The 57,671-nt window shown below is 73.8% G+C and carries 42 protein-coding genes (2 of these 42 running past the window's edge); 25 read left to right on the top strand and 17 right to left on the bottom strand.

The annotated features are described in order from the left end of the window. Together ACTJIY_RS07500 and ACTJIY_RS07495 are read right to left on the bottom strand one after the other, a co-directional pair. On the bottom strand, positions 1-2,298 hold the 5' portion of the coding sequence (locus ACTJIY_RS07500) for a family 43 glycosylhydrolase (protein WP_440674713.1). It extends 870 nt beyond the left edge of the window; the window shows 2,298 of its 3,168 coding nt (coding positions 1-2,298); it begins with the start codon at positions 2,296-2,298; its stop codon lies beyond the left edge, outside the window. Positions 2,299-2,815: 517 nt separating this feature from the next. Continuing rightward, positions 2,816-3,355 (bottom strand): potassium channel family protein, encoded by a 540-nt coding sequence (locus ACTJIY_RS07495; protein WP_253055021.1) that lies wholly within the window; start codon positions 3,353-3,355, stop codon positions 2,816-2,818. Positions 3,356-3,431: 76 nt separating this feature from the next. Here ACTJIY_RS07495 and ACTJIY_RS07490 point away from each other — a divergent pair, with 76 nt between their 5' ends. From ACTJIY_RS07490 to ACTJIY_RS07480, 3 genes are all read left to right on the top strand, one after another. Continuing rightward, positions 3,432-4,892: a DNA repair protein RadA gene (locus tag ACTJIY_RS07490; protein WP_440674712.1), complete on the top strand. Its 1,461-nt coding sequence runs from the start codon at positions 3,432-3,434 to the stop codon at positions 4,890-4,892. A gap of 123 nt (positions 4,893-5,015) precedes the next feature. Then, on the top strand, positions 5,016-6,071 hold the full coding sequence (disA, locus tag ACTJIY_RS07485) for a DNA integrity scanning diadenylate cyclase DisA (protein ID WP_155098121.1): 1,056 nt from the start codon (positions 5,016-5,018) through the stop codon (positions 6,069-6,071). A 43-nt stretch (positions 6,072-6,114) separates the two neighbouring features. Next, positions 6,115-6,837 (top strand): class I SAM-dependent methyltransferase, encoded by a 723-nt coding sequence (locus ACTJIY_RS07480; protein ID WP_440674711.1) that lies wholly within the window; start codon positions 6,115-6,117, stop codon positions 6,835-6,837. Positions 6,838-7,708: 871 nt separating this feature from the next. Here ACTJIY_RS07480 and ACTJIY_RS07475 read toward each other — a convergent pair. Together ACTJIY_RS07475 and ACTJIY_RS07470 are read right to left on the bottom strand one after the other, a co-directional pair. Next, on the bottom strand, positions 7,709-12,361 hold the full coding sequence (locus ACTJIY_RS07475) for a galactose-binding domain-containing protein (RefSeq protein ID WP_440674031.1): 4,653 nt from the start codon (positions 12,359-12,361) through the stop codon (positions 7,709-7,711). Between the two features lie 535 nt (positions 12,362-12,896). Then, positions 12,897-13,682, bottom strand: a complete 786-nt coding sequence (locus ACTJIY_RS07470; RefSeq protein WP_440674030.1) for a hypothetical protein — start codon at positions 13,680-13,682, stop codon at positions 12,897-12,899. A 198-nt stretch (positions 13,683-13,880) separates the two neighbouring features. On the opposite strand from ACTJIY_RS07470, the gene ACTJIY_RS07465 reads away from it, so the two are divergent. Further along, positions 13,881-14,828 carry an A/G-specific adenine glycosylase gene (locus ACTJIY_RS07465; RefSeq protein ID WP_253055015.1) on the top strand — a complete coding sequence of 316 codons (948 nt, stop codon included), beginning with the start codon at positions 13,881-13,883 and terminating at the stop codon, positions 14,826-14,828. 24 nt (positions 14,829-14,852) lie between these two features. Here ACTJIY_RS07465 and ACTJIY_RS07460 read toward each other — a convergent pair whose 3' ends face one another. The 4 genes from ACTJIY_RS07460 to ACTJIY_RS07445 form a co-directional block, all read right to left on the bottom strand. Next, positions 14,853-16,841 (bottom strand): glycoside hydrolase family 127 protein, encoded by a 1,989-nt coding sequence (locus ACTJIY_RS07460; RefSeq protein WP_440674029.1) that lies wholly within the window; start codon positions 16,839-16,841, stop codon positions 14,853-14,855. A 119-nt stretch (positions 16,842-16,960) separates the two neighbouring features. After that, positions 16,961-17,854 (bottom strand): carbohydrate ABC transporter permease, encoded by an 894-nt coding sequence (locus ACTJIY_RS07455; RefSeq protein WP_439158664.1) that lies wholly within the window; start codon positions 17,852-17,854, stop codon positions 16,961-16,963. A gap of 1 nt (position 17,855) precedes the next feature. Further along, a complete protein-coding gene (locus tag ACTJIY_RS07450; RefSeq protein WP_253055012.1) occupies positions 17,856-18,869 on the bottom strand; it encodes a carbohydrate ABC transporter permease in 1,014 nt (337 codons plus the stop codon). 120 nt (positions 18,870-18,989) lie between these two features. Beyond that, on the bottom strand, positions 18,990-20,306 hold the full coding sequence (locus ACTJIY_RS07445) for an ABC transporter substrate-binding protein (RefSeq protein ID WP_087471202.1): 1,317 nt from the start codon (positions 20,304-20,306) through the stop codon (positions 18,990-18,992). Between the two features lie 324 nt (positions 20,307-20,630). Between ACTJIY_RS07445 and ACTJIY_RS07440 the strand changes: the two genes are divergently transcribed. Beyond that, positions 20,631-21,662, top strand: a complete 1,032-nt coding sequence (locus tag ACTJIY_RS07440; protein WP_440674028.1) for a LacI family DNA-binding transcriptional regulator — start codon at positions 20,631-20,633, stop codon at positions 21,660-21,662. On the opposite strand, the gene ACTJIY_RS07435 is transcribed toward ACTJIY_RS07440, so the two are convergent. Together ACTJIY_RS07435 and ACTJIY_RS07430 are read right to left on the bottom strand one after the other, a co-directional pair. Further along, positions 21,655-22,251 carry an amino-acid N-acetyltransferase gene (locus ACTJIY_RS07435; RefSeq protein ID WP_440674027.1) on the bottom strand — a complete coding sequence of 199 codons (597 nt, stop codon included), beginning with the start codon at positions 22,249-22,251 and terminating at the stop codon, positions 21,655-21,657. The two genes, ACTJIY_RS07440 and ACTJIY_RS07435, sit on opposite strands and share 8 nt — an antisense overlap. Positions 22,252-22,319: 68 nt before the next feature. After that, positions 22,320-23,270 (bottom strand): sugar-binding transcriptional regulator, encoded by a 951-nt coding sequence (locus ACTJIY_RS07430; RefSeq protein ID WP_253055009.1) that lies wholly within the window; start codon positions 23,268-23,270, stop codon positions 22,320-22,322. A gap of 229 nt (positions 23,271-23,499) precedes the next feature. Here ACTJIY_RS07430 and ACTJIY_RS07425 point away from each other — a divergent pair, with 229 nt between their 5' ends. The 3 genes from ACTJIY_RS07425 to glpK all read left to right on the top strand — a co-directional run bounded on the left by ACTJIY_RS07425 (position 23,500) and on the right by glpK (position 27,844). Next, positions 23,500-25,248 carry a glycerol-3-phosphate dehydrogenase/oxidase gene (locus tag ACTJIY_RS07425; RefSeq protein WP_353707717.1) on the top strand — a complete coding sequence of 583 codons (1,749 nt, stop codon included), beginning with the start codon at positions 23,500-23,502 and terminating at the stop codon, positions 25,246-25,248. Positions 25,249-25,427: 179 nt separating this feature from the next. Beyond that, positions 25,428-26,189, top strand: coding sequence for an MIP/aquaporin family protein (locus tag ACTJIY_RS07420; RefSeq protein WP_440674026.1), 762 nt, complete (start codon positions 25,428-25,430; stop codon positions 26,187-26,189). A 137-nt stretch (positions 26,190-26,326) separates the two neighbouring features. Further along, complete coding sequence (glpK, locus tag ACTJIY_RS07415) at positions 26,327-27,844, top strand: glycerol kinase GlpK (protein WP_440674025.1); 1,518 nt, start codon at positions 26,327-26,329, stop codon at positions 27,842-27,844. A gap of 139 nt (positions 27,845-27,983) precedes the next feature. Here glpK and ACTJIY_RS07410 read toward each other — a convergent pair whose 3' ends face one another. Further along, a complete protein-coding gene (locus ACTJIY_RS07410; protein ID WP_440674024.1) occupies positions 27,984-28,637 on the bottom strand; it encodes a maleylpyruvate isomerase N-terminal domain-containing protein in 654 nt (217 codons plus the stop codon). A 90-nt stretch (positions 28,638-28,727) separates the two neighbouring features. On the opposite strand from ACTJIY_RS07410, the gene ACTJIY_RS07405 reads away from it, so the two are divergent. Then, positions 28,728-29,693: an NAD(P)-dependent alcohol dehydrogenase gene (locus ACTJIY_RS07405; RefSeq protein ID WP_440674023.1), complete on the top strand. Its 966-nt coding sequence runs from the start codon at positions 28,728-28,730 to the stop codon at positions 29,691-29,693. 19 nt (positions 29,694-29,712) lie between these two features. Further along, on the top strand, positions 29,713-31,014 hold the full coding sequence (locus tag ACTJIY_RS07400) for an alpha/beta fold hydrolase (RefSeq protein WP_440674035.1): 1,302 nt from the start codon (positions 29,713-29,715) through the stop codon (positions 31,012-31,014). A gap of 13 nt (positions 31,015-31,027) precedes the next feature. On the opposite strand, the gene ACTJIY_RS07395 is transcribed toward ACTJIY_RS07400, so the two are convergent. Continuing rightward, a complete protein-coding gene (locus ACTJIY_RS07395; RefSeq protein ID WP_440674022.1) occupies positions 31,028-32,536 on the bottom strand; it encodes a helix-turn-helix domain-containing protein in 1,509 nt (502 codons plus the stop codon). Between the two features lie 119 nt (positions 32,537-32,655). On the opposite strand from ACTJIY_RS07395, the gene ACTJIY_RS07390 reads away from it, so the two are divergent. The 3 genes from ACTJIY_RS07390 to ACTJIY_RS07380 all read left to right on the top strand — a co-directional run bounded on the left by ACTJIY_RS07390 (position 32,656) and on the right by ACTJIY_RS07380 (position 36,102). Next, the gene (locus tag ACTJIY_RS07390) at positions 32,656-34,596 is read left to right on the top strand and encodes a phosphoenolpyruvate carboxykinase (GTP) (RefSeq protein ID WP_253055002.1); all 1,941 of its coding nucleotides are present in this window, start codon (positions 32,656-32,658) and stop codon (positions 34,594-34,596) included. A 151-nt stretch (positions 34,597-34,747) separates the two neighbouring features. Then, complete coding sequence (locus ACTJIY_RS07385; protein ID WP_440674021.1) at positions 34,748-35,383, top strand: PRC-barrel domain-containing protein; 636 nt, start codon at positions 34,748-34,750, stop codon at positions 35,381-35,383. Positions 35,384-35,553: 170 nt separating this feature from the next. Further along, positions 35,554-36,102, top strand: coding sequence for a hypothetical protein (locus ACTJIY_RS07380; RefSeq protein WP_308202346.1), 549 nt, complete (start codon positions 35,554-35,556; stop codon positions 36,100-36,102). A 108-nt stretch (positions 36,103-36,210) separates the two neighbouring features. On the opposite strand, the gene trpS is transcribed toward ACTJIY_RS07380, so the two are convergent. Both trpS and ACTJIY_RS07370 read right to left on the bottom strand, forming a co-directional pair. After that, a complete protein-coding gene (gene trpS, locus ACTJIY_RS07375; RefSeq protein ID WP_440674020.1) occupies positions 36,211-37,338 on the bottom strand; it encodes a tryptophan--tRNA ligase in 1,128 nt (375 codons plus the stop codon). A gap of 158 nt (positions 37,339-37,496) precedes the next feature. Then, positions 37,497-38,534: a DMT family transporter gene (locus tag ACTJIY_RS07370; protein WP_440674019.1), complete on the bottom strand. Its 1,038-nt coding sequence runs from the start codon at positions 38,532-38,534 to the stop codon at positions 37,497-37,499. An 83-nt stretch (positions 38,535-38,617) separates the two neighbouring features. Here ACTJIY_RS07370 and ACTJIY_RS07365 point away from each other — a divergent pair, with 83 nt between their 5' ends. The 5 genes from ACTJIY_RS07365 (at position 38,618) to ACTJIY_RS07345 (ending at position 42,360) form a co-directional block, all read left to right on the top strand. Next, positions 38,618-39,535 (top strand): LysR family transcriptional regulator, encoded by a 918-nt coding sequence (locus tag ACTJIY_RS07365; protein ID WP_440674018.1) that lies wholly within the window; start codon positions 38,618-38,620, stop codon positions 39,533-39,535. 47 nt (positions 39,536-39,582) lie between these two features. Continuing rightward, complete coding sequence (locus ACTJIY_RS07360) at positions 39,583-40,002, top strand: YciI family protein (RefSeq protein ID WP_253054997.1); 420 nt, start codon at positions 39,583-39,585, stop codon at positions 40,000-40,002. After that, positions 39,999-41,345, top strand: a complete 1,347-nt coding sequence (locus tag ACTJIY_RS07355; RefSeq protein WP_440674017.1) for an RNA polymerase sigma factor — start codon at positions 39,999-40,001, stop codon at positions 41,343-41,345. The genes ACTJIY_RS07360 and ACTJIY_RS07355 overlap by 4 nt, the downstream gene beginning before the upstream one ends. Before the next feature lie 100 nt (positions 41,346-41,445). Then, a complete protein-coding gene (locus ACTJIY_RS07350; RefSeq protein WP_440674034.1) occupies positions 41,446-41,907 on the top strand; it encodes a tRNA (cytidine(34)-2'-O)-methyltransferase in 462 nt (153 codons plus the stop codon). Positions 41,908-42,027: 120 nt separating this feature from the next. Further along, positions 42,028-42,360: a hypothetical protein gene (locus ACTJIY_RS07345; RefSeq protein WP_440674016.1), complete on the top strand. Its 333-nt coding sequence runs from the start codon at positions 42,028-42,030 to the stop codon at positions 42,358-42,360. A gap of 84 nt (positions 42,361-42,444) precedes the next feature. On the opposite strand, the gene ACTJIY_RS07340 is transcribed toward ACTJIY_RS07345, so the two are convergent. Together ACTJIY_RS07340 and xylA are read right to left on the bottom strand one after the other, a co-directional pair. Continuing rightward, entirely contained in the window at positions 42,445-44,040 is a 1,596-nt protein-coding gene (locus tag ACTJIY_RS07340) for a xylulokinase (protein ID WP_439158649.1), read from the bottom strand. A 1-nt stretch (position 44,041) separates the two neighbouring features. Continuing rightward, positions 44,042-45,232: a xylose isomerase gene (gene xylA / locus ACTJIY_RS07335; protein ID WP_440674015.1), complete on the bottom strand. Its 1,191-nt coding sequence runs from the start codon at positions 45,230-45,232 to the stop codon at positions 44,042-44,044. 102 nt (positions 45,233-45,334) lie between these two features. Here xylA and ACTJIY_RS07330 point away from each other — a divergent pair, with 102 nt between their 5' ends. Beyond that, positions 45,335-46,576 carry an ROK family protein gene (locus tag ACTJIY_RS07330; protein ID WP_440674014.1) on the top strand — a complete coding sequence of 414 codons (1,242 nt, stop codon included), beginning with the start codon at positions 45,335-45,337 and terminating at the stop codon, positions 46,574-46,576. 48 nt (positions 46,577-46,624) lie between these two features. Here ACTJIY_RS07330 and ACTJIY_RS07325 read toward each other — a convergent pair whose 3' ends face one another. Further along, a complete protein-coding gene (locus tag ACTJIY_RS07325) occupies positions 46,625-47,692 on the bottom strand; it encodes a LacI family DNA-binding transcriptional regulator (protein ID WP_440674013.1) in 1,068 nt (355 codons plus the stop codon). A 174-nt stretch (positions 47,693-47,866) separates the two neighbouring features. Between ACTJIY_RS07325 and ACTJIY_RS07320 the strand changes: the two genes are divergently transcribed. The 6 genes from ACTJIY_RS07320 to ACTJIY_RS07295 form a co-directional block, all read left to right on the top strand. Beyond that, on the top strand, positions 47,867-48,805 hold the full coding sequence (locus tag ACTJIY_RS07320) for a carbohydrate ABC transporter permease (RefSeq protein ID WP_253054990.1): 939 nt from the start codon (positions 47,867-47,869) through the stop codon (positions 48,803-48,805). Positions 48,806-48,807: 2 nt separating this feature from the next. Further along, positions 48,808-49,764, top strand: a complete 957-nt coding sequence (locus tag ACTJIY_RS07315; protein ID WP_440674012.1) for a carbohydrate ABC transporter permease — start codon at positions 48,808-48,810, stop codon at positions 49,762-49,764. Positions 49,765-49,846: 82 nt separating this feature from the next. Then, positions 49,847-51,187 carry an ABC transporter substrate-binding protein gene (locus ACTJIY_RS07310; protein ID WP_253054989.1) on the top strand — a complete coding sequence of 447 codons (1,341 nt, stop codon included), beginning with the start codon at positions 49,847-49,849 and terminating at the stop codon, positions 51,185-51,187. Between the two features lie 143 nt (positions 51,188-51,330). Further along, a complete protein-coding gene (locus ACTJIY_RS07305) occupies positions 51,331-53,478 on the top strand; it encodes a beta-galactosidase (protein ID WP_440674011.1) in 2,148 nt (715 codons plus the stop codon). Positions 53,479-53,607: 129 nt separating this feature from the next. Further along, positions 53,608-57,207 carry an Ig-like domain-containing protein gene (locus ACTJIY_RS07300; protein ID WP_440674010.1) on the top strand — a complete coding sequence of 1,200 codons (3,600 nt, stop codon included), beginning with the start codon at positions 53,608-53,610 and terminating at the stop codon, positions 57,205-57,207. A 210-nt stretch (positions 57,208-57,417) separates the two neighbouring features. Beyond that, a protein-coding gene (locus ACTJIY_RS07295) for an STAS domain-containing protein (RefSeq protein ID WP_440674009.1) crosses the window boundary here: on the top strand, positions 57,418-57,671 show its 5' portion. 79 nt of this gene lie beyond the right edge of the window; 254 of the gene's 333 nt are visible here — the first part of the coding sequence; it begins with the start codon at positions 57,418-57,420; the stop codon falls past the right edge of the window.

Here is a 57,671-nt window from a genome sequence, read left to right as displayed (position 1 = left end):
CTGGTTCGCGTCCGGGGCGGCCACGGGACCGCCGTACGGCTGCCACGCGCCGGTCCCGATCGCGTACTCGACGCGCGCGACCCCGGAGGTCGCGTCGGTCGCGGTGACCGTCACCGTGCGCGCCGCCGGGTCGAGGACGCCCGTGCTGACCGGCGCCACGCGGTCGATCCGGACGTCGAGGGCCGCCTCCGGCGAGACGTTGCCCGCGCGGTCCGCGGCCGTCGCGACGACCCGGTGCTCGCCGTCGCCCACGACCGCGACCTCGGTCGACCGGGTCGGCTCCGTGGTGACGGGCGCACCGTCGTCCACGGTCGTCGTGAGGACCACGCGCCCGCCGGAGTCGTCGGCGCCGTCGACCCGGACGCGGACGTCGGAGCGGAACCACCCGTCGCTGCCGGCGCTGCCCAGCGGCGTGAGCGTCAGCGTCGGAGCGGTCTCGTCACCCTCGGCCGGCTCGGCGGGGACCACCGTGACCTCGGTGCGCACGCGACCGCCCGCGTAGCCGAGCACGGACCCCTCGACGTCGAACGTGCCGGGGGCGGCGACGTCGTCCGCGGCGACCTCGTCCCAGAAGGCGGGGACCTGGAGCGTCTCCCCGCCGGGGAACGTCACCGGCACCGTGCCCGGCAGGTCGGTCTCCCCGACCTCGACCGTCACGCCCGTCGGCTCGACGGCGGCGGGCTGCTCGGCCAGGACCTTCCACTCCTCGACGGCGACGGCGGAGTACGTGCTGCCGTTGGTCGAGGCGTCGAAGACCGCGCGCACCTGCGTCGTCGTCACGGGGTCGAACGTCGTGGTCTGGAACCCGCTCGTCCCGGTGCCGTAGGCGCTGGGGTTCGCCACGTCGACCCACGCCCCGCCGTCGGAGGCGTCCCAGTACTGGATGCGCCACGACGCCGGGGCGGCGACGCCGACGCCCGTGCCCTGCGGCTGGTCGTTCCAGAACTCGATCTGCGACCCGGCGAGACGCATCGGCTGGTCCCACGTGTACTGCACCCACTGCTGCGGCGGGTTGTTCCCGGTCCACGTGCCCCACATGTCCGGGGGCAAGGGGTTGGGCCGCACGATCTCGTCGTTGAGCGCCTTCGTCCAGTACTGGGTCGGGACGGGCTCGTTGGAGACGGTGACCGTCGCCTCCTGCGCGACGTTCGCGCGCGGCGTCGTGTCCTTGACCTTCGCGGGCGTCGTGACGACCTGCTTCATGCGGGGCGGCGACTGCGTGTCGTCCCACTCGACGCGGTCGATCGCGACCGAGCGCCGGAAGTGGTTCCCGCCCTCGGCGTCGGCCGTGTGGTAGGCGATCCACCACTCGCCGTCGAACTCGAGGATGCCCGGGTGGCTCGTCGTCGACGAGACCGGGGCGAGGACCGTGCCGCGGTAGGTCCACGGCCCCTCGGGCGAGGTCGCCGTCCCGTACGCGATGCACGCGTGGTAGTTCGCCGGGGTGCACGACAACGTCGGCCCGGCGTTGTTCCCCGCGTACGCCATGTAGTAGGTGCCGTTCCGCTCGAACGCCCACGCGGCCTCGAAGAACCCGGTGAGCCCGGTGACCGTGCGGACCTGACCGACGGGCGTCTTCATGTCCTGCGCGAGCTCGAGCATGCGCAGGTTGGAGAAGCTGCCCCACCAGACGTAGACGCGGGCGTCGTCGCCCTCGCCGTCGACCAGGATCGTGGGGTCGATGTTGTGGATCGTGTTCGGGGTCGGGACGCGCTGCGAGATGATCGGCCCGCCGACGTGGTCGGTCCACGGGCCCGTCGGGGTGTCGGACACCGCGACGCCGATGCCGAACGCGTCGCTCGCCGGGCTGTCCGCCTCGTTCACGGGGACGTACCAGTAGTAGCGCCCGTCGACGCCCTGGACGACCTGCCCCGCGTACGCGCGGCCCGGCGTCGCCCAGTCGAACACGTCCTCGGGCCGCATGAGCGACGGGTGGTGCGTCCACTCCCCCGCGTCGACGTCGCTCGTCACGAACGCACCCCACTCGTTCATGACGAAGTCGTTGCGCGTCGGGCCGGCCTCGTCGTGGCCCGTGTAGACGTAGAGCTCGTCCTCGCCCGTCTCGTTGCCGGGCGCGCCCGCGGGGACGACGAGCGGCGCCGGGTCGGCCGAGTAGTAGCTGCCGTCGCCGAGGATCGGGTTCTCGGTGCTCGTGAACGTGTACGGCTCCGCGGCGGCGGCCGGAGCCGCGGTGGCCGCGAGCCCGGTGAGCGCCAGGCCGGCGCTGAGCACGCTCGCGAGCGCGCCGCGGGCGGGGCTGCGCCCACGCGACGGTCGGGTGGTCGGTCTGTCGGTCATGGGCTGCTCTCCTGACGGTCGGGCCGCTCTCGTACCTGCACGGAGCGGGCCAGAGGTTCTGCGTGGAGGTCGTGCACCCCGGGAGTTCCCTCGGCCCCCGGGGCGCACGGTCGTGGAGCCCGTGCCGGCGGGCAGGTCGGCCGTGTGCCCGGCTGACGGGCGGTGACGCCCCCGCGGGCGGGGGTCGGACGCGTCACCGCCGTCGTCACGGCACCGTCGTCGTGCGCGGGATGGCAGCCCTGCCGGGCGGGCCGACGGCGGCGCGCACCTCAGGGGTGTCGCGTGCGGGCCGTCGTCGCGCTCGCGTCGTCACGGGCGTGCACCTCTCGTCGTCGAGCCGGTCGTCCGGTGCCGACCCTGCCACATACAGAAATGTGATCGCAATGGTTTTCGGCCATCTGCTGCCGGGCGGTCTCGGACGGCACCGCGAGCGCGCCCGTGCCGAGCGCTCCGAACCGCAGGATGCTGCGCACGGACGGGTCGGGGCCGGCAGCGCCCGCCGCGCGGCGGAAGAAACTCAGCCGGGCCGGTTTTCGGTGCGCGGCCCGTGCTCGTGCTCGTGCCGGTGCTCCGCCCGGGCGCGGGCGCGCGACGTGGCGATCGAGACGAGCACACCGACCACGACGAGGTCGAGCACGATCTGGACCATCGCCACGATCTTCGCCGCCTCGCCGACCGGGTGGACGTCGCCGTACCCGACGGTCCCGAGCGTCACCACGGCGAAGTACAGCGCGTCGGTGCGGTTCTCGATGCCGACGAACTGGTCGGCCATGAGGTAGTAGGCGAGGGCGAAGAACGTGACCACCGGCAGGAGCAGCCCCATGACCGACTGGACCCGGACGCTCGGCGTCCCCCACGCGCGGAGCTGGCGGCGCACCTGGACCACCAGGAGCGCGCACAACAGCACCAGCCCGACGGCGAACACCACGAGCTGGACGACCTCGGGAGCCTCGTCGGTCGGCAGCGGCACCCCGTAGTAGACGGTGAGGCACGCCGTGGTGGACGCGACCGTGAGGATGAGCGTCCACCACGGGCTGTCGTGCGGGAGCCTGCGCATGCGCCCAGCATCCCGCGCGGAGGCGTTCCCGTCGCGGCGTCGCGCCGGTGTCGGCGGCCGTGGCTAGGTTGGGCCCGTGACGTCGTCGACCACCGCGGCCCGCTCCGCGGCCGCCAAGCGCTCCCGCCCCGCCTACCGCTGCTCCGAGTGCGGCTGGACCACGGCCAAGTGGGTGGGCCGCTGCGGGGAGTGCCAGGAGTGGGGCACGGTGACCGAGGACGCCCCCGCGGCCTCCGGGCCGCGCACCACCCCGGTCTCGCCGACCCGCTCCCCCGCGCGGCCGATCGGGGAGATCAGCGTCGAGGCGGCGCGCGCCACGCCCACGGGCGTCTCGGAGTTCGACCGCGTGCTCGGCGGCGGCATCGTGCCGGGCGCGGTCGTGCTGCTCGCCGGGGAGCCGGGAGTGGGCAAGTCCACGCTCCTGCTCGCCGTCGCGAGCAACGTCGCCGTCGGCGGGTCGGACCTGCCCACGGTGCGCCCGGTCGGCGAGCGCGCCACCGCCGCCGCGCGCCCGACGCCGACGCCGCGACGCGTCCTCTACATCACGGGCGAGGAGTCCGCCGGGCAGGTGCGGCTGCGCGCGGAGCGCGTGGGCGCCCTCGCGCCGGGCCTCCTCCTCGCGTCGGAGACCGACCTGGCGACCGTCCTCGGTCACATCGAGGCGACCGAGCCCGACCTGCTCGTCGTGGACTCCGTGCAGACCATCGCGTCCGCCCAGGTCGAGGGCGCGCCCGGCGGCGTGAGCCAGGTCCGCGAGGTCGCGGCCTCGCTCATCGCCGCGGCGAAGGCCCGCGACCTCCCGGTGATCCTCGTCGGGCACGTCACCAAGGACGGCTCGGTCGCCGGGCCGCGCACGCTCGAGCACCTGGTCGACGTCGTGTGCCAGTTCGAGGGCGACCGGCACTCGCGCCTGCGGCTCGTCCGGGCCGTCAAGAACCGCTACGGCCCGACGGACGAGGTCGGCTGCTTCGACCTCACCGAGAACGGCATCGTCGGTCTCGCCGACCCGAGCGGGCTGTTCCTCTCGCACACCGGAGCCGGGTCCCCCGGCACGTGCGTCACCGTGACGCTGGAGGGTCGGCGCCCGCTCGCGCTCGAGATCCAGTCGCTCGTCGTGCCGAGCTCCCTGACCAACCCGCGCCGCACCACGAGCGGCGTGGACTCCAGCCGCCTCGCGATGATCCTCGCCGTCATGCACCGCCACGCGGGCGTGCGGCTCGTCGACCAGGACGTCTACGCGTCGACCGTGGGCGGCGCCAAGGTGACCGAGCCCGCCGCCGACCTCACGATCGCCCTCGCCGTGCTCTCCGCGCGCGAGGACGAGGCGCTGCCCCAGGGCACCGTCGCGTTCGGGGAGGTCGGCCTCGCGGGCGACATCCGTCCCGTCACGGGCCTCGACCGACGCCTGGCGGAGGCCGCGCGCCTCGGCTTCACGCGCGCCGTCGTGCCGCGGGGGTCGTTCCCGCGCCCCGTGGAGGGCATGACGATCCTCCCCGCGCGCCACCTCGGCGAGGCGGTCGAGCTCGCGCGCACGTGACCCCCGTGGACCCGAGACCGGATCGTGACCTCTTTGTGGCGCGAGGCCGCGGGTCCCCGCGGCCGGCAGAGCCGTACAGCGTAGGATTCCTTCGTGGCCAATCCCCCCGCGCACCCCGACGAGATGCTCCGGGAGACCCTTGCCGCCGTGGCACCCGGGACCGAGCTCCGTGACGGTCTCGAACGCATCCTCCGCGGCCGGACGGGCGCGCTCATCGTGCTGGGCCTGGACAAGGTCGTCGAGGAGATGTGCTCGGGCGGTTTCCAGCTCGACGTCGGCTTCTCGGCGACGCGCCTGCGCGAGCTGTCGAAGATGGACGGCGCGGTCGTGCTCGACCGCGACGCCAACCGCATCCTGCGCGCCGCCGTGCAGCTCCTGCCCGACCCGACGATCGAGACGACCGAGTCGGGGACGCGGCACCGCACCGCCGAGCGCGTCGCCAAGCAGAGCGGCTTCCCGGTCATCTCGGTGAGCCAGTCGATGCGGATCGTCGCCCTGTACGTCGGCGGCCAGCGCCACGTCCTGGAGGACTCCGACACGATCCTGTCGCGCGCCAACCAGGCCCTCGCGACGCTCGAGCGGTACCGCGCGCGCCTCGACGAGGTGTCCGGCACGCTCTCCGCGCTCGAGATCGAGGACCTCGTCACCGTCCGCGACGTGTGCGCGGTCGTGCAGCGCCTCGAGATGGTCGCCCGCATCTCCGAGGAGATCGCCGGGTACGTCATCGAGCTCGGCACCGACGGTCGCCTCCTCGCGCTCCAGCTCGACGAGCTCATCGGCGGCATCGGGTCCGACCGCGAGTTCGTCATCCGCGACTACGTCGACCTCGGCCGCAAGGACCGCTCGCTCGCGGACGTGCAGAAGGCCCTGGGCGGCCTCGACTCCACGCAGCTGCTCGACCTCGGCCAGATCGGCCGCGTGCTCGACCTGCCGGGCGGCGGCGACGCGCTCGACGCCGCGGTCGCGCCGCACGGGTACCGCCTGCTGTCCAAGGTGCCGCGCCTGCCGGCCACGATCATCGACCGCCTCGTGGCCCACTTCGGCGGGCTGCAGAAGCTCCTCGCCGCGAGCATCGACGACCTCATGACCGTCGACGGGGTCGGCGAGCAGCGCGCCCGCGCCGTGCGCGAGGGTCTGTCGCGGCTCGCGGAGTCGAGCATCCTCGAGCGCTACGTCTGACCCACCTGACCGTCCGACCGACGAGCCCGCACGGAGGGGGACCGTGGACCACGTCGACGAGTGGTCGGCACTGGCCGACGCCTGGGCGCGCTGGTGGGCGCCCGCCGCGGCCCCGGCCCAGCAGGCGATCCTCGACGCCGCGGGCGTCGGGCCCGGCTCGCGCGTGCTCGACGTCGGGTGCGGCACCGGCGAGCTCGTCGCCCTGGCCCTCGCCCGCGGCGCGGACGCGGCCGGCTGCGACGCCGCGGCCGGGATGATCGACGTCGCGCGCCGGCGCAGCCCCGGCGCCGACCTGCGCGTCGCCCAGGCCGAGCACCTCCCCTGGCCCGACGACGCGTTCGACCTCGTCACGCTCGTCAACGCCCTCGCGTTCACCGACGTCGCCAGGACGCTGAGCGAGTGCCGGCGCGTCGGCGACCTGGTCGCCGTCGCGACCTGGGCCGAGGACGACCGCAACGACCTCACGGTCCTCGAGCGGGCCGTCGCCGGCGAGGACCACGAGCCGAGCGACGAGAGCCGCGAGGAGGGCCACCTCGGCGCGCTCCTGGCCGAGCACGGCTTCACCGTCCTCGCCGAGGGCGTGGCAGACGCGCCGATGGTGCTCGCGGACGCGGACGAGGTCGTCGCCGCGATCATGTTCGGCGAGTCGGACGACCTGCGCGCCGAGCTCCGCCCCGACGTCCTCGCCGCCGCCCGCCCCTTCCGCCGCCCCGACAGCACCTATCTCCTGCAGAACGCCTTCCGCTGGGCCCTGGCCCGCTGCTGACCCACCCGGCCCCAGTCGAGGAGAACCCCGGCCGGCCGAGATACCAGGCCGCGCGAGGCAGAACCGTGGTCGTGCGAGGTAGACCTCTGGTCCCGCGAGGTAGAGCCCCGGTCCCGCGAGATAGAGCCCCGGTCCCGCGAGATAGACCATGGTCCCGCCCGACGGAGGTGCGTCGCCCACTTCGAGGCTCGCCGCACGAGGTGGTCGCGCAAGCGACCAGTCGCCCATCACGTTCAGGTCACCCGCCGCGGCGGGATCGGACCCGACGGCGTCCGGTCGCCCACCGCGGTCGGGGCGCCCGCCGCGGCTGGAGCGGGCCGACGGCGTCCGGTCGCCCACCGCGGTCGGGCCGCCCACGGCGGTGGATTGCCTGCTGCGGCGAGTCGCCTGTCCGCCGGTGCTGGACCGCTCCGACGGTACTCGCCGAGCCGGCGGTCGGCGCCCGTCGGGCGCTCAGAAGCGCTCGCCGCAGCGTCTGCGCTATCAGGCAGCGCTACGGCTGGACCGCGACGGCACGAGCGCGGGACGGCGCGGAGCGGGACGGCGCGGTGGGGTGGGGTGCAGCGCAGACGAACCTGACACCGCGGGCGGTCGTCTGAGGTGAGCGACGACCAGGGTGAGACGACGCCGGGCGGGGTGGGTGGTGGTGCCGCGTCGTGGTCGGGCCTGGCGGGAGCCGCGAGGAACGAGCGGCGGATGGTAGACGCGGCACCACCACCCACCCCGCCACCCAAGGTGACCAGACCGCCGTCGGACAAGCCGACCAGGGCTCTCCCTCGCGGGGGCGGGGTTCTCCCTCGCGCAGACGGGTCTCGCCCCGGTCCGTGGGGACGGACCGGGGCGAGACGTGGTGCGACGCGCAGGGTGCGGGTCAGCCGCAGGTGGCGGCGTCGTACTGCGCGGTGACCGTCGTCGACCTCCCCTCGGCGTCGGTGGTCACGACCGTGGCCGCGCCGGCCTCGACCGACGTCGTGCGCGACGCGAACGACTGGTAGGCGTTCTTGCCGGGCTCGACGCCGTTGAACGTCTTGGTGCCGAACGGGGTGTCGAGACGGACCGTGAGCGGCACGTCGTCGTCGTTGAGCGCCCGGACCGCGACGTAGACCTTGCCGGCGAGGCAGCGGGTCTCGGCGGTGACGGTGACCGCCGGGCCGGCCGGGACGCCGTCGCCCACGGTGAGCGTGAGCGTCGTCGTGGTGGTGCCAGCGGTGCTCACGTAGTCCGGGAGGACGAGGTCGCCCTGGATCACGTACACGCCCGGCGTCTGGACGACCGACTCGTCGTAGTCCCACTCGACGCCGATCGCCTGGTTGTCGCGCGAGCCGTCGTTGTAGGACACGAGGACCTTCGTGGGCAGCCACGGCTGCTCGCCGACGGCGACGCTCTGCTCGAACTGCTCGGCGCCCTGGATCGAGATGCCGCCCTGGGAGTTCTCCGGCCGCACGTAGACCTGGGCCTCGGCGATCAGGCCGTAGGTCGTGTTCGTGCCGTAGACGGTGAACGGCTCGACGTTGGTCTCCGCCACCATGGCCGGCGTGATCGGCTGCCAGGTGAAGTCGACCGCGCCGCGGCGGCCGCTCGAGTAGACGACGTCGAGCGAGGCGGGGAGCGTCGGGACCTCGCCCGTGACGGTCCGGACGATCACCGGGTTCGCCACGGAGTCCACGGTGTCGCCGTTGACGCGCCACCGCAGGATGCCGGTGCCGGCGCCGCCGGTCTGCACGCCGGTGATGCGGACGCGCAGGTAGCTGGCCTCGACGGGCTCGAACTCCAGGTGGTTGTACGTGTTGCGCTGGAGCGCGCCCGCGTACGTCGAGCCGTCGGTCAGGGTCACGGGCGTCCAGTCGGTGCCGTTCTGCGAGTGCTCGACGGTGTAGGTGTCCGCGCGCGGCATGCGCGTCCCGCCGTTGTCGTCGTACCAGTAGATGTCCGTCGAGGCGACGAGCACCGGCGACTGCCACGCATAGCGGATCCACGCGGCGGTCTGCGCGCTCGTCCCGTTCGCGGGCTGGCCCCACGTGCCCCAGCCGTTGCCCGCACCCGGGTTCGAGCTGCCGGGCGTCGAGGACTCGTTGACGCGCAGCGGGTTCTCCCACGACGCCGACCCGCTCGTCGTGATCGTCGCGAGCGCGCCGAACTCGGCGGAGGTCGCCTTCTCGGTGAGCTCGACCTGGACGTCGCGCTCGGTCGTGAGCTCGCCGTCGGACGCGGTGAGGCGGAACGTGTACTCCCCCGCGACCGTGCCCGTCACCGTCGTGGTCAGGGCGTCGGCGTCGCCGAAGATGACGCTCGCGCCGTCGGGGGCGGCGACGGTCGTCCACCCGGAGGTGAGCGTGCCGTCGTCGGGGATGCCGTCGTCGGTCACGGTGCCGACGAGCGTCGTGGACAGGTTGCCGTCCTTGGAGCGGTCGACGTTCACCGTGACGGTCGGGGCGTCGTTGACGACCTCGGGCACCTCGCGGCCGGAGTCGAAGACCTGGATCTCCGAGATCGCCGTCCAGTGGCTCGGCGTGTTCGTGAACGCGACGCGGACCTTGTCGGTCGTCACGGCCTCGAAGAGCGCCTCGTTGAACTTGGGGCCGGGGATCTTCGGCGCCTTGAACGCGTCCGGCACCGAGGTCCAGCCGCCCGAGCCGTCGGGCACCTGGATCGAGTACCGGACCGGCTCGCGGTACCCGCCCGCCTGCCGGTCGCTGACGAACCAGACCTTGACGTTGTCGAACGTCGTGGGCTCGCCGAGGTCGAGCTCGACGTACCCCGTGTCGCCCTCGGTCCCGTAGTTGCCCCAGTACGGCTCGTTGACGGTCGTGCCGTCGGTGACCGCAGCGAGGGACACGGGACGCTCGGTCTCCGTGATGGCGCCCGGGGTGTAGTTCATCGACCCCGTGCTCCAGCCCGGCGTGTGGAACTGACGCCACGGCGTCGGGCGCGCACCCTGCTGGGTGGCCGACGACGAGAGCTCCGCCCCGCGCGCGAGGTTGACCGCCTCCTCGGTGAGGTCGATGCCCGCGGTCTTGAGGTAGGACACGACGCGCTCGTCCTCGATCGGGGTGTCGACCGCGGTCGGCAGGTCGGCGCCCTGGTCGTCGACGACCTCGACGGCCAGTCCCTCGTCGGACTCGACGACCTCGTTGGCCGCCGGGTCGTAGACGAACCGGCCGAGCGCGTCGGCCGCGGCCTTGCGCTCGCCGTCGACGAACAGGCTGTAGCCCTCGCCGAGGCCGTAGTGCGAGCCGTCCTCGTCCCAGACGATCGTGACGTCCTTGCCGTGGTACCGCAGGTTGTTGACCATGAAGTGGTCGTACCCGAGGTCGATCGGCCAGAGCTCGATCTTGTCGTCGGACCGCGGCTGGATGCCGCCCATGTCCTCGACGTAGATGTAGTTCATGTTGCCGAGCATCACGTGGTTCGGGTTGTTGCGGTTGAACGTCTGCGTGCTCGCGTTCCAGCTCGAGTAGTACTCGGCCTGGTTCGGGACCAGCGCGTTGCCGTTCGGGTAGATGCTCCACGCCATCCAGTCGAGGAGCTTCGCGGCGTACTCGGGCGTGACGTACGTGTGGTCGGGGTCGTAGTGCCGCAGCGCGGACCGCACGCCGCGGTACTGGACCGTGAAGTTGATGTTGGAGAAGTTGTTCGAGCCCCCGATGCCGTACTTCGCCCGGTCGTACTGGTTGGCCGTGTAGAACGGGAAGATCGGGAAGTTGTCGCCGTACCGCAGGAAGCGGAAGCCGTCGACGTACTTCTCGGCGTCCTCGACCGGGATGAGGTTCTCCGCGTAGACGTCGTAGAGGTTCGACTCCTTCGCCGGGATGAGGTCGCGCTCGGCCTCGCTGAGCGGGTTCTGGTTCCCGCCCGACGTCGCGCCGTGCGACGTGCCCGCGAGGAACATGCGCGTCTCCTCGCTCCACAGCCGGCCGAGGATCGCGTCCCGGATCTCGTCGGCCGTGTCACCCATCTCGGCGACCTTCGCCGGGTCGGCGCCCGCCATCGCGTAGAGCTGGCGCGCGGCGTCGAACGCGCCCCACACGTACGCGGACTCCGGTCGCTCGATCGTCCGCGCTCCCGGCGCCCCGGCGTTCACCTTGGGGTAGCCGAAGCTGATCGCGTCGGAGTCGTTGCCGGGCATGTAGTTGGTGTCGTAGGCAATGAGCTTGTCGTCGTTGCCGTCGTAGTGCTCGAGCTGACCGACGCCGTCGCCCTCGAAGTACGTCGCGAAGCGCTCGGCGACCGCCGGACCGCCGCCGTGCACGTTGTAGGCCTCGAGGCCCGCGGTGCCGAGGTACTGCGAGTAGTGGTTGTTCCAGCTCGTGTGGCCCGGGCTGTCGAGGAACGCCGACGACCCGGACAGCTCACCGATGTTGAGGATCTGGCCGTACCCGAGGTACGGGTTGCGGATCCACTTGGTGTCCTGCAGGTGCATGGGCTGCGTGAGCGCCACCGAGTTCTGGTAGAGGTTCACGCCCTCGATCGTCGTCGGGTACTGGTACACGTAGCCCGGCTCGTTCGCGTCCAGGCTGTTGTACCGCTCGCCCCACCAGCGGTAGACGATCGCCTTCTCGATCGCCTCGTCCGGGACGTCGATGTACGGGATGTCCTGCGCCCACTGCCGGTTGAACTCCGTCACGCCGGTGCGGAACGCCTCCGCGGGCGACAGCGCGGCGTACTCGTGGAAGCTCTCGACCGACTCGGGGAGCGTGTCGCTGGACAGCACGCCGAGGACGGACAGGTCGACCGAACCGCCCGCCGGGACGGTCACCTCGCGGTCGAGGTTGGTGCCCACGCGCTCGAACCCGGGCGCCTTGAGGCCGACCGTGACCTCGGACCACGGGGTGTCGACGAGACCGTTGTTCGCGCCGCTCGTCAGGGTCCGCGTCCCGGTGAGCTCGTCGGCCGCGTCCGTCGACGTGGTCGCCAGCGGCGACGCCGCGCGGACCGTGAACGTCACGTCGCTCGCGCCGGGGTTGGTGAACGTGATCGCCGAGAGCGCCACGTTGTCGTACGTGATGAGCTTCTTGAGGTCGGCGGTGACGCCCGTCGTCCCGACCGTGTACCGCGCCTTCGCGTGGCTCGGCGCGTTGAAGCGCTGCGCCCCGACCTCGGTGATCGTCTGCCCCGGGACCGTGACGGTGTAGAGGTTGCCGAGGTTGTTGGGTCCGCCCGCGAACGCGGAGCCCGCGAAGCCCATGACCGCCCAGTTGCTGTTGCCCCGCAGGTACAGCGAGCGGCCGCGCGTCTGCAGCACGGTGTTGCCCGACGTCCCGCTGACCCCGAGCACGCGGTCCAGGTAGTAGTCCGTGCCGCCCGCCGCGCGGTCCTTCTCGAAGATCGACCCGTGCATCGAGCCCGCGGTCCACGGGACCCCGGGCTCCAGCGCCGCGGCGACCTGGTCCAGGTTCGAGTAGACCGGGTCACCGATGTCCATCGAGTCGGTCGTGCCGTCGGTGTACACACCGACGTCGCTCTCGTTGCCCGGCACCACGTCGGCCTGCGCCCCCGGTGCCAGCGCGACGCCGGTCACGGCCATCGCACCTGTCATCGCCGAGGCGACGACCCTTCTCCACGCTCTCCCCGACATCACCAAGTCCTCTCCATCGGGAACCGGAAAACAGGTTTCGGGACGACGACGGGCCTCGCCTCGCACGGGCGGACTGCCTCGTCCGCCCGCCCCGCTGCGGGGCGCGGGACCCTGATCGTCGTGCCGCCTCGCGCCGCGCCGTGGAGCGCTCGCGCCCGGGGCCGGGGCCCCGGGCACCTCCGCGGTGAGGTCGCCAGACGCGAGCCAGTCAACCAGCCACGAAGGGCCGCCCGCAATGGTTTTCGGTCTCGACTTTGCCTCGTCCGCTGGAGCACCACGGAACGGTGCGGCGCCCGATGATCGTTGGTACGACGCCATCAGCGCCCCGTGCGACGCAATCTCACAGCCAGGAGGAGCGGGCAACCCGGGGCGCTACCGAAAGGTGGTGTCCATCGATTTCACGCGCCCGAGCGTGCACGGCAGCAGGATGTGTCCCGCCACGGCGGCCAGGGTTCGCCGCCGGGGACCGCCCCGCACCCGCCCGTCAGGCGCCGTCGCCGGGCGGGATGGTCCCGTCCGCCGGCGCGGTGGCCCCGTCCGCGGGCGGCGTCGCACCGTCCGCCGGCGGCGCGGTCCCGTCCTCCGGGGCGGTCGTGTCCGCGGGGTCCGGGGACGGCGGGGGCGGCTCGAGCAGCGTGAACGTCACGGGCTCGCTCGTCGCGCCGTCGACGCCCGCGATGCTCAGGACCGCGGTGTACGTGCCCGGCCCGACCTCCGGCTGGTCGGGCGCGCACCCCTCGGCCGAGCGGTGCCGGTCCCAGCGCACGAGCTTCGACGGGTCCTCGTCCCCGGTGCTCATGAGCAGCAGCCGCTCCGTCGTGCCGCAGTCGGCCGACGACCAGACGAGCTCGTCGCCGGAGTAGATCTGCACCTGACGTCCGGCGTCGGAGCCGTCGACGAGGCAGGGGCGGCCGCCGGACTGCCGGAGCGTCACGGTGAGCTGGACCGCGCGTCCGGGCTCGTACTCCGCCGCGCTCGCCGTCAGCCCGAGCTCGAGAGATGCCGCCGTGCAGTCCTGCGGCGGTCCGGCCGCCTCCGGGGTCGGCGGCGCGGACTTGCCCTCCTGCGCGGGCTCGTCGCCGGCGAGCAGCGGCTGCACCGCCCGCACGACGACCTGCCCGAGCAGGACGAGTCCCACCACGAGGCCGACGAGCAGCGCGAGCGCGACGACGCGGCGTCGGAGCAGCGCCCCGCGCGTGGGCCGGTCGCCCGGCCCGCTGCGGGGGCTGGCGCCCGGCCTCGGGGCGCGGTCGGTCCGCGGCGTGCTCACGGGTCCTCCGTCGTGCAGGTGCTGGTCGCGACCACGGTAGCGGCGACCGGTGCCCCGCCCGGTGCTGCCGCGCCGACGACCGCCCAGGTCGGGGCAGAATGGGTCCCTCCGCCGACCCGTCGGCGCCCGACTCGGCCACGACCGCCGGCCCGCCGGCGGCACGGGGCCGACCGACGACCGAGAGGGACGACCGCCGTCATGACCGCCCCGGCCGCGCGCCCGGCCCGACCGCCCGTCGCCGCCGCCGTCACCACCGCTGCCGCGGGACCGCACCCGCACGCCGACCTGCACGACGCCGTCGGGCGCTGGTTCGGCGAGACGGCGCGCGACCTGCCGTGGCGCGCCGCGGACCGCACCGCGTGGGGCGTCCTCGTGAGCGAGGTCATGCTCCAGCAGACGCCGGTGGTCCGGGTCGAGCCCGCGTGGCGCGCGTGGATGGATCGCTGGCCGACGCCCGCGGACCTCGCGGCGGCGTCGACGGCGGACGTGCTGCGCGCCTGGGGCCGCCTCGGCTACCCCCGCCGCGCGCTGCGCCTGCAGGAGTGCGCCCGGGCGGTCGTCGAGCGGCACGGCGGCGAGGTCCCGCACGGCGAGGACGCCCTGCGCGCGCTGCCGGGCGTCGGCGAGTACACCGCCGCGGCGGTGACCGCGTTCGCGCACGGCCGACGCGCCGTCGTGGTCGACACGAACGTGCGCCGCGTCCTGGCGCGGGCCGTCGGCGGGGACGCCCTGCCCGCGCCGTCGTACACGGCCGCCGAGCGCGCGAGGGCGGCCGCCCTCGCCCCGGCCGACGACGCGGACGCGGTGCTCTGGGCCGCCGCCTCGATGGAGCTCGGCGCGCTCGTGTGCACGGCCCGGACGCCGCGCTGCGGCGTCTGCCCCGTCCGCGACGCGTGCGCGTGGCGCCTCGCCGGGCGCCCGGGCGACGAGCACGCGGGACGACGGCGCACGCAGGCCTGGGCGGGCACCGACCGGCAGGTGCGGGGTCGGGTCATGGCCGTGCTGCGCGACGCGCCGGGACCGGTGCCGCGCGGCGTCGTGACCGAGGTGTGGCACGACGCCGCGCAGCTCGACCGCTGCGTCGCGAGCCTCGTCGAGGACGGGCTCGTCGAGCAGGTCGACGACCTCTACCGGCTCCCCGCCTGACCCGCCACGGGCCTCGGCGCCGGGTCAGAGGGTCGGCAGCCAGACCCGCATCGTCGACGGGCCGCGCTCGGCCCAGTCGTGGTACGGCACGAGCCGGACGTCGACGGGGACCTCCGCCGACGTCGCGACCGGCTCCTCGCCCGGGCGGTCGGCGCCCGTCCGCCCGGGCGCCCCGCCGCGGAGCGGGGTGTAGGGCCACGGAGCCGTCGCCGGGTCCACGAGCAGCCCGCGCACGACGACGCGCCCGTCCTCCTCGCGCGGGGGCACGGCCACGTCGACGCGCAGGTCGGCGACGTCGCGCCCGCCCGGCAGGTCGACGGACTCCACGCACAGGACCTCGGGGCCGCGCTGGACGGCGACGCACCCGCGCACGGCGTCCACGCGCTCGTCGGGCACGAGGAACCGCGGCGCGACGTCGAGCTCGAGCGTGACGACGCTGCCCGCGCGCAGGTCGGGCACCGCGACGGTCCCCGCGGGCACCTGGCGGGCCGGGCCGTCGTCGACCACGAGCCGCCCCGACCCGGACCACGCGGGCACGCGCAGGGTGAGCGCCCAGCGCTCGGGCGCCTCCACGACGCGCACGCGCACGTGCCCGTCCGCGGGGTAGCCGGTCTGGACGTCGAGCGCGACCGGCTCGCCCGACGGCAGCGTCGCGCGGACCTCGCTCGGCGCGTACTGGTGGAGCTGCACGCCGCCGTCGTCGACCGTCGCGAGATACCCCGCGAGGCTGGCGAACGTGCGCGCGACGTTCGGCGGGCAGCACGACACCTCGAACCACGGCGCGCGCAGCGACGACTCGGCGCGCTTGCTCACCTGGTCCGGGGCCGCCGGCTCGCCGGGGACGCGCTGGTGCAGCGTGTTCGCGTAGTAGAACGCGCGGCCGTCGTGCGCGGGCGACGTCGCGACGACGTTGAAGAGCGTGCGCTCGACCACGTCGGCGTAGCGCGGGTCGCCCTGCGCGAGCAGGAGCCGCCACGCGACCATGACCGAGCCGATCGACGCGCACGTCTCGGAGTACGCGCGGTCGGGCGGGAGGACGAAGTCGTCGCCGAACGCCTCGTCCTGGTGGTGCGACCCCTGCCCGCCCGTGACGTAGGTGCGGGCGGCCTGCGTGCGCTCCCACTGCCGGGCGACCGCGGCCACGAGCGCGTCGTCGCCCGTCTCGACGGCGACGTCGATCGCGCCCGCGGCGAGGTAGTTGGCGCGCACGGCGTGACCGCGGAAGACCGTGGCCTCGCGCACCGGGACGTCGTCCTGGTAGTACGAGCGGCCCCACTCGATGTCCGCGAGGGTGCCCTGACCACGGCGCTCGACGAACAGCGCCGCCTGCCGCACGTACCGCGGCTCGTCGAGCGCGCGGCCGAGCTCCGCGAGCGCCACCTCGATCTCGGCGTGCCCGCACACGCCCTGGATGCCGTCGGGCCCGAACGCCTCGCACACGTGGTCCGCGGACCGGCGCGCGACCTCGACCAGCAGGTCCTCGGGGTGGCCGGTGCGGGCGCGCGCGACGGCGGCCTGCATGAGGTGCCCTTGGACGTACAGCTCGTGGCCCCACTCGAGGTCCGTGTACCGGGCGTCCTGGCCAGGGCTGCCGAACCGCGTGCAGAGGTAGCCGTCCGGCGCCTGCGCCGCCGCGACGCGCCGCACGATCGCGGCGAAGCGGCGCTCGAGGTCGTCGTCGGGTCGGCGGCCGAGCTCCCACGCCATCGCCTCGAGCAGCTTGTACACCTCGGAGTCGCTGAACTCCCGGCCGCGGCGGGTCGTCGCGACGTCGCCGCGCGCGACGGCGTCGAAGTTCGACAGCCAGCCCTCGGCCTCGAGCCAGTGCTCGATGTGCGCGAGGGTCGCGGTGCGGTTCACCTCCTGGCGCTCGGCCCAGAACCCGCCCGTGATGCGCACCTGCGCCAGGCCGAGCGGCTGCAGCCGCCCGGTCGCGGGGACGACCGGCCGTCCGCCGTCCGTGGGGCGGGCACCGGTCCCCGTCGTCCGGGGCACGGTCGGGGTCGTGGTCATGGCAGCACCTCCGGAGGCGACGGCGTCGCCTCGTGGTTCGTCGGGTCGTCGTGGTGGGACGACGCCGGGCGTCGTGGGGTCGGTCGGTCGGACGGGGGTCGGGTCGGGGGCGTGGGTCGTCATCCCTTCAGCGCCCCGGACATGAAGCCGCGCACGTAGTGGCGCTGCAGGAGCAGGAACAGGACGACGCACGGGGCCGCGAGGACGACGACGCCCGCCTGGGTCGCGCCGTAGTCGACGATGCCCATGACCTGCTGGCGCATGTTCGCCACCGCGAGCGGCAGCGGCGCCTTCGTCGAGTCGGTGATGAGGATCAGGGGTGCCACGAAGTCGTTCCAGGCGGCGAGGAAGGCGAACAGCCCGACGGTGATGAGCCCCGGCTTCACCGCCGGCAGCAGGACCCGCCACAGGGCGCCGAACGACGAGCACCCGTCGACCATCGCGGCCTCGTCCAGCTCGCGCGGCACCGACTCGAACGCGATGCGCATCATGAACGTCGCGAACGGGAGCTGGAACATGGTGAGGACCAGCGCGAGGCCGAGCAACGAGTTCTGCAGGCCGATGGTGTTGAGGAGCACGTAGAGCGGGATGAGCAGCGTCGCGTACGGGACCATGAGGATCGCGAGCGTCACGAGGAACAGCACGTCGCGGCCGGGGAACCGGAACCGCGCGAAGGCGAAGCCGCCGAGCAGCGACACCCCGAGCGTGAAGAGCACCGTGAGCCCGGACACGACCACGGAGTTCAGGAGGTACTGCCCGATGCCCGCCTGGTAGTTCGCCAGGGTCACGTAGTTCCCGAAGCCCCAGCCGTCGACCTGGTTGCTGCCGGGCTGCGGCGAGAACGAGGCCACGCCCGCCCAGATCAGCGGGAAGAGGAAGACGATGGCGAGGCCCCCGGTGAGCACCCAGTACGGGGTGCGGGTGAGGACGCCGGCGATGCGGGCGCGCGGGGCCGGCCGGCCGGTGGGAGCGGGTCGCGCCGCGGGTGCGGGAGCGGGTGCGGTGACGGTCATGTCACTTCTCCTCGGGTGCGCGCATGCCACGGACCTGCGCGACGTTGATGAGCACGAGGGCGGCGAGCACGATGATCGACAGCGCGGCGGCCACGCCCAGGTCGTTCTGGCCCTGGAAGGCGATGTTGTAGATGAGCTGGACCACGGTGATCGTGCTGTTGTCCGGGCCGCCCTTGGTGAGGATGTAGAACTGGTCGAACGCGAGCAGCGAGCCGGTGACGCACATGATCGTGCACAGCGCGAGCGACGGGCGCAGCAGCGGGAGCGTCACGCGCCCGAACGTCTGCCAGCGGTTCGCGCCGTCCATGCGCGCGGCCTCGTAGACCTCGTGCGGGATCCCCTGCAGCCCCACCATGAGCAGGAGCATGTAGAACCCGGCGAAGCGCCAGACGATGAGGAAGACCGTCGACCACAGCGCGCCCTCGGGCGAGCCGAGGAACGACACCGGCTCGTCGACGATCCCCAGCCGCTCCAGGAGCGGGGAGATCGGCCCGACCTGCGGCGAGTACAGCGCGTAGAAGAGCAGCGACGCGGACGCCAGGCCCAGCGCGCTCGGCACGAGGATCGAGGTGCGCAGGAAGCTCTTCCACCGGCTCGACTCCTGCACCAGGAGCGCGAAGCCGAGCCCCAGGGCGATGAGGAGCACGGTCGCGATCACCGTGTACTTCAGCGTGAAGACGATCGAGTCCCAGAAGAACCGGTTGTCGACCGCGTCGCGGAAGTTGTCGGGGAAGTTGGGGCCCCGGTTGCCGGCGAGCAGCGGCCAGTCGGACACCGACATCTGGCCGACGAGCAGGACGGGGAGGACGAAGAACACGAGCACGAACACCGCGGTGGGCGCGGCGTAGGCCCACCCGCGGGCGGCCTGCGAGCGCCCCGGCCGACGGCGGCGCCGCCCGGCGCTCGCGGTCAGGGTGCCGCGGGGCGGTCGGTGGTCGCTCGCGGCGGGGCCCGGCGACGCCGCGCCGTGCGGCGCGGGCGAGGGCGGCGTCGAGGACGCGGACTGCACGGACATGAGAGGTCTCCTGGAACAGGGCGAGGGAAGCCGGACCCGGCCCGCCGCCGCACGGGTGGGCGCGGCGGCGGGCGCTGTGGTCACGCGGGGTGGTCGCTCGGGACGATCACGCCGGACCGGTCACTGCGAGAGGACCGCGGTGATCTCCTCGTTGTCCGGCTCGATGCTCGAGGCGTCGCCGAACACCGCGTTGCGCACGAGCGTGAGCCACGGGCTGTTCGGCGCGTTGAACGCCTGCTGGAAGTTGCGGGCGACGGGCGTGCGGCCCTTGCTCGCGATCTCGTTGATCGTCACGACGCGCGGGTCGGCCGACGAGTACTCGTTGTCGACCAGGTCGGCGCGCGAGACGACGTCGCCGTTCTTGGCGAGCACCTCGACCTGGGCGTCCTCGGACATCATCCAGGAGAGGAAGTTCCACGCCTGGTCGGACTGCTCGCTGTCCTTGGAGATGCCGATGCCGTCGCCGCCGACGAAGGTCGACTCGCCGCCGCCCGGACCCGGGATCGGTGCGACGCCGACGTCCACCGTCTCGTCCGCGGTCGACAGGAGCGTCGCCGGGTACGGCATGACGCCGATCTTGCCCTCCTGGAAGGGGGCGACCCACGTCGCGCCGGTCTCGTCCCGCGTGCCGGCGCCCACGGCGTCGGAGTCGACGAGGTCCTTGTACACGGCGTAGACGTCCTGCGCGGTGTCGCTCGCGAGGAGCGACTCGGTGCCGTCCGCGCTGAGCACGTCCTCGTCCGCGGCCCACACCGACGGGAACCACGTGAAGACGAGGCACCCGCCGCAGTTGCCGCCGAAGAAGGTGCCGTCGACGCCGCCGCCGAGCGCGTCGACCGCCTTCGCCTGCTCGGCGAACTCCTCGAGCGACGTCGGCCCGGCCTCCGGGTCGAGGCCGGCCTGCTCGTAGAGGTCCTTGTTGTAGAAGAGGACCGAGATGTCGAGCACGAACGGCAGCACGTACTCCTCGTCCTCGTACGTGCCGGCCTCGAGGTGGCCCTGGTTGATCTGGTCCGCGAAGTCGAGCTGGTCGATGCGGTCCGTGACGTCCTGGTAGAGCCCCTGCTCGACCCAGTTCGGCACGTACACGATGTCGGCCGCGAACAGGTCGGGCAGCCCGCCGCTGCCCGCGGCGGCGCCGACCTTCGCGACGTAGTCGTCGTTGGGGACGATCGTCAGCTCGACCTGGTTCTCGTGACTCGCGTTGTACGCGTCCACGAGCAGCTTCGCCTGCTTCTCGAGCGGCGCGCGCGTCCACAGCGTGAGCGTGCTGCCGTCGTCGACCCCCTCGACGCCGCCCTCTCCCGTCCCGCCCGTCGCGGCGTCGTCGCCGCCCGATCCGGACCCGCCGCACGCGGCGAGCCCGAGCGCGACGAGGCCGGCGAGCGTCGTCGTGGCCACGGACCTCTTCCACGAGGCCCCGCGGTGGTTCTTCATCTCGTGTCTCCTCGTACTCGTCTTCGAGCCGTTGCACCTGTGCCCCGTGCCCGCGCTGTGGGCGAACACGTTTTCGGTCCCCGTGTCGCGCTGCGGCGCGCTCCACGTGGCCGACCCTCCCCTCAGGCGGCTAGTGTTCGATGTCCTGGCGTCATCCGTGAGCCACGTGCTCGCGAGGTCGCCAGCACCGAAACCAACCGAAAAGGTTTTCTGAATGTATGGCAGCGCGGTAGTCTCGTCAAGCAGGGCAGCGGGTTACAGTTCGATCACGGCTCGATCGTCGAGGGCGCAGCGCAGCGCACCGGCAGGAGGGGGAACGGCCTCATGACGACCCAGAGCGGGAGCGCCACGCCGCGCGCGGCGACCCTCACCGACGTCGCGCGCCTCGCGGGCGTGTCCATCGCGACCGCGTCCAAGGCGATCAACGGGCGCGACCAGGTCAAGGCGGAGACGCGCCTGCGCGTCCTGGAGGCCGCCGAGCGGCTGTCCTTCGCCCCCAACGCGCTCGCGCGCGGGTTGCTCAAGGGCCGCACCGGCACGGTCGGGCTGCTCACGAGCGACCTCGAGGGACGCTTCTCGATCCCGGTCCTCATGGGCGCCGAGGACGCGTTCGGCGCGGGCCGCGTGTCGGTCTTCCTGTGCGACGCGCGCGGCGACGCCATCCGCGAGCAGCACCACGTGCGCGCCCTGCTCTCGCGGCGCGTCGACGGGCTCATCGTCGTCGGCTCGCGCACCGACCCGCGGCCGCCGCTGAGCGCGGACATCCCGGTCCCGGTCGTCTACGCCTACGCGCCGTCCGAGGACCCGTCCGACGTCTCGATCACGGCGGACAACGTCGGGGCCGGGCGCCTCGCCGTCGAGCACCTGCTCTCGTGCGGGCGCCGGCGCGTCGCGCACGTCTCGGGCGACCCCGGCTACAAGGCAGCACAGGACCGCGCGGCAGGCGCCGAGGCCGCGGTCGCCGCCGCCGGCCTGGAGCTGGTCGGCGGCCAGACCCTCTTCGGCTCGTGGAGCGAGGGCTGGGGACGCGGCGCCGCGCGCATGATCGTCGAGCAGCACGGCGACGTCGACGCCTTCTTCTGCGGCTCGGACCAGATCGCGCGCGGCGTGCTCGACGCGCTGCGCGAGCTCGGTCGCGACGTGCCCGGCGAGGTGTCGGTCATCGGCTTCGACAACTGGGAGGTGCTGACGACCAACGCGCGCCCGCAGCTCACGAGCGTCGACATGAACCTCGAGCGGCTCGGGCGCGTCGCGGCGCAGCGCCTCTTCGCCGCGATCGACGGGACCGTGCGCCCGGGGGTCGAGGAGCTCCCGTGCCGCGTGGTGACCCGCGCGTCGACCGTGCCGATCAGCTGAGCGTCGCGTCCGCGGTGCCGCCGCCGTCGAGGTCGTCGAGGTCGAGCAGCATGCGCGTGTTGCCGAGCGTGTTGGGCTTCACGCGCGCGAGGTCGAGGAACTCCGCGACGCCGTCGTCGTGCGAGCGCAGGAGCTCGGCGTACACCTCGTGCGAGACGGGGGTCCCCTCGATCACGCGGAAGCCGTGCGCCCGGAAGAAGTCGACCTCGAACGTCAGGCAGAACACCCGACGGAGCCCGAGCGCGCGGGCCCGCGCCAGCAGCTCGACGACGAGCGCGTGCCCCACGCGGTGCCCGCGCCACGCGGGGTCGACGGCGAGGGTGCGGATCTCGGCGAGGTCGTCCCACATGACGTGCAGCGCGCCGCACCCGACGACGCGCGGCGCGTCCTCGTCGTCGGCCTCGCCGACGGCGCTCGCCGCGGCCGGGTCCGCCTCGGCGACGACGAACTCCTGGACCGCCTCGTAGTACCCGACCAGCTCCTTGGCCAGGAGGATCCGGTCCTCCGCGTAGGGCTGCACGAGCGCGCGGACCGCGCGCACGTCCGCGGGCAGGGCGGGACGGACGCGGACGGCGGAGGTCGTGGGCACCGCGTCACTGTACGCGGATCGCGGGCTCGATGCATAGTCATGCACTGCGCCGCATACCTCCGTGGGGTTCAGGCGCCCCCGACGAGCCGCGCCGCCGTGATCTCGTCGACGACGAGGTCGGTGACGACCCCCGCGCGCAGCGCGGCGCGCAGCGGCGCCACCTTGTTGTCCCCCGCGACCGCGCACACGCGCCGCGGCACGCGCCGCAGCTCCTCCGGCGCGGGGCCGGTCGCACGACCGTTGAGGGCGATGTCGCGGTAGGTGCCGTCCGCGCGCAGGAACACCGTGCACACGTCGCCGACCACGCCCTCGGCGTCCAGGACCGCGATGTCGTCCGGCTCGAGGTAGCCCGCCGAGTACACGTGCGACGGCACGCCGCCCGCCACGGCCCCGACGGAGAAGAGCGCGATGTCCGCACGGTGCTGCACGTCCAGCACGCGTCGCACCGACCGCTCGCGCCACATCGCCCGCTTGGTCTCGGCGTAGTCGAAGAACGCCGGCACTGGGAAATGGTGCACGTGCGCGTCGAAGGCCGCGCCGAAGCCCGCGATGAGGTCGCCCGCGTAGTGCACGCCCGACGTGCGCGTGTTCGCGGCCCCGTTGAGCTGGACGACGGCGCTCCCCCGTGTCGGCTTGCGCGGCAGGTGCCGGGAGATGGCCGAGAGCGTGGTCCCCCACGCGATGCCGAGGATCATGTCGGAGTCGAACCACGTCGACAGCAGGCGCGCGGTCGTCAGCGCGACCTGCTCCAGCCGCTCGACCTGCGGCGCCTGGTCCGGCACCGGGACGACGTACGCGTCGATGCCCCACGTGCTCGAGAGGTGCTGGCCCAGCCCGGGCCCGCGGCTCCGCGCCGGCCGCAGCGAGATCTCGACCAGCCCCGTGTCCCGGGCCCGCTTCACGAGCCGCGACACGGTGGACCGCGACGTGTGCAGGTGCTTGGCGATGGCCTCCATCTTCATGTCCTGCAGGTAGTACATCGAGGCCGCCCGCAGGACGTCCTGCTCCCGGTCCACCATGCCCGTCTCCCTTCGCTCGACCTCCATTCTGCACGTTTGTGCACCACGGTTGCGCGTCCGTTCGACGCGTGGTGACCTGGAGAGCGTGCCAGCGCGCCGGGACCCGGCGCGCGCACGGCGGCTACCGCTCGCGCACCCTGGTCGGGCGTGGGACCGTCGCTGTGAGCGCACCGTGGGCGCATCGTCCCGCGGCGTGCCCGCAGCACCGAGGGACGAGAGAGGAAGACGGATGGCATCCACGAGACTCACCGCGGAGTCGCGCCGGCAGGCGCTCGCCGTGCTCGAGGCCAGCACGACCCCCGACGCGGAGCTCGACGTCCTCGTGATCGGCGGCGGCGTCACCGGCGCGGGGATCGCGCTCGACGCCGTGACGCGCGGGCTGTCGACGGCGATCGTCGAGGCGCAGGACTGGGCGGCCGGGACCTCGAGCCGGTCGAGCAAGCTCGTCCACGGCGGCCTGCGCTACCTGCAGATGCTCGACTTCCACCTCGTCAAGGAGGCGCTGACCGAGCGCGACCTCCTGCTCAAGGACATCGCCCCGCACCTCGTGCGGCCGGTCCCGTTCCTCTACCCGCTCGAGCACCGCGTGTGGGAGCGCGCCTACGTCGGCGCGGGCATCGCGCTCTACGACACGCTCGCGAGCCTCGCCCCCGGCAGGCGCGCCATGCCGATCCACCGGCACCTGTCGCGCAGCCGCATGGAGAAGAAGTTCCCCGACCTCGCGCACGACGCCGCGATCGGCGCCGTGCAGTACTGGGACGCCTCCGTCGACGACGCACGCCTCGTCACGACGCTCGTGCGCACGGCCGCGTCCTACGGCGCGCACGCCGCCTCGCGCACGCAGGTCGTCTCGCTCACCAAGGGATCGACGGGCGCGGTGAACGGCGCCGTGCTCCAGGACCTCGAGACCGGGACCGAGATCACCGTCCGGGCCCGCGCCGTCATCAACGCGACCGGCGTCTGGACCGAGGACACCGAGGCGCTCGCCGGCAGCGAGGGCGGGCTGCGGGTCCTCGCGTCCAAGGGCGTCCACATCGTCGTCCCGCGCGAGCGGATCAAGGGCCAGGTCGGGCTGATCCTGCAGACCGAGAAGTCGGTCCTGTTCATCATCCCGTGGTCGCGCTACTGGATCATCGGCACCACGGACACCCCGTGGGAGCAGGACTTCCAGCACCCCGTCGCGACGTCGGCCGACATCGACTACGTGCTCGACCACGCGAACGCGGTGCTCGCCCACCCGCTCACGCGCGACGACATCATCGGCACCTACGCCGGGCTCCGCCCGCTCCTGCAGCCGGGCACCAAGGAGGGGACGAGCTCCGCGAAGGTCTCGCGCGAGCACACCGTCGCCTCCCCCACCCCGGGGCTGACCGTCATCGCCGGCGGCAAGCTCACGACCTACCGCGTGATGGCCAAGGACGCCGTCGACTTCGCGATCGGCCAGCGTGCGAGCGCCCTGCCCTCCATCACGCAGAAGATCCCGCTCCTGGGCGCCGTCGGGCTTGACGCCGTCCGACGCCAGGCGCGGCCGTGGGCCTCGCGCTACGGCTGGACGCCCGCGCTCGTCGACCACCTGCTGCACCGGTACGGGTCCAACCTCCGCGAGATCGTCGAGCTGTGCGAGGCCCGGCCTGACCTCGCGAAGCCGCTGGAGCACGCGCCCGCGTACCTGCGGGCCGAGATCGCGTACGGCGTCTCCCACGAGGGCTCGCTGCACCTCGAGGACCTGCTCCTGCACCGCACCCGGCTCAACTACGAGGTCGCCGACCGCGGCCTCGCCGCGCTGCCCGAGATCGCCGACCTCGTCGGCGAGCTGCTCGGGTGGGACGACGCGACCCGCGCCGCCGAGATCGCCAGCTACACCGACCGCGCGAACGCGGAGGCCGCCGCCGAGCAGGAGCCCGACGACGCCTCCGCCGAGCGCACCCGGCTCGAGGTCGACGACGTGTCGCCTCTCCAGCCGCTCCGCACCACCTGACAGCAGAACACCGCTCGCGAGCGCGCCTCGGGCGCCGTCCGGCAGGGGACGGCGCCCGACCAGGCCTCGCACACCGACCTCACGGGGCGCACGCCGACGGCGGACCGACCCGAGGACCCGACGCTCAGGCGCGCCGGGACGGTTGAGACAGAGAAGTCCACCACGAAAGAGAGAGCACGATGGATCAACTCCTCATGAACGCCTTCTGGTCCGAGATCCTCGGCACGGCGACCCTGATCCTCCTCGGAGCGGGCGTCGTCGCGAACGTCGTCCTGCCGAGGACCAAGGGCTTCAACGGCGGCTGGCTCCTCATCAACTTCGGATGGGGCCTCGCGGTCTTCACCGCCGTCTACGTGGCCTACAAGTCGGGTGCGCACCTCAACCCCGCCGTGACCATCGGCCTCTTCACCGCGCAGGAGCCGTTCTACTCCGTAACCGGCCCGGAGGGCCTGGTCACGGCGACGATCGAGCCCACCGTGGGGAACATGTTCATGTACTTCGGGGCGCAGATGATCGGTGCCTTCGTCGGTGCCGTGCTCGCGTTCCTCGCGTACAAGAAGCACTTCGACGAGGACGCCCCCGGGGCGACCAAGCTCGCCGTGTTCTCCACCGGCCCGGAGATCCGGTCCTACGCGTGGAACTTCATCACCGAGGTCATCGCGACCTTCGTGCTCGTGTTCTTCGTCGTGGCGTCCGGCAAGACACCGTCGGGCCTCGGCCCGCTCGCGGTCGCGCTCGTCGTGGTCGCGATCGGCGCCAGCCTCGGTGGTCCCACCGGGTACGCCATCAACCCTGCCCGTGACCTCGGTCCCCGCATCGCGCACGCGCTGCTGCCGATCCGGGGCAAGGGCTCGAGCGACTGGGCCTACTCGTGGGTCCCCGTCGCCGGTCCGCTGGTCGGCGGTGTCCTCGCCGGCCTGCTCGGCGCCGCCTGGATCTGACCGACCCGGACGAGCCGGACCTCTCCCCCGCGTGACCGGGGAGCCGGGGGCCTCCCCGGTCACGCGACCCGCCGCCGTCGGGCGCCGGGCACCCACACCAACCCGAACCCACACCGACGTGAAGGACTGAACGCACCATGGCCGACTACGTTCTCGCCATCGACCAGGGGACCACGAGCTCCCGGGCCATCGTCTTCAACCACTCCGGGGAGATCGTCTCCACCGGGCAGCTCGAGCACGACCAGATCTTCCCGCGCGCCGGGTGGGTGGAGCACAACCCGGAGCAGATCTGGAACAACGTCCGCGAGGCCGTGGGCCTCGCGCTCACCCGCGCCAACGTGACGCACCACGACATCGCGGCGGTCGGCATCACCAACCAGCGCGAGACCGCGGTCGTGTGGGACAGGACCACGGGCAAGCCGGTCTACAACGCAATCGTCTGGCAGGACACAAGGACCCAGAAGATCGTCGACGAGCTGGGCGGCTCCGACGGCCCCGAGAAGTACAAGTCGATCGTCGGCCTCCCGCTCGCGACCTACTTCTCCGGTCCCAAGGTGAAGTGGATCCTCGACAACGTCGAGGGTGCGCGCGAGAAGGCCGAGGCCGGCGACCTGCTGTTCGGCAACACCGACACGTGGACGCTGTGGAACCTCACGGGCGGCGTCAACGGCGGCGTGCACGTCACCGACGTGACCAACGCGTCGCGCACCATGCTCATGGACCTCGACACGCTCTCCTGGCGCGAGGACATCGCCGCGGACATGGGCATCCCGCTGTCCATGCTCCCCGAGATCAAGTCCTCCTCCGAGGTCTACGGGCACGGCCGCCAGCAGGGCCTGCTCCCCGGCGTGCCGATCGCGGGCATCCTCGGCGACCAGCAGGCGGCGACGTTCGGCCAGGCGTGCTTCGAGGTCGGGCAGGCCAAGAACACGTACGGCACCGGCAACTTCATGCTGCTCAACACGGGCACGGAGAAGGTCATGAGCCAGAACGGCCTGCTCACGACCGTCTGCTACAAGATCGGCGACCAGCCCGTCCGCTACGCGCTCGAGGGCTCGATCGCCGTCACGGGCTCGCTCATCCAGTGGCTGCGCGACAACCTCGGCATGTTCGAGGACGCGCCCGACGTCGAGTGGCTCGCGGGCAAGGTCGAGGACAACGGCGGCGCGTACTTCGTGCCCGCGTTCTCCGGTCTCTTCGCCCCGTACTGGCGCTCGGACGCGCGCGGCGCGCTCGTCGGCCTCACGCGGTACGTCAACCGCAACCACATCGCGCGGGCCGCGCTCGAGGCGACCGCCTACCAGACGCGCGAGGTGCTGGACGCGATGAACGCCGACTCCGGCGTCGACCTCACCGAGCTGCGCGTCGACGGCGGCATGGTCGCCAACGAGCTGCTCATGCAGTTCCAGGCCGACCAGCTCGGCGTCGACGTCGTGCGCCCCAAGGTCGCCGAGACCACCGCGCTCGGCGCCGCGTACGCCGCGGGCATCGCCGTCGGGTTCTGGAAGGGCGAGCAGGACGTCATCGACAACTGGGCCGAGGACAAGCGGTGGAGCCCGGCGATGGACGACTCCGAGCGCGAGCGCCTCTACCGGAACTGGAAGAAGGCCGTGACGAAGACGTTCGAGTGGGTGGACGAGGACGTGGAGCAGTAGTCCCCGTCACGACGGAGGTCCCGTCCGGAGGGGGTGGGGTGGTGTCGCCACGGCGACACGACCCCACCCCCTCCTTCGGCGTCGCCTCTCGTGCGGGGACCCGTCTCCCCACGACCGGAGAGGCGACGAGGGCGCCGGGTCAGCCGAGGCTGACGGGGAGGCGGGCGGCCAGGGGTCCCAGGTCCTCGCGCTCCGCGGCCGTGGGTGCGCGGCGGCCCGTCACGACGCGCAAGGCGTCCGGGTCGGCGAGGGACGGCGGGACCGGCGCGCCCAGGAGGGCCTCGAGCAGCGCGCGGGACGCCGCGAGCGTCTCGGCCGGCGGGTCGGCCGCGGCCGGCAGGTGCGCCACGAGGTCGAGGTGGTGCACGGTCCACTCCAGGACGTACGCGTCGAGGAAGTCGCGGACGGTGAGGGTCTCGCCCTGCGTCCCGACCCGCGCACCCGGGTCCGCGAGCTCGGCCGCCCGGCCCGCGGCGGCGAGGAGGTCGTCCACGTGGTGCCGGAGCGCACCCGGCCGCCCGTACGCCGCCGCGAGCCGCGCGACGAGGCGGCCGTGGGGGTCGGGGTGCTCCTCGCCGGCGCCGACCCGCCAGTAGGAGACCGCGTCGACGGTCGGCGCGGCGTCCTGCGGGGTCACCAGGGTGACGAGGACGTCCTGCGCACCGATGGTCAGGTGGCACACGAGGTCGCGCACGAGCCAGCCGGTGCAGCCCGACGGCCGCTCCCAGTCCTCGTCGCCGAGCGCGTCCACGGCGTCCTGGAGGGCGGTCACGGCCCGGGTGAAAGGGAGCACCTCGCCACGCTAGCCCCGCGGACCCGGCCGGCCCAGCGCATTCCCCGCGCCGCGGTGGCTCCCGCCCGCGGGAGTCCCTACGGTGGTCGGGTGCGCGCGTGGGTCTACGAGCGGTACGGCGACGTCGACGAGCTGCACCTCCGTGACGTGCCGGAGCCAGTGCCGGCGAAGGGCGAGGTCCTCGTCGAGGTCGTCGCGACGTCCGTGAACCTGTCGGACTGGGAGGCCCTGCGGGGCAGCCCGGGCTACGCGCGCCTCGACGGGCTCCGCGCGCCACGCACCCGGGTCCTCGGCTCCGACGTCGCCGGCCGCGTCGTCGCGGTCGGGGACGGCGTCACGCGCTTCCGCCCGGGCGACGAGGTCTACGGCGACAACCTCCCGCGCCGCGGCGGGTTCGCGGAGCTCGTGACGATGCCGGAGAAGGCGGTGGCGCACAAGCCGCCGGGGCTCACCTTCGTCCAGGCGTCCACGATCCCGCAGGCGGGCGTCATCGCGCTCCAGGCCCTCGAGCCAGCGGCTCCGGAGGCTCGCGTGCTCGTCAACGGCGCGGGCGGCGGTTCCGGGAGCCTCATGGTCCAGCTCGCCGTCGCGCGAGGCCTGCGCGTCACCGCGGTGGACAACGCGGGCAAGCTCGACTTCCTCCGGCGGCTGGGTGCGCACGAGGTGATCGACTACCGCCAGACCGACTTCACGCGGACCGGACCGTACGACCTCGTCGTCGACCTCGTCGCGCACCGGTCCGTGTTCGCCTACCGGCGCGCGCTCGCCCGCGGAGGTCGGTGCCTGATGGTCGGAGGCACGCTGCGGACGCTGCTCCGCATGCTCACCGTCGGGCCCGTCCTGGGAGCGCTGACCGGTGCCCGGCTCGGCGTGCTCTTCGTGCGCCAGGGGCCGCGCCACTTCGCCCCGCTCGCCGACCTGTGCGCCGCCGGCGTCGTCGAGATCCCCGTCGACCGTACGTTCCCCCTCGCGGACGTGCCCGCCGCGCTCACGCTGCACGGTGAGGGGCGCGCCCTCGGCAAGGTCGTCGTCACCGTGCGCGACGACGCTGGCTAGGGTGGGGCGCGTGAGCGTCCTGCGCGAGACCAGCTACACCGTCCCCGGCATCCACGTCACCGACCGCGAGCTCGCGGTGCCGCTCGTCTGGGGCGACGACGGCGACCCGCGCCGCCTGACGCTGTTCGTGCGCGAGCTCGTCGACCCCGTGCGCCGTCGCGACGACCTGCCGCTGCTCGTCTTCCTCCAGGGCGGCCCGGGCGGCAAGGGGCCGCGCCCCACCAGCCCCGACGGCTGGGTCGGCACGGCGCTCGAGACGCACCGGGTGGTGCTGCTCGACCAGCGGGGCACCGGGCGCTCGTCGGCCGTGCGGGGCGCGGCGCTCGCGGCCCGCGGGACGGGCGCCGCCCAGGCCGACTACCTGTCGCACTTCCGCGCCGACGCGATCGTCGCGGACGCGGAGCACGTGCGACGCACGGTCTACGGCGGCGGGCGCTGGTCGTCGCTCGGGCAGTCGTACGGCGGCTTCCTCACCATGACCTACCTGTCCCGGGCGCCCGAGGCCCTCGACGCGTGCTACGTGACGGGCGGCCTGCCGGGCCTGACGGCGGACGCGCGCGAGGTCTACCGCCGCACCCAGCCGCGCGTCGTCGCGAAGAACGCCGCCTACCGGGAGCGGTACCCCGACGACGCGGCCCGGCTCGCGCGCGCCGCGGACCGCCTGGCCGTGGGCGACGTGCGCGTGCCCGACGGCGACGTGCTCACCGTCCGCCGGCTCCAGTCGCTCGGCATGGACCTCGGGATGAAGCCCGGCCCGGAGCGCATCCACTGGGTCGTCGACGAGGCGTTCGACGCCGACGCGCCCGACGAGCTCACCGACACCTTCCTCGCGGAGGTCGCCGCGGCGACGTCGTTCCGCACCAACCCGCTCTACGCCGTCCTGCACGAGTCGATCTACGCGCAGTCCGGCACCGGACCCACGGCCTGGGCAGCCGAGGCGGTGCGTGCCGAGGACCCCGCGTTCGACCCGGCGGCCCGGCCGCTGCTGCTCACGGGCGAGATGATCTACCCCTGGATGTTCGACGAGGTCGCGGCGCTGCGTCCCTTCCGCGCCGCGGCGGAGGCGCTCGCCGCGCGCGAGGACTGGCCAGACCTGTACGACCTCGACGTGCTCGCCCGCAACGAGGTGCCCGTCGAGGCGGCGGTCTACCACGACGACATGTTCGTCGACGCGGGCCTCTCGCTCGACACCGCGGCCCGCGTGGGCAACGTCCGCACGTGGGTGACCAACGAGTTCGAGCACGACGGCCTGCGCACGGGCGACGTCCTCGCCCGCCTGCGCGACCGCCTCGCCGCCCGAGGCGGCCCCCTCCCCACGTGACCCCACCTGACGGTCACGACGGGGCGTGCTTCGCCAGGAACGCGTAGACCTCTGTCGCGTCGACGCCCGGGAACGCGCCGGACGGGAGCGCAGAGAGCACGTGCTGGTGCATGCGGGCGCTCGGCCACGACGCGTCCTCCCAGCGCCTCGCCGCGTCGGCGGCGGGGCGGCGGCAGCACGACTCGTCGGGGCACGACGACTGGCGCCGCACGGTCGTGTCCCGGCCGCGGAACCACTTGGCCGACGCGAACGGGACCCCGACGGCGATCGAGAACTGGCCGGTCGTCGTCGTGCCGGTCTGCGTGGAGCACCAGAACGTCCCGGCGGGCGTGTCGGTGTACTGGTACGACTCCTGCGCGCGGTCGCGGCGCGCGAACGCCTCCCGGACGGCCCACCTGCGGCAGACCATCTGGCCCTCGATCGCGCCGGTCACGTCGGCCGGCAGGGGGAGCCCGTCGTTCTCGTAGCCGCGGAACAGCGCGCCGTCGTCGCCCACACGCAGGAAGTGCAGCGGGATGCCGAGGTGCACCGTCGCGAGGTTGGTGAAGCGCTGCGCCGCGGCCTCGTGCGTCACGCCGAACGCGTCGCGCAGGTCCTCGACCGCGAGGTCCTTCTCGCGCTTGCGCCGCTCCAGGAAGTCGACCGCCGCGCTCTGCGGGATGAGGCAGCACGCCGCGAAGTACGTGATCTCGACGCGCTGGCGCAGGAACTCCGCGTACGAGCGCGGCCGCTCGTGCCCGAGCACGCGGTGCGCGATCGCCTGGAGGGCGAGCGAGCGCAGGCCGTGGCCGCCGGGGATGGACGCGGGGGGCAGGTAGATGCGCCCGTTCTCCAGGTCCGTGACCGTGCGCGTCGAGTGCGGCAGGTCGTCGACGTGCCAGATGGTGAAGCCGAGCTGCTCCGCCATGCGCGCGACCGTGCGGTGCGTCAGCGCGCCGACCGTGTACCCGGCCTTGCGCGCCATGTCCTCGGCGAGCTCCTCGATCTCCGGGTAGTAGTTGTCACGCGCCTGGCGCTCGAGGCGCAGCTCCGTGTTCGCGCGGCGCGCCTCCTCGGGGGTCGCGACGGCCTCCGTCGCGCGGCGCTGGAGCTCGGCGTGCAGCCCGACGAGGTGCTCCAGGACGGGCAGCGGGAGCTTCTGGCTCGCCTTCACGGCCGGCAGGCCCAGCCCGGCGAACAGCGGACCGCGCTGCGCGCGGTCGAGCGCGATCTCCAGAGCGGCCCGGCGCGACGGCGGCTCGTCGGTGAGCAGGTCCGTCACCGAGACGTCGAGCGCCTGGGCGAGGTGCTGCAGGAGCGACAGCCGCGGCTCGCGGCGCCCGTTCTCGATCATCGACAGCAGGCTCGGGGCGGTGCCGACCGCGGCGCCGAGCGCGTCGAGCGTGAGGCCACGGGTCGTGCGGACGTGGCGCAGGCGGCGGCCGAGCGTGAGGAGGTCCGCCTGCGGCCCGGGCGCCGCCTCCTCGCGGGCGCGACCGCCGGAGCGGCTGTTCGGCGGATCCGTGGGCGGTGAGGTGGCCATGACTTGACGATATGTCAAGATCAGCGATTCTTCACCGCGTCCTGGTTAGAAATCCTGACCGCTGGGGCCCGAAGGTGGAAGGAGCACGAGGCCACCGCCGACCCTTGGGAGCGCCCCCGATGAGCACAGCCGCCCGCACCGTCCACCCGCGCCGCACGCGGTCCGCCGCCCTGCTCGACGACGTCGAGACCGACCTCGTCGGGCTGCGTGCCACGTCCGGCTCGGTCTCCGCGTTCGGCAGTGGCGACCCGCGCCCCCGCGACGCCCGCGCGTGGGTGCGCGAGATCGCGAACCTCACCGAGCCCGACGCGATCGTGTGGTGCGACGGCTCCGCAGCGGAGAAGCGACGGCTCATCGACCTCCTCGTCGACGCCGGGACGCTGCTCCCCCTCGACCCCGAGCTGCGCCCGGGCAGCTACCTCGCGCGCTCCGACCCGAGCGACGTCGCGCGCGTCGAGTCCCGGACGTTCATCTGCTCGCGCGCCGAGGTCGACGCCGGACCGACGAACAACTGGCGCGAGCCGGAGGCCATGCGCGCCGAGCTGCGCGGCGTGTTCGAGGGATCGATGCGCGGCCGCACGATGTACGTCGTCCCGTTCTCGATGGGTCCGGTCGGCGGGCCGATCTCGCAGGTCGGCATCGAGGTCACCGACTCGCCGTACGTCGTGGTGAGCATGGGGATCATGACGCGCGTCGGCCAGGAGGTCATGGACCTCATCGACGCCGGCACCCCGTTCGTCCCGGCGGTCCACTCGGTCGGCGCCCCGCTCGTCGACGACACCGGCGCCGTCACGGACGACGTGCCGTGGCCGTGCAACGACACCAAGTACATCGTCCAGTTCCCCGAGACGCGCGAGATCTGGTCCTACGGCTCGGGGTACGGCGGCAACGCGCTCCTCGGCAAGAAGTGCTTCGCGCTGCGCATCGCGTCCGCGATGGCGCGCGACGAGGGCTGGCTCGCCGAGCACATGCTGCTCATCCGCGCGACGTCGCCCGAGGGCCGGGCCTACCACCTCGCCGCGGCCTTCCCGTCCGCGTGCGGCAAGACCAACCTCGCGATGCTGCGACCGACGATCCCCGGCTGGACCGTCGAGACCATCGGCGACGACATCGCGTGGCTGCGCCCCGGCCCCGACGGCCGCCTGCGCGCGATCAACCCCGAGGCCGGCTTCTTCGGCGTCGCGCCCGGCACCGGCGTCGAGACCAACCCGGCCGCGGTCGAGACGTTCGCGCGCGACACGATCTTCACGAACGTCGCGCTCACCGACGACGGCGACGTCTGGTGGGAGGGCCTGACCCCCGAGCCGCCCGCGCACCTGATCGACTGGACCGGCCAGGACTGGACGCCCGACGCCGGCCGCCCCGCCGCGCACCCGAACTCGCGGTTCACCGTCTCCGCCGCGCAGTGCCCGACGATCGCCGACTCGTGGGAGGACCCCGAGGGCGTCCCGATCGACGCGATCGTGTTCGGCGGGCGCCGCGCGACCAACGTGCCGCTCGTCGCGCAGGCGTACGGGTGGGAGCACGGCGTGTTCATGGGCGCGACCATCTCCTCCGAGCAGACGGCCGCCGCCGAGGGCACCGTCGGCGCGCTGCGCCGCGACCCGTTCGCCATGCTGCCCTTCTGCGGCTACAACATGGCCGACCACTGGGCGCACTGGCTCCGCGTCGGTGCCTCGCTCGACCCTGACAAGCGGCCGAAGATCTTCCAGGTCAACTGGTTCCGCAAGGACGCCGACGGCCGCTTCCTCTGGCCCGGGTTCGGCGAGAACTCGCGCGTCCTCGCGTGGATCGCGGCGCAGGTCGACCGGTCGCGCGGCGTGCGCACCGACTCCGGCGCCGTGAAGAGCCCCGTCGGCCTGCTGCCCGCGCCGGGCGCGCTCGAGCTCGGCGGCCTCCACATGGACGACGGCGACCTCGACGCCCTGTTCGACGTCTCGCCCGAGCAGTGGCTCGCCGAGGCCGAGCTGACCGCCGAGTTCTTCGACACGTTCGGCAACCGCGTGCCCGACGAGCTGTGGGCGCAGCTCGCCCGGCTGCGGGACCGGCTCGGAGCCTGACGCGCGGGCCGCCCGGCGTCGCGTCCCCCACCACCGGGGACGGGGCGCAGGGCGGTCGCCGCCCGCGTGCGTGCGCCCGTGCACGCTCGCACGATGGAGATGTCGGCTCCAGCAGACGGGCCTCGGTGCAGCACCGACCGAAGGACCCACCATGATCAGCACGGACCAGATCGAGAGGCTGCTCTCCGGCGGCACCGTCGTCTCGCAGGCCGGTGAGAAGGTCGGCACGGTCGGCCAGGTGTTCCTCGACGACCGCACCGGCGAGCCCGCGTGGGTGACGGTGAAGACCGGCCTGTTCGGCACCGCCGAGTCCTTCGTCCCCCTCGCGGACGCGGACGTGCAGGGCGACGAGGTCCGCGTCCCGTACACCAAGGACACCGTCAAGGACGCTCCCCGGGTCGACGACTCCGAAGAACACCTCTCGCACGAGGAGGAGACGGAGCTCTACCGCTACTACGGCCGAGCGTCCGCTCCGGACGACGCGCCCTCCGCGCGGGAGGCCGGCACGTCCGAGCACGACCGGGTGGGTGAGAGCGCCGAGGCCGGGGTCGGCAGGCACGCCGCCGGCCCACCCGGGGACGACGCGCCGCTCGGCTCCGGAGGCCGGCGGAGCGACCCTGGAGCCGGCCCGGAGGGCACGTACCGGCTGCGCCGCTACGTCGTCACGGAGTACGTCGCCGAGACGGTGCCCGTCGACGAGCTGCCGCAGCCTCCGCAGCCCCCGGGCGAGGGCGCCGGCGCCGAGTCGTCGCCCGGCAGGAACCCTCGAGAGGAGCGCCGGTCATGAGCACGAGCTACGGGGCGACCCCGCCCCAGGACGACCGCCCGGGCCACGGCCCCCGCGGCGCCGAACCTCACGGCACAGATCCTCGCGACACAGATCCTCGCGGCACAGATCGTGGCGGCACGGGCCCTCGCAGCACGGACGAGCCCCTCGCCCGCGACCGTGACGCCGTCGTGGCGCGCGAGAGGGAGGAGTACGGCGGCATCAAGATCGGCTCGGCCTTCTTCGGGTGGCTCACCGCCACCGGGACCGCCGTCCTGCTCACGGCCCTGGCCGCCGCCGCCGGCGCGGCCTTCGGCCTCTCCGGTACCACCGATGCCCAGGAGGTCGTCGACCAGGCGAGCGAGAACGCCGAGACGATCGGCATCGTCGGCGGCATCGTGCTGGTCGTCGTGCTGTTCGTCGCCTACTACTGCGGCGGCTACGTCGCGGGTCGCATGGCGCGCTTCGACGGCGCGAAGCAGGGCCTCGCCGTGTGGCTGTGGGCCGTGGTCGTCGCGATCGTGCTCGCCCTCCTGGGACTCGTGGCAGGAAGTCGGTACAACGTGCTGTCGCAGCTCAACACGTTCCCCCAGATCCCGGTGAGCACGAGCGACCTCACGACCGGTGGTGTCATCGCCCTCGTCGCGGCCGCCGTGGTGAGCCTCGTCGGCGCCGTCCTCGGCGGCCTCGCGGGCATGCGCTTCCACCGCAGGGTGGACCGGGCCGGCCTGGAGGCCTAACACCGGGACGAGATCGTCGGCACGACCGATGCGCCCCGGTTCGAGCGCTGCACTCCCCCGTGCAGCACTCGAACCGGAGCGCATCGTCCGGCACGGCACGGGTCGCCGTCAGTACGCCGTGCCCATGAGGTCGCGGACGTCGGCGAGGGTGCGGTCGGCGATCGCGTTCGCGCGGGCGTTGCCCTCGCGGAGCACGCCGAGGGGGTCGGGGCCGTCGCCTGCGGCCAGGGCCCGGCGTCGGGCCCGCAGGGGGCGCAGGTGCTCGACGAGCGCGTCGGTCACCACCTGCTTGAGCCGCCCCGCGCCCGCCGCGCCGACCTCGTCCGCGAGCGCCTCCGGCGTCGTCCCGGCCGCGAACGCGCCGAGCGTGAGGAGGTTCGCGACCTCCGGGCGGCGCTCGGGCTCGTACGTGACGTGTCGCTCGGAGTCCGTGCGGTGGCGGCGGACGAAGCGCGCGGTGGCGTCCTCGTCGTCGCGCAGCTCGAGCGCGTTCCCGGCGGACTTGCTCATCTTGCGCCCGTCCGTGCCGAGCACGGTGGGGGCGGGCGCGAGCAGCACGTCGGGCTCGGGGAAGTACGGCTGCGCGGCGGCGTAGCGCTGGTTGAAGCGGCGCGCGATCGTCCGCGTGAGCTCGACGTGCGGGAGCTGGTCCTGCCCGCCGGGCACGAGGTTGCCGTGGCAGAACAGGATGTCGGCGGCCTGGTGCACGGGGTAGGTGAACAGCAGGCCGCTCATGGGCCGCCCCTGCCGGGCCGCGGCGGCGACGGCCTCGGCCTTCACGGTCGGGTTGCGCTCGATCTCGGCCGTCGTGACGAGACTGAGGAACGGCAGCAGGAGCTGGTTGAGGGCCGGGACCGCGGAGTGCGCGAAGATCGTCGTGCGCGCGGGGTCGATCCCTGCGGCGAGGTAGTCGAGCACGACCTCCCGCACGGTCGCGGGCAGGTCGCCGGCGTCGTCGCGGTCCGTGATGACCTGGTAGTCGGCGACGACGAGCACGACCTCCACGCCGTCGTCCTGGAGCCGCACGCGGTTGGCGAGCGTGCCGAGGTAGTGGCCGAGGTGCAGCACGCCGGTCGGACGGTCGCCGGTGAGGACGCGGTACCCGGACGGGTCGGTCGCGAGGCGGGCCTCGATCTGCGCGGACCGCTCGCGCGCGGCGGCGACGGACGCGGTCGACGACGGCGTGGCTCCGTCCGCGGGGCGGGTCGCCCCGGCGGGGGCGAGGGTCGTGGTCATGGTGGCTCTCCTTCGGCGGGGAGCCGCGCGCCGCGTCCCGGTCGGGTGGGCCCGGGCGTGACGACGTCCCGGCTGCGGCGCGCAGCTCGGGACGGGGGCAGGACTGGTCACGGCTGCGGGGGCAGCCACCACCAGCTCTGCGTGATCATGCGTCCACCCTACGCCGCGGGTCCCGCGGGAATGGAGCCCCGGGTCAGCCCCGCGCGACCGGAGCCCGGTCTGCGGGGACGGCCGGGCAGCGTCGCGACCGCGACCCCGGCGAGGCACAGCGCGCCACCGGCGAGGGTGACGACCGCGGGGACCTCGGCGAGCACGAGCCAGGACAGCACGACGACGAGCGGCGGGACGAGGTACGTCGTCGCCGCGGCGCGGCCCGCGCCGAGCCGCGAGAGCGCGTAGCCCCAGGTCGTGAACGCGACGGCGGTCGGGCCGAGCCCGAGCAGCACGACCGCCCACGTCGACGACGACGGCGCGGTGGCGGCGTCGGCTGCGAGCGCCGGGGCGAACGGCAGGAGGGCGGCGGTGCCCGCGAGACACCCGACCCACGTCATGGTCAGCGCGTCCACGCGCGCGAGGAGCCGCTTCTGCGACGTCGCACCCGCGGCGTAGAGGACGGCGGCCGTGAGCCCGAGGACGACGCCCAGCACGTCGCGCTCACCCGACGACGTCGCCGCCGCGATGACCGCGACCCCGGCGAACGCCGCGGCCATGCCCACGAGCAGGCGGCGCGGGAAGCCCTCGCCGAGCAGGACGCCGGCGAGGACCGCGACGAGGACGGGCGCGACGTTGACGAGCAGCGCCGTCGTGCCCGCGTCGAGGTGACGCTCGGCGGCGTTGAGCGCGAGGTTGTAGAGGCTGAACCACCCCACGCCCCACGCGAGGACGCCCACGAGCACCCTGCCCCGCGGGAGCACGGGCCGGTGCCCGCTGCGCATCCACCGCACGGCGACGATCACGGTCAGCCCGACGCTCCCCGCGAGCTGGCGGCCGAGCGCGAGCGCGCCGGGGTCGTAGTCGTGCCCGGCGGCGCGCACGCCGATGAACGCCGAGGCCCACAGGACCACGGTGACGGCGACGGCCGCGACGACGAGGGCGGCGCCGCGGCGTCCGGACGCGGCGGCGGGGGCTGCCGCGGGCGGGCCGCCGGCCGGCGCGGCGGAGACGACGGACGGGGCTGCGGTCTCGGGTGCGGTCACGTCCTCGATGGTCGCGCGCCCCCACCGTTCAGCACCAGCACGCGTTCCTTCCGCTCGATTCAGTCTCGCTGTAGCGTGGAGGGATGCTCGACGTCCACCGCCTGCGCATCTTCCGCTCCGTCGTCGCGAGCGGTTCGGTCCAGGCCGCCGCGACCGCGCTCGGGTACACGCCGTCCGCCGTGAGCCAGCACGTCGCCGCGCTGCAGCGCGAGACGGGCCTGACGCTCCTCGAACGCGCGGGTCGCGGCGTGCGGCCCACCGCGTCGGGGATCGCGCTCGCCGCCCAGGCCGACGGCGTGCTCGCGCGCCTCGGCGAGGCAGAGGCTGTCGTCGCGGACCTGCGCGCGGGACGGACCGGCTCGCTCTCCCTCGCCTACTTCGCCTCCGTGGGCGCCGCGTGGCTGCCGCACGTCGTGCGCCGGCACACGACCGACTTCCCCGGCGTCCGCCTCGACCTGGAGCTGAGCGAGACCATCCCGGACGACCCCGACTCGCGGGCCGACGTCCAGCTCGTGGTCGCGCCGCGCGGGTTCGACCCCGGCGGCGGCTTCCGCGCGTACCACCTGCTCGACGACCCGTACGTCGTCGTGCTGCGCGACGACCACCACCTGGTGCACCGCGACGAGGTCGAGCTCGTCGAGCTGCGCGGCGAGCGCTGGGTCGACAACGACTTCGCGCGCGGCTGGTGCCGCCGCAACCTCGTCGAGGCGTGCACGGCCGCCGGGTTCAGCCCGCCGTTCCACGTCGAGGCGCACGACTACCCCACGGCGATCGCGTTCGTCGGGGCCGGGGTCGGCGTCACGGTCCTGCCCGCGCTCGGCGCCGCGCACCTGCCGCCCGGGCTCGTCGCCGTCCCCGTCGTCCGGCCGGCTCCCGTGCGCTCGATCCACGCCGTGCTGCGCGACGCCGTTGGCGGCACGCCCCCGGCCCGGGCCGTCCTCGACACGCTGCACGACGTCGCGGGCGCGCGTGTCGATCTCGCGGGATCCCGTTCGACCTGAGGATGAGAGGGTCGGGAGGTCCGGCCCGCCGACACCAGGAGACGACGATGAAGTACATGCTCATCATGCGCGGCAGCGACGAGAGCCAGGCGGCGTTCGAGGACGTCTCGTTCGACGAGATGCTCGAGACCGTCGGGCGGTTCAACGACGAGCTGATCCGGGCGGGCGTCCTGCTCGCGGCCGAGGGCCTGGACGACGCCGCGCAGGGCGTGGTCGTCGACCTCTCGTCCGACGTGCCCGTCGTGACCGACGGCCCGTACGGGGAGACCAAGGAGCTGTTCGGCGGCTACTACGTCCTCGACGTCGCGTCGAAGGAGGAGGCCGTCGAGTGGGCCAAGCGGCTCCCGTACTCCGGCCCCGGGGCCAAGGTTGAGGTCCGCCGCGTCACGACGATCGACGAGTTCCCGCAGGACAACGAGTGGATCCGCAAGGAGCGGGCGTGGCGCGAGGCGACCGGCCAGCTGTGAGCGCACCCGGCGCGGGAGCCGGTCCGGGGGTCGGCCAGAGCCAGCAGGCCGACCCGGGCCGGCGCGCGGTCGAGGCCGTGTGGCGCATCGAGTCCGCACGGATCGTGGGGGCGCTCGCGCGGTACACCGGCGACTTCGCGCTCGCCGAGGACCTCGCGCAGGAGGCGCTCGCCGAGGCGCTCGTCGCCTGGCCCCGCGACGGCGTGCCGCGACACCCCTCGGGCTGGCTCCTCACGGTCGGCAGGCGCCGCGCGATCGACGCGTTCCGCCGCCGTGCCGCCCTCGACGAGCGCTACGCGGCGCTCGCCCACGGACTGGGCGAGGGCGCCGTCGTCACCGGCGGCCCGCCGTCGGGCCCCGCGGACGGCGCGGGCACCGACCTGCTGTGGGACCCGGACCAGGTCGACGACGACGTGCTCGCCCTGATGTTCGTCGCGTGCCACCCGGTGCTCTCGCCGGAGGCGCGCGTCGCGCTCACCCTGCGCGTGGTCGGGGGCCTCTCGAGCGACGAGGTCGCGCGCGCGTTCCTCGTGCCCACGGCGACGGTCCAGGCCCGCATCACACGCGCCAAGAAGACCCTCGCCGCGGCCGGCGTGCCGTTCGGCGTGCCGCCGGCCGACGAGCGGCGCGAGCGCCTGGGCTCCGTGCTCCACGTGCCGTACGTGATCTTCACGGAGGGGTCCACGGCCACGACCGGCGAGGACTGGCTGCGCCCCGACCTCGCGCACGAGGCGCTCCGGCTCGCGCGCGTCCTCGCCGGACTGGTCCCGGACGAGCACGAGGCCCACTCGCTCGTCGCGCTCCTCGAGCTCACCGCCGCGCGGTTCCCCGCCCGCACCACGCCCGACGGCGACCCCGTGCTGCTCGCGGACCAGGACCGACGGCGCTGGGACCGGTCCGCGATCCGGCGCGGTCGCGCGGCGCTGGCCCGCGCCGACGCGGTCGGGTCGCCCGGTCACGGGCGCGGCGCCTACGGCCTCCAGGCCGCGATCGCCGAGTGCCACGCGGTCGCCGCGTCGGTCGAGGAGACGGACTGGGACCGCGTCGTCCTCCTCTACGAGGCGCTGGGACGGCTCGCGCCGTCGCCCGTCGTGGAGCTCAACCGGGCCGTGGCCGTCGCGATGGCGCACGGCCCGGCGCCGGCGCTGCGGATCGTCGACGAACTCGTCGCGACCGACCGTCTGCCCGGGTTCCACCTCCTGCCGAGCGTGCGCGCCGAGCTGCTCGGCCGCCTCGGCCGCGTCGAGGAGGCGCGCGCGGAGTACGAGCTCGCGGTGCGGCTGTGCCCGAACGCGCGCGAGCAGGACCTGCTGCGCCGCAAGGCCGCCGCGCTCGGGGCGTGACGCGCGACGCTGCGAGAATCGGTGCGTGAACGAGACCCCCGACCCCCGCACCGACTGGCGGCCGCACGTCGCCGACCCGGCCGCCCGACCGGCGTCGACCCTGCCCCACGTGGTGTTCCACGAGCCGCGCATCCCCGGCAACACGGGCAACGCGATCCGCCTCGCCGCGGTGACCGGGGCGCGGCTGCACCTCGTCGAGCCGCTCGGGTTCGACCTGGACGAGCCCAGGCTGCGCCGCGCGGGCCTCGACTACCACGACCTCGCGGCCGTCGAGGTGCACGCGGACCTGGACGCCGCGCTCGCGACCCTCCGCGGCCGGGTCTTCGCGTTCACGACGCGCGCGACGACGTCGTTCACGGACGTCACCTACCGGCCGGACGACGTCCTGCTGTTCGGCCCCGAGCCGACGGGCCTGCCCGCCGCGGTGCTCGCCCACGAGCGGATCACGGACCAGCTGAAGATCCCCATGCTGCCCGGGCGCCGCTCGCTCAACCTCACCAACGCGGCGTCGATCGCCGTCTACGAGGCGTGGCGGCAGACGGGCTTCGCCGGCGGCACGTAAGGGAAAGCACGTACCTGGTGGAGGTCAAAGTTACGTAGTCCACGAGTTGCTGGCAGGGCGGCGCCACGGTGAACTGTGGCCGAGCCGATCCCGGCCACCACACCTGAGCAAAGGAGCTCCATGCGAACCATCCGACTGCGCACCCTGGCCGTCTCCGCCCTCGCTGCGGCCGCCGTCGCGATCGCGCCCTCGGCGAGCGCGGCCCCCTACGACGGCGGCGTGTGCTCGTTCGACGTGACCCGGACCGGGAACGTCTTCACCGTCAGCGCGGGCACGTGCGACTGGGTCCTGCTCGAGGTCTACGGCTCCGCCTACGGGATGAACCTCAACCGCTCGGTCTCCACGACGAGCGTCGCGTCGGTGACGATCGAGGGCCCGGCCTGGGGCGTGACCGGCGCCGCCGCGGTGGGCCGCAAGGCCGGAGTGACGGGCCCCGTCGTCCGCGTGCTCTGACCGCTCCCGCCCACCGTCGTGGGCGCACGAAGGGCCCGACCCCCTCACGGGGGCCGGGCCCTTCCCTGCTGTCACGAGGTCGTGTCAGACGAGGTCGCGGACCGCCGCGTACTGGTCGCGGATCGCCGGGACCGGGTCGGCCTCGACCACCGTGGCCGACGACGCGGCCCACGTGGGCGGGGCGACGTCCGCCCCTGAGCCGCCCGTCTCGTGCGCGGCGAGGACCCACGCCGCCTGGCGCGCGGCGCCGTCGGCCACGTACTCGCCCGGCTCGGGGACCGTGACGGGCAGGCCCAGGACCTGCGGCGCGATGCGCCGGACCGCCTCGGACTGCGCGCCGCCGCCGATGAGCTGCACGCGCTCGACCCGCACGCCGAGCGCCCGCAGCGCGTCGAGCCCGTCCGCGAGGCCGCACAGCATGCCCTCGACGTACGCGCGCGCGAGGTGCTCCGGCGTCGACGTGCCGAGCCGGATCCCGTGCAGCGTGCCCGACGCGTCGGGGCGGTTGGGCATGCGCTCGCCCTCCAGGTACGGCACGAGCACGAGCCCGTCCGCGCCGGGAGGCGCCTGGAGCGCGAGCCGCGACAGCCCCGCGTGGTCGACGCCGAGGACGGCGCGCGCCGCGTCGAGCACCCGGCTCGCGTTGAGCGTCACCGCGAGCAGCAGGTACCGGCCCGTCGCGTCGGAGAACCCGTTGACGAGGCCGGAGCCGTCCGCCGTGCGGTCGTCGGTCACGGCGGACACGACGCCCGACGTCCCGATCGACACCGCGACGTCGCCCGCGACCATGCCGAGGCCGAGCGCGGCACCGGCGTTGTCGCCCGCGCCGGGGCCGAGCAGCGTGCCGCCCTCGACCGCGCTCCCTGCGACCGACGCGTGCGCGACGCCCGCCACGGCGGACGGAGCGACCACGCGCGGGAGCACGACGTCGGTCCGGCCGAACGCGAGCTCCAGCAGGTCGAGGCGGTACGCGCCCCGGCCGTCGTCCCCATCGTCGCGGGTCGCGTCGTAGTACCCCGTCCCGGACGCGTCGGACGCGTCGGTGGCGAGCGCGTCGAGGTCCGGGCCGAGCGGCGCGGACTCGTCGCCCACCGGGCCGTACCCCGCGATGCGCCACGTGAGCCAGTCGTGCGGCAGCGCGACGGCGGCGACGCGCGCCGCGTTCTCCGGCTCCGCGTCGCGCAGCCAGCGCAGCTTCGTCACCGTGAGCGACGCGACCGGCACCGACCCGATCGCGTCGGCCCACGCCTGGGCGCCCGCCTCGGTCGCGGACTCGACCCGGTCGTGGGCGTCGGGGACGCCCTCGGCGAGGCGGGCCTCGCCGAGCTCGCGGATCAGGTCGCGCGCGGCCGGGGCCGAGCGCGTGTCGTTCCACAGGAGCGCGTCGCGGACGACGTTCCCCTCCGCGTCGAGCGCGACGAGCCCGTGCTGCTGGCCGCCGACGGCGAGCGCCGCGACGTCGTCGAGCCCGCCCGCCGCGGACGCGGCCTCGCGGAACGCGGCCCACCACGCGTCGGGGTGCACCTCGGTGCCGTCGGGGTGCTTGGCCGAGCCGGTGCGCACGAGGGCGCCCGTCGCGGCGTCGCGCACGACGACCTTGCAGGACTGCGTGGACGTGTCGACGCCGGCGACGAGCGTGCGCTCGCCGCCGGCGTCGGACGTCCTGGCGTCGGTCGTCACCTCAGCCGATCAGGTGCTCGAGCGCGAGCTGGTTGAGGCGCACGAAGCCGAAGTCGCGGTTCGCCGCGGCGTCGACGTCGAACTCCTCGTACGCGCTGCGGTCCGCGAGCAGGTCGGCCACGGACTCGCCCTCGGCGAGGGTCGGCTGGCCCAGCTCGAACACGCCGGAGTGCGCGAACGCCTCCTGGACGCGGGAGTCGGCACGGTAGGCCGCGGCCTTGCGCGCGAGCAGGCGGTAGGTCTCCATGTTGGCGCGCGCGGAGTCCCACACGCCGACCTCGCTCTCGGTGCGCGACGGCTTGTAGTCGAAGTGGCGCGGGCCCGTGTACGTGGGGCCGCCGTTCGGGAAGCCGTTCTCGAGCAGGTCGACCGTGAAGAAGGCCGAGAGCAGGTCGCCGTGGCCGAACACGAGGTCCTGGTCGAACTTGATCGAGCGCTGGCCGTTGAGGTCGATGTGGAAGAGCTTGCCCGCCCACAGCGCCTGGGCGAGGCCGTGCGTGTAGTTGAGGCCGGCCATCTGCTCGTGGCCCGTCTCCGGGTTGAGGCCCACGATGTCGCCGTTGTCGAGCTTGGCGATGAGGCCGAGCGCGTGACCGATCGTCGGCAGGAAGATGTCGCCGCGGGGCTCGTTCGGCTTGGGCTCGAGCGCGATCTTGAGGTCGTAGCCCTTCTCCTTGATGTACGCCGCGGTGAGGTCGAGGCCCTCGGCGTAGCGCTCGTGCGCGGAGTGCAGGTCCTTGGCGCCGTCGTACTCGGTGCCCTCGCGGCCGCCCCACATCACGAACGTCTTGGCGCCCAGCTCGGCGGTGAGGTCGACGTTGCGCAGCACCTTGCGCAGCGCGTAGCGACGCACGCCGCGGTCGTTCGACGTGAGACCGCCGTCCTTGAACACGGGGTGGCTGAACAGGTTCGTCGTCACCATCTCGATGACCAGGCCCGTCTCCTGCGCCGCCTGGCGCACGGAGTCGAGGCGCTTGGTGCGCTCGGCGTCGTCGGCGCCGAAGGGCACGACGTCGTCGTCGTGGAACGTGAAGCCCCACGCGCCGAGGTCGGCCAGGCGGCGCACCGACTCGGCCGGGTCGAGCGCGGGACGGCTGGCGCTGCCGAACTGGTCCTGCGCGGTCCAGCCCACGGTCCACAGACCGAAGGAGAAGTTGATGTCTGCGTCGTGCCGGGTGGTCTCGTCGGCCACGGTGGTCTCCTCGTCGAGAGGGCCGCGGCGCTGTCCTCGCGCCGACGGCCTATTTATGTCGTACGGATGAACTTATCCGCCCGGGTCGGTAAGGTCAAGACCGTGAACCGCAGCGTCGCGACCCGCACGGGTCCCCCAGCAGCCCGGCAGGCCACGCTGCGCGAGCACAACCTCGCTCTCGTCGCCCGCGCGGTCTTCGAGTCCGCCGAGCCGTGCTCGCGCGCCGACATCGCGGCGTCGAGCGGCCTCACGCGCGCGACCGTCTCGACGCTGGTGGACCGCCTCGTCGCCGCGGCCATCGTCGCCGAGCTCCCGCCCGCGACCCCGCAGCGCGCCGGCCGGCCCGCGGTCCCCCTCGCCCCCGCGCCGCGCTCGATCGTCGGGCTCGGCCTGGAGGTCAACGTCGACTACCTCGGCGGCCGCGTGCTCGACCTCACGGGCGCCGTCGTCGCCGAGCACGTCGAACCCGACGACCTCCACGACAGCGACCCCACCGACGTGCTCGCGCGGCTCGGCCGCATCGCGCAGGACCTCCTCGCGAGCGTCCGCGCCGACGGCATGACCGTCGCGGGCGCCCGCCTCGCCCTGCCCGGCCTCGTCGACACGCGCGCGGGGCGGCTCGAGGTCGCCCCCAACCTCGGCTGGTCCCACCTCGACCCCGGCCCGCTCCTCGGGCTCGGCCCCGACGTCCCCGTCGAGATCGGCAACGAGGCCAAGCTCGCCGCGCTCGCCCAGGCGAGCCACGGCGTCGTGGCCGACGACGCGTCCGACCCCGCGCCCGAGGCGGCGCCGTCGACCTACCTCTACGTGTCCGGAGACGTCGGCATCGGGTCCGCGATCGTCGTCGACCGCCGGCTGTTCCACGGACGCCACGGCTGGACCGGCGAGGTCGGGCACGTCGTCGTCGATCCGCGCGGCCCGCGCTGCCGCTGCGGCGCGACCGGCTGCCTCGAGCAGTACGCGGGCAAGGACGCGCTCCTGCGCGGGGCGGGGCTGCCCGTCGACGCGCCCACCGAGGCGCTCGTGGCCGCGCTCGACGCCGCGGAGCCCGGCGCGCTCGCCGCCGTCGAGCGGGCCGGGACCGCGCTCGGCAGCGCGCTCGCCGACTACGTGAACCTCGTCGACATCGACACCGTCCTGCTCGGCGGCATCTACCCCGCGCTCCTGCCCTACCTGCGCAGCGCGGCCGACGCCGAGCTGCGCACGCGCGTCCTCGCCGCCCCGTGGACGGACGTCGTCCTGGTCCCCGCCCCGGTCGGCGACCACGCCGCCCTCACCGGCGGCGCGCGCGAGGTCCTGCGCGGCGTCGTCGAGGACCCGAGCGCCTGGGTCGCCGAGGACTGACCCTCCGCCGCAGCCCAGCAGGCCCCAGCAGGCCGACGACCACGGGCTCTAGCTCGGGGGCGGGGCGGTGCTGGCGCGCTCGACGAGGCGGGTCGGGACGAGGCGGGTGCCTGCCTCGTGGACTCCCTCGCGGACCTGCCGGAGCACCTGCTCGACGAGCCGACGGCCGACCTCGGCGAAGTCCTGGTGGACGGTGGTGAGCGGGGGCAGGAACTCGCTCGACTCGGGCAGGTCGTCGAACCCGACGACGCTCACGTCCTCGGGCACGCGCCGGCCCGTGTCGTGCAGGGCGCGCACGAGCCCGAGGGCCATCTGGTCGTTCGCGACGAAGACCGCAGTGACGTCGTCGCGCTGCGCGAGGCGCAGCCCGGCCTCGTAGCCGGACGACGGCGACCAGTCGCCCCGCTCGATCGTCGGCACCTCGCGGCCCGCCTCCTCGAGCGTGGCGCGCCAGGCGGAGGTCCGGCGCTCGGCCGCGAACGAGAGCGCGGGGCCCGCGAGGTGGTGCACGGTGCGGTGCCCGAGGTCGAGCAGGTGTCGCACGGCCTGGCGCGTGCCGTCGGCCTGGTCGGTGTCCACGACGGCGTAGCTCTCGCCGGCGTCGGAGTCCGCGACGACGACCTGGACGCCGGGCGGCAGGCTGACCCGTGCGACGTCGAGGAGGTGGACCTCCATGAGCAGGATGATCGCGTCGACGGCGAGCTCACCGAGGCGCGTGAACGCCCCGTGGACGCCGTCCTGCGTGGGCGCGGCGACGGGGATGACGGTGATGGCGTAGCCCTCGGCGGCGGCGGACGTCGCGATGGCCTCGAGCGTGCGGACGTTGCCGGTGGTCGCGAGCGAGAAGAGGATGACGCCGATGGTGCGGAACGACCCGCTCTTGAGCGCGCGGGCGGCGCTGTTGGGCCGGTAGCCGAGCTCGGTCATGGCCTCGAGCACGCGCGAGCGGGTCGTCTCGACGACGCCCGGGTGCCCGTTGGAGACGCGGGAGACGGTCTGCGCGGAGACCCCGGCGACGCGCGCGACGTCGGCCATCGAGACGCGCCGCGCCGTGCGTACGGCAGCTCCCCCGGTGCGCGTCAGGGCGGGGGTCTCGTCGTCGAGCCCGTCGGTCATCTCGTCCTCGTCCTCGTGGTGTCGGCACAGTACCCGTGCCGGACCGGCATCGTGGCCGGTCACCGACCAGCGTAGGCGATGTTTGCGTAAACACCGAACCTCGTGCCATGCTCATGTTTACGCAAACACCGGCGACGACCGACGTCGCCGTCCCCCGATGACGAGGACCCCAGCATGACGACGACGTCCCCACCCGTGGCGGGGCACCGGCCACCGGTCGGCGCACCTTCGTCCCTCCCGGCCCGGCGCCGACGGCGCTCGTGGACCGGCTGGGGCTTCGTGGGCCCGTTCATGGCGGTCTTCGCGCTGGTGTTCCTGGCACCGATCGCCTACTCGATCTACCTCAGCCTGTTCCGCACCCAGATGGTCGGCGGCACCCAGTTCGTCGGGTTCGACAACTACGCGCGCGCCTTCTCCGACCCGCAGTTCTGGTCGGGCGTGTCGCGCGTCGGCCTGTTCCTCGTGGTCCAGGTCCCGATCATGCTCGGCATCGCCCTGCTCGTCGCGCTCGCGATCGACTCGGGGCGCCTGTACGGGCGCAACTTCTTCCGGATCTCGATCTTCCTCCCCTACGCCGTCCCGGCCGTCGTCGCGACGCTCATGTGGGGGTTCATGTACGGGACGCGGTTCGGGCTCGTCGCGAACATCAACGACGCGCTCGGCACGGCGATCCCCAACCCGCTCTCCCCCGACTGGGTGCTGCTGTCGATCGGCAACATCGTGACCTGGGAGTTCGTGGGCTACAACATGCTGATCTTCTACTCGGCGCTGCGCGTCGTGCCCACCTCGCTCTACGAGGCGGCCGAGCTCGACGGCGCGTCGCAGTGGCAGGTCGTGCGGGCCATCAAGATCCCCGCGATCCGCGGCTCGCTCGTGATCGCGACCATCTTCTCGATCATCGGCTCGTTCCAGCTCTTCAACGAGCCGAGCATCCTCCAGAGCCTCGCGCCGAACGCCATCACGACGTACTTCACCCCGAACCTGTACGCGTACTCGCTGTCGTTCTCCGGCCAGCAGTACAACTACTCGGCGACCGTCGCCATCATCATGGGCGTCCTCACGATGATCGTGGCCTACGTCGTCCAGCTGCGCGGCATGCGCAAGGAGGCCTGACGATGACCGCCACGACCCCCTCGACCCCGGCGGTCCCCGCCGCGGCCCGCACGACGCCGCGCACCACGACGCGCAAGCCCGTGCGCCTGCGTTCGCGGGCGCCCCACAGCGTGGCCCGCCCGCGCCGCAGCGTCCTGATGACCGTCCTGGCCGGGATCGTCCTGATCTACGCGCTCGTGCCGCTCTTCTGGCTCGTCGTCAACGCGTCCAAGACGCAGTCGAGCCTGTTCAGCTCGTTCGGCCTCTGGTTCAGCGGCGACTTCGCGCTGTTCGACAACATCGCGCGCACGCTCACCTACGACGACGGCATCTTCGGCCGCTGGTTCGCGAACACGCTCCTGTACGTGGTGCTCGGCGCCGGCGGCGCGACGTTCCTCGCCGTGCTGGGCGGGTACGCGCTCGCGAAGTTCGACTTCCCGGGCAAGCGCGGCGTGTTCGCGACCGTCATCGGCGCGGTCGCCGTGCCGGGCACCGCGCTCGCCGTGCCGACGTTCCTCATGTTCAGCCAGATGGGCCTCACGAACACGCCGTGGGCCGTCATCATCCCGTCGCTCATCTCGCCGTTCGGCCTCTACCTCATGTGGGTCTTCGCGGCCGAGTCGATCCCGACGGAGCTGCTCGAGGCCGCGCGCATGGACGGGTCGAGCGAGGGCCGCACGTTCTTCCAGGTCTCGCTGCCGCTGCTCGCGCCCGGGATCGTCACGGTCCTGCTCTTCACCATGGTCGCGACCTGGAACAACTACTTCCTGCCGCTGATCATGCTCAAGGACCCCGACTGGTACCCCCTGACGCTCGGCCTCAACGCGTGGAACGCGCAGGCCGCGACCGCCGGCGGCGAGGCGATCTTCGACCTCGTGATCACCGGCTCGCTGCTGACGATCCTCCCGCTCGTCGCCGCCTTCCTGCTCCTCCAGCGCTACTGGCAGTCCGGCCTCGCCGCCGGGTCCGTCAAGGAGTGACCGGACCCCGACCCCATGCCCTGCCGCCCGCAGCGCGTGTGCACCACCCGATCCGTCTGACGACGAAGTGAGAGGAACCCCCATGTCCGTCCGCACCACCCGCACCCTGCGTGCCGTCGCCGCCACCGGCGTCGTCGCGCTCGCCCTGGCCGCCTGCAGCTCCGGCGGCGGCAACGACTCCGGCGGGGACGCGGCCTCGGCCGACGACGTCGCCGCGGCTCTCGAGGAGGGCGGCAGCCTCACGGTGTGGGCCTGGGAGCCCACGCTCGAGCAGGTCGTCACCGACTTCGAGGCGAAGTACCCGAACGTCGACGTCGAGCTCGTCAACGCGGGCACCGGCAACGACCAGTACACCGCGCTCCAGAACGCGATCGCGGCCGGCAAGGGTGTGCCCGACGTCGCGCAGGTCGAGTACTACGCGCTCCCCCAGTTCGCGCTCTCCGACGCGCTGGCCGACCTCTCCGCGCTCGGCGCCGACGAGCTCGACGGCACGTTCACGCCGGGGCCGTGGAGCGCCGTCCAGCAGGGCGAGGGGATCTTCGGCCTCCCCATGGACTCCGGTCCCATGGCCCTCTTCTACAACGAGGAGGTCTTCACGCAGCACGGCATCGAGGTGCCGACGACGTGGGACGGCTTCGTCGAGGCGGCGCGCGCCCTGCACGCGGCCGACCCGAACGTGTACATCACGAACGACACGGGCGACGCGGGCTTCACGACGTCGCTCATCTGGCAGGCCGGCGGCCAGCCGTTCCAGGTCGACGGCACGGACGTGACCATCGACCTCGCGGACGAGGGCAGCACGCAGTTCGCCGAGACCTGGCAGACGCTCATCGACGAGGACCTGCTCGCGCCGGTGAGCTCGTGGAGCGACGAGTGGTACCAGGGCCTCGGCAACGGCACGATCGCGACCCTCGCGATCGGCGCGTGGATGCCCGCGAACCTCGAGTCCGGCGTGCCCGACGGCGCCGGCAAGTGGCGCGTGGCCCCGCTCCCGCAGTGGGAGGAGGGCGCGTCGGCCAGCTCCGAGAACGGCGGCTCCGCGCTGTCCGTGACCGCGGCGAGCTCGCAGCAGGCGCTCGCCTACGGCTTCCTCGAGTACGCGAACGCGGGTGACGGCGTGCAGGCGCGCGTCGACGGCGGCGCGTTCCCGGCCACGACGGCCGAGCTGGAGTCGGACGAGTTCCAGGGCTACGAGTCCGAGTACTTCGGCGGCCAGAAGATCAACGAGGTCCTCGCGCAGTCCGCTGCCGACGTCGTCGAGGGCTGGTCGTACCTGCCGTTCCAGGTCTACGCGAACTCGATCTTCAACGACACCGTGGGCCAGGCGTACGTCTCGGGCACGACCCTCGCCGACGGCCTGAAGGCCTGGCAGGACGCGTCGGCGAAGTACGGCACCGAGCAGGGCTTCACCGTCAACGAGTGACCTGATCCCGCCGGGCGCCTGCCGGGGCGCCCGGCGGCCCTGCCCCGAACGGCCGCGTGGTCGTGCCCCCGGTACGACCACGCGGCCACCCGCCGGTGGCCCCACCCGCCACCGACCGCTCTGCGAGCACCTGAGGAGCCTGCATGTCCACCCCCACCCCGTTCCGCTGGCTGCGCCGTCCCGGGCCGCACACGCCCCCGGGCGCGACCGTCGGAGCGTCCGACGCGTACGCGCCGTCGGGCCTGTCCTACGGCGCGGACTACAACCCGGACCAGTGGCCGCGCGAGGTCTGGGCGGAGGACGTGCGCCTCATGCGCGAGGCAGGCGTCACGGTGGTCTCGCTCGCGATCTTCTCGTGGGCGCGGATCCAGCCGACGGAGCACACGTGGGACTTCGCGTGGCTCGACGAGGTCATGGACCTGCTCCACGCGCACGGGATCACCGTCGACCTCGCGACCGCGACCGCCTCGCCGCCGCCCTGGCTCACGACGAAGCACCCGGAGATCCTGCCCCAGACCCGCACGGGCGAGACCCTGTGGCCGGGCGCCCGGCAGCAGTGGCGCCCGACGTCGCCGGTCTTCCGCGAGCACGCGCTGCGCCTCGTGGAGCGCATGGCCGAGCGGTACGGGGACCACCCGGCGCTCGTCGCGTGGCACGTCTCCAACGAGCTGGGCTGCCACAACGTCGACGACTTCTCCGACGACGCCGCCGCCGCGTTCCGCACGTGGCTGCGCGAGCGCTACACGACCCTCGACGCGCTCAACGACGCGTGGGGCACGGCGTTCTGGTCCCAGCGCTACAGCGCGTGGGAGCAGATCCTGCCGCCCCGCCTGGCCGCGTCGCACCCGAACCCGACGCAGCAGCTCGACTTCAAGCGGTTCTCGTCGGACGCGCTGCGGGAGTACCTGCGCGCGGAGGCCGCGATCCTGCGCCGCGTCACGCCCGACGTCCCCGTGACGACGAACTTCATGGTCATGGGCGAGACGAAGGGCATGGACTACGCCGCCTGGGCGGACGAGCTGGACTTCGTCTCCAACGACCACTACGTGCTCCCCGGGCCGCAGGCCCTCGACGAGCTCTCGTTCTCCGCGAACCTCACGGGCGGCATCGCCCGGCACCGCCCGTGGTTCCTCATGGAGCACTCGACGAGCGCGGTCAACTGGCAGCCCGTCAACGTCGCGAAGAAGCCGGGCGAGCTCGCGCGGGACTCGCTCACCCACGTCGCGCACGGCGCCGACGCGGTCTGCTACTTCCAGTGGCGCCAGTCCGCGGCGGGCGCCGAGAAGTACCACTCGGGCATGCTCCCGCACGCCGGTGAGCGCTCACGTCTGTTCCGCGACGTCGTCGCGCTCGGTGCGACCCTGCGCGACCTCGCACCCGTCGCGGGCAGCGAGCAGAAGCCCGCGCGGGCCGCGATCGTCTTCGACTGGGACTCGTGGTGGGCGAGCGAGCTCGACTCCCACCCCACCGACCGGCTGCGCTACCGGCAGGAGGCGCTCGACTGGTACTCGGCGTTCCTCGCGCTCGGCGTGCGGGCGGACGTGGTGCCCACGGCGACGGACCTCGCGACGTACGACGTCGTCGTGGCACCCGTGCTGCACGTGGTCCCCGTCGACCTCCGGGACCGCCTCACGGCGTTCGTCGAGGGCGGGGGCCACCTCGTCACCACGTACTTCTCGGGCGTCGTCGACCAGGACGACCACGCGTGGCTCGGCGGCTACCCCGGCGCGCTGCGCGACCTGCTCGGCGTGCGCGTCGAGGAGTTCGCCCCGCTGCTGGACGGCGAGAGCGCGACGGTCGAGCTCGCGGGCGAGCAGCTCGAGGGCACCCTGTGGACCGAGCCGGTGGACGTCGTCGACCCCGACGTCGAGGTGCTGGGCTGGTACAAGACCGGTGAGCAGGCGGGCCGCGCCGCGGTGACGCGGCGGACGGTCCGGTCCGGGGACGGCGCGGGCTCCGCCGCGTACGTCTCCACGCGGTTCGGGCGCCTCGGCCTCGTCCCCGTGCTCGCGCGCCTGCTCGACGACGCGGGCGTGCGCAGCGAGCTGCCCGCCGCCGTCCGCGGCGACGTCGAGCTCGCGGTGCGGACGGACGGCTCCGACGACTTCTGGTTCCTCGTCAACCGCACGGCGCGCCCGGTCGAGGTGCCCGACGTCGCGGGCGACGTCCTCGCAGGCCGCCGCCTCGCGCCGTCGGGCACGGCGGCCGCTCCGGGCGAAGGCGCGATCCTGCTCGAGCCGCGCGGCGTCGCCGTCGTCCGCCGCCCAGCGGAGCCGACCCCGCCGAGGTAGAGCCCCGGTAGCGCGAGGTAGAGGCGTGGTCATGACCACGCCTCTACCTCGGCCGAACAGACCCCGCGGGACCGACCCGCACCCGGTGCAGCAACCGGTTCGCAGCGACGCGAAGGAGGTGGCTCAGGGATGAGCCCGACCGAGACCGACACGACCACGCGGGGTGGACCACCCGGTCCTCGCCGCACCCGCCCGGGCGGCCCGGCCGCCCGCCGGACGGGGGCCCGCGTCGTCGCGGGCCTCGGCGCCGGGGCGCTCGTCGCGGGCTGCGCGCTCGCGGCCCTGCCCGCGCAGGCCTCGCCCCTGGGCGCGGTCGCCGCGACGGGTACGACGGCGGCCGCGGCCGACGTCGCGGGCGTCACCGTCACGCCCGACCCGTCGTACGCGGGCGCGCCGTTCGAGGGCTGGGGCACGAGCCTCGTGTGGTTCGCCAACGCCACGGGCGGCTACCCCGACGAGATCCGCGAGAAGCTCGCGGACATGGTGTTCGGCGACGAGGGCCTCAACCTCAACATCGCGCGCTACAACGTCGGCGGCGGGAACGCTCCCGACGTACCGGACTACCTGCGCGCGGGCGGCGCCGTCGACGGCTGGTGGAAGGCGCCGGAGGGCACGACGCGCACCGACGTGGACTGGTGGGACCCCGAGAACCCGGACCACTGGGACGAGGACGCCGACGCGACGCAGCGGTGGTGGGTCGACCGCATCAAGGACGACGTCACGCACTGGGAGACGTTCAGCAACTCCCCGCCGTGGTTCATGACCGTGAGCGGGTACGTCTCGGGCGGGTTCAGCTCGACCGCGGACCAGCTCAAGACGGAGAGCATCGACGACTTCGCGGCGTACCTGGTCGGCGTGACCGAGCGCCTCGAGGACGCGCACGGCATCGAGGTCGACACGATCGACCCGTTCAACGAGCCCAACACGAACTACTGGGGCACCCAGCTCGGCAGCGACGGCAACCCGACCGGGGGCCGCCAGGAGGGCGCCCACATGAGCCCCGCGCTCCAGGCGAAGGTCGTCCCGGCGCTCGCCGCGGCGCTCGAGGGCTCCTCGACCGACGCCGTCATCTCGGCGATGGACGAGACGAACCCCGGCACGTTCGCGACCAACTGGAACGCGTACCCGCAGTCGGTCCGCGACCAGGTGTCGCAGCTCAACGTCCACACCTACGGCACGGGCCAGCGCACGACGGTCCGTGACATCGCCAAGGGCGAGGACAAGCCGCTGTGGATGAGCGAGGTCGGCGGGAACTGGAGCTCGACGGGCCAGGACTTCGAGACCATGGAGTCCGGCCTCGGCAGCGCGCAGCACATCGTCGACGACCTGCGCGAGCTCGAGCCGAGCGCGTGGGTGTTCTGGCAGCCGGTCGAGGACTACGCCAACATGGCGCCGGGCGGCGAGAGCGCGAACGGCATGAACTGGGGCGAGATCCAGATCCCGTTCGACTGCACGGCCGAGGACACGCTCGAGACGTGCCCGATCTACACGAACACGAAGTACTGGGCGACCCAGAACTTCACGCACTACATCGAGCCGGGCGACTCGCTGATCCGCTCGGACGACGCGAGCAGCACGGCCGCGGTGTCGGCCGACGGCACGTCCGCGACGGTCGTGCACGTGAACGACGCGTTGGCCGAGCGCGCCGTGACGCTCGACCTGTCGAAGTTCGGTGCGGTCGGGTCCGATGCGACCGTCACCCCCGTGGTCACGAGCACGGCCGGCTACCTCGTCGAGGGCGAGCCGGTGGCCGTCGAGACGGGTGCGGACGGTCCGAGCGCGACGCTCGTCGTGCCGGCCGAGTCCGTGACGACGTTCGTCGTCGACGGCGTCTCCGGCGTCGCGGACGACGCCGCGCTCGTCCAGGACGGTCACGCCTACCGTCTCGACGGCGTGCAGGCGGACCGCTCGCTCGCGCCGTCGGCGTCGGGCACGGGCGTCGTGATCCGCACCGACGCGCCGGTCGCGGAGCAGGCGTGGGAGATCACGGCGCTCGGCGCCCCCGAGGGCTCCGGCACGCACCGCACGCGCTACGCCGTGACGAACGCGGCCACGGGCCGCCAGCTCGCCGTCACGGCCGACACGTCCGCCGTTCTCCAGGACGCGCCCGCCGACGTCGCGGACACCCCGCTCGCCGCGCAGTGGATCCTCTCGACGACCGGCGACGGCACCTTCACGCTCGTCAACGCGTCCTCGAAGACCCTCCTCGAGGTCGGCGGCCAGGCCACGGCTGACGGTTCCCCCGTGGGCACGTACCTCGCGAACTCCGGCGTGAACCAGCGCTGGCGGGTCGTCGACGAGACGGTCCTGGGCACCGAGCCGGTCGAGGCGTTCACGACGCCGGGCACCGCGCCCGAGCTCCCCGCGACCGTCACGCCCGTCTACCGCGACGGGGCGCGCGGCGCGCTCCCCGTGACGTGGGACGTGCCGGACGACGACGCGTGGGCCGAGCCGGGCACCGTCGAGGTGACGGGCACCGTGGCCACGCCGACCGGCGGCGAGGTCGCCGCGACGGCGACCGTCGTCGTCGACGAGCTCACCTCCACGCTCCCCGCGCGCGCCAAGGCGTACGCGGGCGGCACGCCGACGCTCCCGGCGACCGTCACCGCGGTGGCGGCGGGCGGGGCCGAGGTGTCGCGCCCCGTGGTCTGGGACGACGCCCCCGCGGACGCGTACGACGCCGTCGGGGTCGTCGAGCTCTCCGGCACGGCCGACGCCGGGGCGGGCGCCACGCTCCCGGCCACGGTCCGCGTCCAGGTGACCGAGGCGGCGTCCGCCGACGGCGCGCTCGCCGCGGGCACGACCGCGAGCGCGACGTTCACCGAGCCGGGCTACGCCGTCGGCGGCGTCGTGAACGGCAACCTCACCGACAAGGCGTGGTCGAACTGGGTGTCGGGCACCAAGCGGACGTCCGACACGCTCACGGTCACGCTCCCCGCCGACCGGGACGTCACGGGCGTCGTGACGCGGTTCTGGAAGGACGGGTCCAGCGCGAGCTGGGCGCAGTCCGTCCGGCTCCAGGCCCTCGTGGGCGGCACGTGGACCGACGTCGGCGCGCCCGTCACCGTGGACGCCTCGCCCGACGGCCCCGCGCCCGCGGTCGAGATCCCCGCGGACGTGCGGACGTCGTCCGTGCGCGTCGTCCTCACGGCGCGGGCGAACACGCACCTGGTCGTCTCCGAGATCGAGGTCCTCGCCAAGGTGCCCGGCACGGGGACCGACGCCACGGCGTCGGGCATCACCGTGGACGGCGAGCCCCTCGCCGGGTTCGACCCCGCGGTGACGGCGTACGACGTGCCCGTCGCGGGCGGGGTGCCGGCCGTCGCGGCGGTCGCGCACGACCCCTGGGCGACGGTCGCGGTCGAGGCCGCCGACGCCGTCCCCGGCACGACGACCGTGCGCGTCACCGCCGAGGACGGCACGGAGCAGGCGTACGCCCTGCGCTGGACCGCCGACGCGGGCAGCGCCCCGGTCACCGCCGTCGCCGAGACGCGGTGCCTGGCCGGGAAGGTCTACGTCGCGGTCCGCGCCACGAACGACGGCGACGCGCCGCTCGACGTGACGCTCGCGACGCCGTACGGCACGCGGACGTTCGCGGGAGTCGCCCCGGGCACGAACGCGTACCAGTCGTTCGCGTCGCGCGCCGCGTCCGTCCCCGCCGGGACGGCCGTCGTGACGGTCGACGGGTATGCGCCGCTCGAGGTCGCGTTCGACGCGCGCACCTGCTGAGAGGTCCGGCCCACCGTGCGGGCCCGGTCGACGTCCCCGCGACGTCGACCGGGCCCGTCGCCGTCCCGCGGGCCGGGACGTGCGCCGACGCACGGACCGGATCCGGAAAGGTCGGCGCCACGCGCCGGATCGCAGAGCGAGCGTCGGCAGGTCCGCGTACCGTGTCCCGGGTGCCCGGCACCGTGCCGGGACGAGGAGGAGCACACCACGGTGACCCCGACGACGAGCGGCGACGTCCTGACGACGAGCGGCGGCACGCGCTGGACCATGCGAGGCGAGATCGACGCCGCGGTCCAGGCCCGCCGCGAGGACGAGCTGCTGCGGCTCGCGCAGTCGGCGGACGATCGCATCCACGTCGACCTCGGTGACGTGACCTTCATGGACTCGGGCGGCCTGCGCCTGCTCTACCACGCCGCCACCGCCGGGTCGGGGTCGCCCGTGCTGGAGCGCGTTCCGCGCCGCGT

It is taken from the genome of Cellulosimicrobium sp. 22598 (assembly GCF_052044445.1).
GTDB lineage: Bacteria > Actinomycetota > Actinomycetes > Actinomycetales > Cellulomonadaceae > Cellulosimicrobium > Cellulosimicrobium cellulans_G.
Note: the sequence above shows the minus strand (reverse complement) of the source record. Positions and strands in the feature narration are given on the sequence as shown.

What these genes read in the sequence shown, in the direction of transcription:
- ACTJIY_RS07495 (WP_253055021.1), bottom strand. Translation starts at nt 3,355, where the DNA reads ATGCGCAGGCTCCCGCACGACAGCCCGTGGTGGACGCTCATCCTCACG.
- disA (WP_155098121.1), top strand. Translation starts at nt 5,016, where the DNA reads ATGCTCCGGGAGACCCTTGCCGCCGTGGCACCCGGGACCGAGCTCCGT.
- ACTJIY_RS07475 (WP_440674031.1), bottom strand. Translation starts at nt 12,361, where the DNA reads ATGGCCGTGACCGGCGTCGCGCTGGCACCGGGGGCGCAGGCCGACGTG.
- ACTJIY_RS07465 (WP_253055015.1), top strand. Translation starts at nt 13,881, where the DNA reads ATGACCGCCCCGGCCGCGCGCCCGGCCCGACCGCCCGTCGCCGCCGCC.
- ACTJIY_RS07460 (WP_440674029.1), bottom strand. Translation starts at nt 16,841, where the DNA reads ATGACCACGACCCCGACCGTGCCCCGGACGACGGGGACCGGTGCCCGC.
- ACTJIY_RS07455 (WP_439158664.1), bottom strand. Translation starts at nt 17,854, where the DNA reads ATGACCGTCACCGCACCCGCTCCCGCACCCGCGGCGCGACCCGCTCCC.
- ACTJIY_RS07450 (WP_253055012.1), bottom strand. Translation starts at nt 18,869, where the DNA reads ATGTCCGTGCAGTCCGCGTCCTCGACGCCGCCCTCGCCCGCGCCGCAC.
- ACTJIY_RS07445 (WP_087471202.1), bottom strand. Translation starts at nt 20,306, where the DNA reads ATGAAGAACCACCGCGGGGCCTCGTGGAAGAGGTCCGTGGCCACGACG.
- ACTJIY_RS07440 (WP_440674028.1), top strand. Translation starts at nt 20,631, where the DNA reads ATGACGACCCAGAGCGGGAGCGCCACGCCGCGCGCGGCGACCCTCACC.
- ACTJIY_RS07430 (WP_253055009.1), bottom strand. Translation starts at nt 23,270, where the DNA reads ATGGTGGACCGGGAGCAGGACGTCCTGCGGGCGGCCTCGATGTACTAC.
- ACTJIY_RS07425 (WP_353707717.1), top strand. Translation starts at nt 23,500, where the DNA reads ATGGCATCCACGAGACTCACCGCGGAGTCGCGCCGGCAGGCGCTCGCC.
- ACTJIY_RS07420 (WP_440674026.1), top strand. Translation starts at nt 25,428, where the DNA reads ATGGATCAACTCCTCATGAACGCCTTCTGGTCCGAGATCCTCGGCACG.
- glpK (WP_440674025.1), top strand. Translation starts at nt 26,327, where the DNA reads ATGGCCGACTACGTTCTCGCCATCGACCAGGGGACCACGAGCTCCCGG.
- ACTJIY_RS07395 (WP_440674022.1), bottom strand. Translation starts at nt 32,536, where the DNA reads ATGGCCACCTCACCGCCCACGGATCCGCCGAACAGCCGCTCCGGCGGT.
- ACTJIY_RS07390 (WP_253055002.1), top strand. Translation starts at nt 32,656, where the DNA reads ATGAGCACAGCCGCCCGCACCGTCCACCCGCGCCGCACGCGGTCCGCC.
- ACTJIY_RS07385 (WP_440674021.1), top strand. Translation starts at nt 34,748, where the DNA reads ATGATCAGCACGGACCAGATCGAGAGGCTGCTCTCCGGCGGCACCGTC.
- trpS (WP_440674020.1), bottom strand. Translation starts at nt 37,338, where the DNA reads ATGACCACGACCCTCGCCCCCGCCGGGGCGACCCGCCCCGCGGACGGA.
- ACTJIY_RS07365 (WP_440674018.1), top strand. Translation starts at nt 38,618, where the DNA reads ATGCTCGACGTCCACCGCCTGCGCATCTTCCGCTCCGTCGTCGCGAGC.
- ACTJIY_RS07360 (WP_253054997.1), top strand. Translation starts at nt 39,583, where the DNA reads ATGAAGTACATGCTCATCATGCGCGGCAGCGACGAGAGCCAGGCGGCG.
- ACTJIY_RS07345 (WP_440674016.1), top strand. Translation starts at nt 42,028, where the DNA reads ATGCGAACCATCCGACTGCGCACCCTGGCCGTCTCCGCCCTCGCTGCG.
- ACTJIY_RS07325 (WP_440674013.1), bottom strand. Translation starts at nt 47,692, where the DNA reads ATGACCGACGGGCTCGACGACGAGACCCCCGCCCTGACGCGCACCGGG.
- ACTJIY_RS07320 (WP_253054990.1), top strand. Translation starts at nt 47,867, where the DNA reads ATGACGACGACGTCCCCACCCGTGGCGGGGCACCGGCCACCGGTCGGC.
- ACTJIY_RS07315 (WP_440674012.1), top strand. Translation starts at nt 48,808, where the DNA reads ATGACCGCCACGACCCCCTCGACCCCGGCGGTCCCCGCCGCGGCCCGC.
- ACTJIY_RS07310 (WP_253054989.1), top strand. Translation starts at nt 49,847, where the DNA reads ATGTCCGTCCGCACCACCCGCACCCTGCGTGCCGTCGCCGCCACCGGC.
- ACTJIY_RS07305 (WP_440674011.1), top strand. Translation starts at nt 51,331, where the DNA reads ATGTCCACCCCCACCCCGTTCCGCTGGCTGCGCCGTCCCGGGCCGCAC.
- ACTJIY_RS07300 (WP_440674010.1), top strand. Translation starts at nt 53,608, where the DNA reads ATGAGCCCGACCGAGACCGACACGACCACGCGGGGTGGACCACCCGGT.